The sequence below is a fragment of the Gallaecimonas xiamenensis 3-C-1 genome, assembly GCF_000299915.1.
Taxonomy (GTDB): Bacteria; Pseudomonadota; Gammaproteobacteria; order Enterobacterales; family Gallaecimonadaceae; genus Gallaecimonas; species Gallaecimonas xiamenensis.
The window spans coordinates 55,623-112,206 of sequence record NZ_AMRI01000010.1 but is presented as its reverse complement, the minus strand read 5'-3'; the positions used below and the strand labels follow the sequence as shown (position 1 = coordinate 112,206).

56 protein-coding genes (1 of these 56 running past the window's edge) are annotated in these 56,584 nt (G+C 58.8%); 14 read left to right on the top strand and 42 right to left on the bottom strand.

Features of this window, described 5'->3' with window-relative positions; genetic code table 11:
• Both B3C1_RS08770 and B3C1_RS19790 read left to right on the top strand, forming a co-directional pair.
• Positions 1-1,651, top strand: partial view of a neuraminidase-like domain-containing protein gene (locus tag B3C1_RS08770; protein ID WP_008484284.1) — the end only. It extends 5,939 nt beyond the left edge of the window; 1,651 of the gene's 7,590 nt are visible here — the last part of the coding sequence; the start codon falls outside the window, past its left edge; the stop codon is at positions 1,649-1,651.
• Positions 1,652-1,771: 120 nt separating this feature from the next.
• Positions 1,772-2,464 (top strand): exodeoxyribonuclease V subunit gamma, encoded by a 693-nt coding sequence (locus B3C1_RS19790; RefSeq protein ID WP_192813360.1) that lies wholly within the window; start codon positions 1,772-1,774, stop codon positions 2,462-2,464.
• Positions 2,465-2,566: 102 nt separating this feature from the next.
• Here B3C1_RS19790 and B3C1_RS08765 read toward each other — a convergent pair whose 3' ends face one another.
• Complete coding sequence (locus tag B3C1_RS08765; protein WP_008484281.1) at positions 2,567-3,013, bottom strand: winged helix-turn-helix transcriptional regulator; 447 nt, start codon at positions 3,011-3,013, stop codon at positions 2,567-2,569.
• 108 nt (positions 3,014-3,121) lie between these two features.
• On the opposite strand from B3C1_RS08765, the gene B3C1_RS08760 reads away from it, so the two are divergent.
• From B3C1_RS08760 to B3C1_RS08735, 6 genes are all read left to right on the top strand, one after another.
• Positions 3,122-4,363: an MFS transporter gene (locus B3C1_RS08760; protein ID WP_035481599.1), complete on the top strand. Its 1,242-nt coding sequence runs from the start codon at positions 3,122-3,124 to the stop codon at positions 4,361-4,363.
• Positions 4,364-4,506: 143 nt separating this feature from the next.
• On the top strand, positions 4,507-4,890 hold the full coding sequence (locus B3C1_RS08755; protein WP_008484278.1) for a hypothetical protein: 384 nt from the start codon (positions 4,507-4,509) through the stop codon (positions 4,888-4,890).
• A 256-nt stretch (positions 4,891-5,146) separates the two neighbouring features.
• Entirely contained in the window at positions 5,147-5,440 is a 294-nt protein-coding gene (locus B3C1_RS08750; RefSeq protein WP_035481559.1) for a hypothetical protein, read from the top strand.
• Positions 5,437-6,009, top strand: a complete 573-nt coding sequence (locus tag B3C1_RS08745; protein ID WP_035481558.1) for an ABC-three component system protein — start codon at positions 5,437-5,439, stop codon at positions 6,007-6,009. Before B3C1_RS08750 ends, B3C1_RS08745 begins: the two co-directional genes overlap by 4 nt.
• Positions 6,003-6,509, top strand: coding sequence for an ABC-three component system middle component 5 (locus B3C1_RS08740; RefSeq protein WP_008484274.1), 507 nt, complete (start codon positions 6,003-6,005; stop codon positions 6,507-6,509). Before B3C1_RS08745 ends, B3C1_RS08740 begins: the two co-directional genes overlap by 7 nt.
• The gene (locus B3C1_RS08735; RefSeq protein ID WP_008484273.1) at positions 6,499-8,415 is read left to right on the top strand and encodes an AAA family ATPase; all 1,917 of its coding nucleotides are present in this window, start codon (positions 6,499-6,501) and stop codon (positions 8,413-8,415) included. Before B3C1_RS08740 ends, B3C1_RS08735 begins: the two co-directional genes overlap by 11 nt.
• A 776-nt stretch (positions 8,416-9,191) precedes the next feature.
• Here B3C1_RS08735 and B3C1_RS08730 read toward each other — a convergent pair.
• From B3C1_RS08730 to guaB, 4 genes are all read right to left on the bottom strand, one after another.
• A complete protein-coding gene (locus B3C1_RS08730; RefSeq protein WP_083858289.1) occupies positions 9,192-10,025 on the bottom strand; it encodes a nucleotidyl transferase AbiEii/AbiGii toxin family protein in 834 nt (277 codons plus the stop codon).
• The gene (locus B3C1_RS08725; RefSeq protein ID WP_008484271.1) at positions 9,979-10,980 is read right to left on the bottom strand and encodes a type IV toxin-antitoxin system AbiEi family antitoxin; all 1,002 of its coding nucleotides are present in this window, start codon (positions 10,978-10,980) and stop codon (positions 9,979-9,981) included. The genes B3C1_RS08730 and B3C1_RS08725 overlap by 47 nt, the downstream gene beginning before the upstream one ends.
• A 259-nt stretch (positions 10,981-11,239) precedes the next feature.
• The gene (guaA, locus tag B3C1_RS08720; RefSeq protein ID WP_008484269.1) at positions 11,240-12,817 is read right to left on the bottom strand and encodes a glutamine-hydrolyzing GMP synthase; all 1,578 of its coding nucleotides are present in this window, start codon (positions 12,815-12,817) and stop codon (positions 11,240-11,242) included.
• Between the two features lie 61 nt (positions 12,818-12,878).
• On the bottom strand, positions 12,879-14,342 hold the full coding sequence (guaB, locus tag B3C1_RS08715; protein ID WP_008484267.1) for an IMP dehydrogenase: 1,464 nt from the start codon (positions 14,340-14,342) through the stop codon (positions 12,879-12,881).
• A gap of 135 nt (positions 14,343-14,477) precedes the next feature.
• Here guaB and xseA point away from each other — a divergent pair, with 135 nt between their 5' ends.
• From xseA to aguA, 3 genes are all read left to right on the top strand, one after another.
• Positions 14,478-15,809 carry an exodeoxyribonuclease VII large subunit gene (gene xseA, locus B3C1_RS08710; protein WP_008484266.1) on the top strand — a complete coding sequence of 444 codons (1,332 nt, stop codon included), beginning with the start codon at positions 14,478-14,480 and terminating at the stop codon, positions 15,807-15,809.
• 247 nt (positions 15,810-16,056) lie between these two features.
• On the top strand, positions 16,057-16,938 hold the full coding sequence (aguB, locus tag B3C1_RS08705; RefSeq protein WP_008484265.1) for an N-carbamoylputrescine amidase: 882 nt from the start codon (positions 16,057-16,059) through the stop codon (positions 16,936-16,938).
• On the top strand, positions 16,938-18,029 hold the full coding sequence (gene aguA, locus B3C1_RS08700) for an agmatine deiminase (protein WP_008484264.1): 1,092 nt from the start codon (positions 16,938-16,940) through the stop codon (positions 18,027-18,029). Before aguB ends, aguA begins: the two co-directional genes overlap by 1 nt.
• Positions 18,030-18,858: 829 nt before the next feature.
• Here aguA and B3C1_RS08695 read toward each other — a convergent pair.
• The 20 genes from B3C1_RS08695 to trmJ all read right to left on the bottom strand — a co-directional run bounded on the left by B3C1_RS08695 (position 18,859) and on the right by trmJ (position 35,720).
• Positions 18,859-19,257: an OsmC family protein gene (locus B3C1_RS08695; protein WP_008484263.1), complete on the bottom strand. Its 399-nt coding sequence runs from the start codon at positions 19,255-19,257 to the stop codon at positions 18,859-18,861.
• Positions 19,258-19,346: 89 nt separating this feature from the next.
• Positions 19,347-20,834, bottom strand: coding sequence for a ribosome biogenesis GTPase Der (gene der, locus B3C1_RS08690; protein ID WP_008484261.1), 1,488 nt, complete (start codon positions 20,832-20,834; stop codon positions 19,347-19,349).
• A gap of 67 nt (positions 20,835-20,901) precedes the next feature.
• A complete protein-coding gene (bamB, locus tag B3C1_RS08685; RefSeq protein ID WP_008484258.1) occupies positions 20,902-22,083 on the bottom strand; it encodes an outer membrane protein assembly factor BamB in 1,182 nt (393 codons plus the stop codon).
• Between the two features lie 2 nt (positions 22,084-22,085).
• Positions 22,086-22,697 carry a YfgM family protein gene (locus B3C1_RS08680; RefSeq protein ID WP_008484256.1) on the bottom strand — a complete coding sequence of 204 codons (612 nt, stop codon included), beginning with the start codon at positions 22,695-22,697 and terminating at the stop codon, positions 22,086-22,088.
• A 15-nt stretch (positions 22,698-22,712) separates the two neighbouring features.
• Positions 22,713-23,978, bottom strand: a complete 1,266-nt coding sequence (gene hisS, locus B3C1_RS08675) for a histidine--tRNA ligase (RefSeq protein WP_008484255.1) — start codon at positions 23,976-23,978, stop codon at positions 22,713-22,715.
• A gap of 68 nt (positions 23,979-24,046) precedes the next feature.
• Positions 24,047-25,159, bottom strand: a complete 1,113-nt coding sequence (gene ispG, locus B3C1_RS08670; protein ID WP_008484254.1) for a flavodoxin-dependent (E)-4-hydroxy-3-methylbut-2-enyl-diphosphate synthase — start codon at positions 25,157-25,159, stop codon at positions 24,047-24,049.
• A 14-nt stretch (positions 25,160-25,173) separates the two neighbouring features.
• Positions 25,174-26,085 carry a RodZ domain-containing protein gene (locus tag B3C1_RS08665; RefSeq protein ID WP_008484253.1) on the bottom strand — a complete coding sequence of 304 codons (912 nt, stop codon included), beginning with the start codon at positions 26,083-26,085 and terminating at the stop codon, positions 25,174-25,176.
• Complete coding sequence (pilW, locus tag B3C1_RS08660) at positions 26,085-26,867, bottom strand: type IV pilus biogenesis/stability protein PilW (RefSeq protein ID WP_035481556.1); 783 nt, start codon at positions 26,865-26,867, stop codon at positions 26,085-26,087. The genes B3C1_RS08665 and pilW overlap by 1 nt, the downstream gene beginning before the upstream one ends.
• 26 nt (positions 26,868-26,893) lie before the next feature.
• Entirely contained in the window at positions 26,894-28,015 is a 1,122-nt protein-coding gene (gene rlmN / locus B3C1_RS08655; protein WP_008484251.1) for a dual-specificity RNA methyltransferase RlmN, read from the bottom strand.
• A gap of 104 nt (positions 28,016-28,119) precedes the next feature.
• Complete coding sequence (ndk, locus tag B3C1_RS08650) at positions 28,120-28,551, bottom strand: nucleoside-diphosphate kinase (protein ID WP_008484250.1); 432 nt, start codon at positions 28,549-28,551, stop codon at positions 28,120-28,122.
• A 110-nt stretch (positions 28,552-28,661) separates the two neighbouring features.
• Positions 28,662-28,865, bottom strand: a complete 204-nt coding sequence (gene iscX, locus B3C1_RS08645; protein ID WP_008484249.1) for a Fe-S cluster assembly protein IscX — start codon at positions 28,863-28,865, stop codon at positions 28,662-28,664.
• A 62-nt stretch (positions 28,866-28,927) separates the two neighbouring features.
• A complete protein-coding gene (gene fdx, locus B3C1_RS08640) occupies positions 28,928-29,266 on the bottom strand; it encodes an ISC system 2Fe-2S type ferredoxin (protein WP_008484248.1) in 339 nt (112 codons plus the stop codon).
• A gap of 1 nt (position 29,267) precedes the next feature.
• Positions 29,268-31,130, bottom strand: a complete 1,863-nt coding sequence (gene hscA, locus B3C1_RS08635) for a Fe-S protein assembly chaperone HscA (protein ID WP_008484247.1) — start codon at positions 31,128-31,130, stop codon at positions 29,268-29,270.
• Between the two features lie 15 nt (positions 31,131-31,145).
• Positions 31,146-31,670, bottom strand: coding sequence for a Fe-S protein assembly co-chaperone HscB (hscB, locus tag B3C1_RS08630; RefSeq protein ID WP_008484246.1), 525 nt, complete (start codon positions 31,668-31,670; stop codon positions 31,146-31,148).
• Positions 31,648-31,971: an iron-sulfur cluster assembly protein IscA gene (gene iscA, locus B3C1_RS08625; protein WP_008484244.1), complete on the bottom strand. Its 324-nt coding sequence runs from the start codon at positions 31,969-31,971 to the stop codon at positions 31,648-31,650. The genes hscB and iscA overlap by 23 nt, the downstream gene beginning before the upstream one ends.
• Positions 31,972-32,358 (bottom strand): Fe-S cluster assembly scaffold IscU, encoded by a 387-nt coding sequence (gene iscU, locus B3C1_RS08620; RefSeq protein ID WP_008484242.1) that lies wholly within the window; start codon positions 32,356-32,358, stop codon positions 31,972-31,974.
• Positions 32,359-32,376: 18 nt separating this feature from the next.
• Positions 32,377-33,591 (bottom strand): IscS subfamily cysteine desulfurase, encoded by a 1,215-nt coding sequence (locus B3C1_RS08615; protein ID WP_008484240.1) that lies wholly within the window; start codon positions 33,589-33,591, stop codon positions 32,377-32,379.
• Positions 33,592-33,619: 28 nt separating this feature from the next.
• Positions 33,620-34,093 (bottom strand): Fe-S cluster assembly transcriptional regulator IscR, encoded by a 474-nt coding sequence (gene iscR, locus B3C1_RS08610; protein ID WP_008484239.1) that lies wholly within the window; start codon positions 34,091-34,093, stop codon positions 33,620-33,622.
• Between the two features lie 90 nt (positions 34,094-34,183).
• Positions 34,184-34,996: a serine O-acetyltransferase gene (gene cysE, locus B3C1_RS08605; RefSeq protein WP_008484238.1), complete on the bottom strand. Its 813-nt coding sequence runs from the start codon at positions 34,994-34,996 to the stop codon at positions 34,184-34,186.
• 1 nt (position 34,997) lies between these two features.
• A complete protein-coding gene (trmJ, locus tag B3C1_RS08600) occupies positions 34,998-35,720 on the bottom strand; it encodes a tRNA (cytosine(32)/uridine(32)-2'-O)-methyltransferase TrmJ (RefSeq protein WP_008484237.1) in 723 nt (240 codons plus the stop codon).
• Positions 35,721-35,860: 140 nt separating this feature from the next.
• Here trmJ and suhB point away from each other — a divergent pair, with 140 nt between their 5' ends.
• Positions 35,861-36,658 (top strand): inositol-1-monophosphatase, encoded by a 798-nt coding sequence (gene suhB / locus B3C1_RS08595; RefSeq protein WP_008484236.1) that lies wholly within the window; start codon positions 35,861-35,863, stop codon positions 36,656-36,658.
• Between the two features lie 141 nt (positions 36,659-36,799).
• Positions 36,800-38,719 carry an LTA synthase family protein gene (locus B3C1_RS08590; RefSeq protein WP_008484235.1) on the top strand — a complete coding sequence of 640 codons (1,920 nt, stop codon included), beginning with the start codon at positions 36,800-36,802 and terminating at the stop codon, positions 38,717-38,719.
• A gap of 44 nt (positions 38,720-38,763) precedes the next feature.
• Here B3C1_RS08590 and B3C1_RS20160 read toward each other — a convergent pair whose 3' ends face one another.
• Entirely contained in the window at positions 38,764-39,030 is a 267-nt protein-coding gene (locus B3C1_RS20160; RefSeq protein WP_156804509.1) for a hypothetical protein, read from the bottom strand.
• Positions 39,031-39,103: 73 nt separating this feature from the next.
• Positions 39,104-39,472: a rhodanese-like domain-containing protein gene (locus B3C1_RS08585; RefSeq protein ID WP_008484234.1), complete on the bottom strand. Its 369-nt coding sequence runs from the start codon at positions 39,470-39,472 to the stop codon at positions 39,104-39,106.
• Positions 39,473-39,580: 108 nt separating this feature from the next.
• Between B3C1_RS08585 and B3C1_RS20155 the strand changes: the two genes are divergently transcribed.
• A complete protein-coding gene (locus B3C1_RS20155; protein ID WP_156804508.1) occupies positions 39,581-39,838 on the top strand; it encodes a hypothetical protein in 258 nt (85 codons plus the stop codon).
• Between the two features lie 42 nt (positions 39,839-39,880).
• On the opposite strand, the gene secF is transcribed toward B3C1_RS20155, so the two are convergent.
• The 15 genes from secF to B3C1_RS08510 all read right to left on the bottom strand — a co-directional run bounded on the left by secF (position 39,881) and on the right by B3C1_RS08510 (position 56,530).
• Positions 39,881-40,825, bottom strand: a complete 945-nt coding sequence (gene secF / locus B3C1_RS08580) for a protein translocase subunit SecF (protein ID WP_008484232.1) — start codon at positions 40,823-40,825, stop codon at positions 39,881-39,883.
• 9 nt (positions 40,826-40,834) lie between these two features.
• A complete protein-coding gene (gene secD / locus B3C1_RS08575; protein WP_008484230.1) occupies positions 40,835-42,682 on the bottom strand; it encodes a protein translocase subunit SecD in 1,848 nt (615 codons plus the stop codon).
• 30 nt (positions 42,683-42,712) lie between these two features.
• Positions 42,713-43,045 (bottom strand): preprotein translocase subunit YajC, encoded by a 333-nt coding sequence (gene yajC, locus B3C1_RS08570; RefSeq protein WP_008484229.1) that lies wholly within the window; start codon positions 43,043-43,045, stop codon positions 42,713-42,715.
• An 18-nt stretch (positions 43,046-43,063) separates the two neighbouring features.
• Complete coding sequence (gene tgt / locus B3C1_RS08565) at positions 43,064-44,182, bottom strand: tRNA guanosine(34) transglycosylase Tgt (protein ID WP_008484227.1); 1,119 nt, start codon at positions 44,180-44,182, stop codon at positions 43,064-43,066.
• A 37-nt stretch (positions 44,183-44,219) separates the two neighbouring features.
• Positions 44,220-45,284: a tRNA preQ1(34) S-adenosylmethionine ribosyltransferase-isomerase QueA gene (gene queA, locus B3C1_RS08560; protein ID WP_008484226.1), complete on the bottom strand. Its 1,065-nt coding sequence runs from the start codon at positions 45,282-45,284 to the stop codon at positions 44,220-44,222.
• 302 nt (positions 45,285-45,586) lie between these two features.
• Positions 45,587-46,966: an ATP-binding protein gene (locus tag B3C1_RS08555; protein WP_008484225.1), complete on the bottom strand. Its 1,380-nt coding sequence runs from the start codon at positions 46,964-46,966 to the stop codon at positions 45,587-45,589.
• Positions 46,963-47,625: a response regulator gene (locus tag B3C1_RS08550; RefSeq protein ID WP_008484224.1), complete on the bottom strand. Its 663-nt coding sequence runs from the start codon at positions 47,623-47,625 to the stop codon at positions 46,963-46,965. The genes B3C1_RS08555 and B3C1_RS08550 overlap by 4 nt, the downstream gene beginning before the upstream one ends.
• A gap of 6 nt (positions 47,626-47,631) precedes the next feature.
• Positions 47,632-48,270 carry a tetratricopeptide repeat protein gene (locus B3C1_RS08545; RefSeq protein ID WP_008484223.1) on the bottom strand — a complete coding sequence of 213 codons (639 nt, stop codon included), beginning with the start codon at positions 48,268-48,270 and terminating at the stop codon, positions 47,632-47,634.
• Positions 48,267-49,043 carry an SDR family oxidoreductase gene (locus tag B3C1_RS08540; RefSeq protein ID WP_008484222.1) on the bottom strand — a complete coding sequence of 259 codons (777 nt, stop codon included), beginning with the start codon at positions 49,041-49,043 and terminating at the stop codon, positions 48,267-48,269. The genes B3C1_RS08545 and B3C1_RS08540 overlap by 4 nt, the downstream gene beginning before the upstream one ends.
• On the bottom strand, positions 49,043-51,097 hold the full coding sequence (locus tag B3C1_RS08535) for an AMP-binding protein (RefSeq protein WP_008484221.1): 2,055 nt from the start codon (positions 51,095-51,097) through the stop codon (positions 49,043-49,045). The genes B3C1_RS08540 and B3C1_RS08535 overlap by 1 nt, the downstream gene beginning before the upstream one ends.
• Positions 51,087-51,719, bottom strand: a complete 633-nt coding sequence (locus B3C1_RS08530) for a thermostable hemolysin (RefSeq protein WP_008484220.1) — start codon at positions 51,717-51,719, stop codon at positions 51,087-51,089. Before B3C1_RS08530 ends, B3C1_RS08535 begins: the two co-directional genes overlap by 11 nt.
• A gap of 157 nt (positions 51,720-51,876) precedes the next feature.
• Complete coding sequence (gene aceA / locus B3C1_RS08525) at positions 51,877-53,196, bottom strand: isocitrate lyase (protein WP_008484218.1); 1,320 nt, start codon at positions 53,194-53,196, stop codon at positions 51,877-51,879.
• Positions 53,197-53,211: 15 nt separating this feature from the next.
• Positions 53,212-54,789 carry a malate synthase A gene (gene aceB / locus B3C1_RS08520; protein WP_008484217.1) on the bottom strand — a complete coding sequence of 526 codons (1,578 nt, stop codon included), beginning with the start codon at positions 54,787-54,789 and terminating at the stop codon, positions 53,212-53,214.
• Positions 54,790-55,220: 431 nt separating this feature from the next.
• On the bottom strand, positions 55,221-55,628 hold the full coding sequence (locus B3C1_RS08515) for a nucleotide triphosphate diphosphatase NUDT15 (RefSeq protein WP_008484216.1): 408 nt from the start codon (positions 55,626-55,628) through the stop codon (positions 55,221-55,223).
• Entirely contained in the window at positions 55,625-56,530 is a 906-nt protein-coding gene (locus B3C1_RS08510; protein ID WP_008484215.1) for a hydrogen peroxide-inducible genes activator, read from the bottom strand. Before B3C1_RS08510 ends, B3C1_RS08515 begins: the two co-directional genes overlap by 4 nt.
• Between the last annotated feature and the right edge of the window lie 54 nt (positions 56,531-56,584).

Below are 56,584 nucleotides of genomic sequence, written 5' to 3'. Positions count from 1 at the left end.
CATTAATGGTAATCCTCTGCAAGTACCCTTACTGGCAATGCCTATCGATCCAAAAAATCTTCAGCGTGCTGGCAAGGCTTCGCTGAGTTTGTCAGGCGCCGAGGTCCCAGAAGAAGGAGACGAGAAAGAATCATTGATAGACTTTGTTACGGTCATCAGGTCTGCCAAGGGTTATATCGCTAATTTGGAAAAAACAAGCAGCCAATTATTGGCAGCAAGAGAAAAACTGGACCGCTCAAGAATCAGTAAACTCCAACGAGATATAGATGCAAGGAAAATAGGAAGAAGTTCAGCTATACAAGAATTAAACATTACCATTTCAGAAAAAGAAGTCGCCGTAAAAGAAGCTAATCTTGCCAGCGCAGCTTCAGCCTTATCCTTACATGTTGGCACCTTCCTCACCGCCATATACTCTTTAAGCAATGCTGCCACTAAAGATGCAGTAGAGGCCTATACAGAAGAATTAGTAGCTGAAGTTAAAACAAAAGTTAATGTCAGCTTTATTAGCGTTATCGCCGGCATCCCTACTATTTTTGGCATGGCAAGTGGAGGGCAGCGCCCGGAAGTAAAACAAGAAGCCCAGATACTCGCAACGATATCCAAGCAGATTGGAGATATAAACAAAAAAAGCAGTACAGATAAAATTGCAGAGTGGATTAAAATAACACTAGACGCATCGCTAAAATCAGCTGAACTCAGCAGCAAAGTTTTATCAGCAGAAAAAGAGCTAAGCAAAGCCAAGAAATCTCTCGAGAAGGAGAATAAAGAGAAGGAAAATCGGATAGCTGACCTAGCCGACCTGGAAGAACTTAATCAAATGTTTTCGTCCAGCTTTGCCAATCAGTCGTTTTATGATTCCTTCATTGTTGACCTTGAGTTGCTTTTTTCCGAGCAGTGGTCTGCCACACAAGAGTTTTGTCAATTATTAACTACACTCTACGAGGACGAAACCGGGGCAACCGACGGTTCAAGCTTCTTGAAAACCAAAGCTTTCGGAAATGATGTCCAGCGGCTAAATGCTCCATCTCGACTCGCATTGGATATTGAGCGCCTTGAGACCGCCTATATTAGGTCCTTAATAGATCAGCAAAGCCAAAGTTCACAGATGCGCTTTTCTCTGAGTGAAATGACAAGTACAGGTTCAAATAAATCAGCACTGGCTACACTTGCCGAGCAAGGTGAGACTTATTTCGAACTAACAGAAGATATGTTCGATATTCTTTACCCCGGTCAATATGATCGACGAATTCAAAGTATAAGCGTTAAATTTCCAGGCCTTGAAAAAGCCGGTATCAGCCCACATGCCCGCTTGACCCAGATCGCCAACACACGCTATTTGACGCGGGAAAGGAACCCCAATCAGGGTGCAAAAATCAGAATGAACCGCTACGCTTTGCAAAGCATTGTTCTGAGTACACCTGAAGTTGATACCGCTAACTTCAATTACCCAGAAGGCCTGCTGAAACGTTTTCAAAATACGGGCGTAGACTCTCGTTGGCACCTAATATTGCCCACCGTTCATGAGCTGAAAAACAAAATCGACAACGGCCGTGGCAAGGCTTGGCGAGATGCGGCGAATATGCATTTTGAGAAAATAAAAGCCTATCTCGACGACGTGGAGTTTATCGTGACGTTCTCAGGCCGCTGGTAAAAATGCCCTTACCACTAAAAACCCGCCTTTCGGCGGGTTTTTAGGGTCGTAAACGACGCAGCTGATGCCTTCGATTTCGTTGATGAACCTTTCCAGCCGCTCGTAAGGCAGGTGAGCCCCGTGGGCAGTTGGCAGTTGGCAGTTGGCAGTTGGCAGTTGGCAGTTGGCAGTTGGCAGTTGGCAGTTGGCAGTTGGCAGTTGGCAGTTGGCAGTTGGCAGTTGGCAGTTGGCAGTTGGCAGTTGGCAGTTGGCAGTTGGCAGTTGGCAGTTGGCAGTTGGCAGTTGGCAGTTGGCAGTTGGCAGTTGGCAGTTGGCAGTTGGCAGTTGGCAGTTGGCAGTTGGCAGTTGGCAGTTGGCAGTTGGCAGTTGGCAGTTGGCAGTTGGCAGTTGGCAGTTGGCAGTTGGCAGTTGGCAGTTGGCAGTTGGCAGTTGGCAGTTGGCAGTTGGCAGTTGGCAGTTGGCAGTTGGCAGTTGGCAGTTGGCAGTTGGCAGTTGGCAGTTGGCAGTTGGCAGTTGGCAGTTGGCAGTTGGCAGTTGGCAGTTGGCAGTTGGCAGTTGGCAGTTGGCAGTTGGCAGTTGGCAGTTGGCAGTTGGCAGTTGGCAGTTGGCAGTTGGCAGTTGGCAGTTGGCAGTTGGCAGTTGGCAGTTGGCAGTTGGCAGTTGGCAGTTGGCAGTTGGCAGTTGGCAGTTGGCAGTTGGCAGTTGGCAGTTGGCAAGCCTAGCCCAAGCCCCTTGTGCATAGATACGCCCCGTGCCCTTTATCAGTGCAACTGGCGCACTTCTGCCTTGAATGCTGCGCATTGGCTTAGCTAGCACCGGCGCCAAGCTTATCGAGCAATGGGACTGACCCCAAAGCCAGCCAAATAGCCAAAAGCTCGCTTGCAGCGGGCTTTCTATTGGCGCTGCTCGCCCAAACTAGCTGACCTTTTGCACCTCGGTGGCCGATGGCGCCAGCACAGCCCCCTGCTGGGCAGTCGGCGCCATAAAGGGCACTGGCTTGCCGGTGTGTTTTTCAATCAACAGCGAATGGCGTTCGCCCTCTGCAAAGAGGTGCTTCTCGCCCCATTGCCGCAAGGCCACCACCACCGGGAACAGGCTCTCCCCTTTGGCCGTCAGCACGTATTCCTGGTACGCAGTGCCATCCGAGGCGCCCTGCATCTCAAGCACACCCGCTTCAACCAGCTTGCGCAACCGGTCTGACAGGATGTTTCGCGCCACTCCCAGACTCCGCTGGAAGTCGCCGAAGCGGCGCATGCCATCGAAGGCGTCGCGCACTATCAGCAGCGACCAGCGGTCCCCTATCAGGTCAACACAACGGGCAACGGGACAGGGCTCGTTTTTCATCGGTTTACGCTGTGGCATGGGGTTGTCTCGCAGGCTGATGGCAGGGATTGCAGTTGCATTTTAAAACTACAAGGCCTAGCATCCAACTTGTTTTATTTTGAAACCAAGTTGTTCAGGGTCAGGATCATGAAGCCTTCTCCAGCATCCCCTTTACCGGCAACCGAGGCTAAGCCTGCAGCCATGGCCCGCAGCCTGGTGTGGCTGTTCGCCGTTGCCAGCGGCCTAAGCGTGGCTAACGTCTATTACGCGCAACCCTTGCTGGACGCCCTGGCAAAAGAATTTGGCATCAGCCATGCCGCCGTTGGCGGCGTGGTAACCGCAACCCAGGTCGGTTGCGCCTTAGCCCTGTTGCTGCTGGTGCCATTGGGCGACAGACTGGAGCGCCGCCGGCTGATGCTGTTTCAGCTGCTGGCCCTGGTTGCCGCCCTGGTTGGCGTGGCAACGGCGCCCAGCGCACCGGCCCTGCTTACCGCCATGCTGGCCGTGGGTTTGCTGGGTACGGCGATGACCCAAGGGCTGATCGCCTATGTCGCCAGCGCCGCCGGCCCCCATGAACGGGGCCAGGTGGTTGGCGCAGCCCAGGGCGGCGTCTTTATCGGTTTACTGCTGGCCAGGGTGTTTTCTGGTGGCATCAGTGACCTGGCCGGCTGGCGCGGCGTCTACCTGGGGGCCGCCGCCCTGATGCTGGCCATGGCCATTCCTCTGTGGCGGCGGCTACCTACCCTGGTAACCGCGCCTGCCGTGATGAGCTACCCGCGACTGCTCACTTCCATGCTAACCCTGCTGCGGGAAGAAAAAGTGCTACAGGTTCGGGGCCTGTTGGCGCTGCTGATGTTTGCCGCCTTCAACATCTTCTGGAGCGCGCTGGTGTTTCCGTTAAGTGCGCCGCCCTACCACTTTTCCCATACCTCCATAGGTGCCTTTGGTTTGGTGGGGGTGATAGGTGCCCTCGCTGCCACCCGGGCCGGGCGCTGGGCTGACCAGGGCCATGGCCAACGCACCAGCGCCATGGCCCTGGTGACCTTACTGCTGGCCTGGTGGCCACTTTCATTGCTGGACTGGTCCCTAGGCGCCCTGGCGGTTGGCATAGTGATGCTGGATTTGGGAGGCCAGGCACTGCACGTTACCAACCAGAGTATGATTTTTCGCACCAGGCCCGAGGCACAGAGCAGGCTGGTGGGTCTTTATATGCTGTTTTACGCCATCGGCAGCGGCTTGGGCGCCATCAGCACAACGGCCGCCTACGCCCATGGCGGCTGGCAAGGCGTCTGCCTGCTGGGTGCAGGGGTCAGCCTGGCGGCCCTGTTGCTGTGGTGGCTAACCCGGCGGGTAGGCCATGGCCAACAGACTTCGGCCTGTCCAACATAAAAAGCGACGGGCGACGAATAAAGGGAAGCAAAAGGAAGGCCACATTCGCCCCTGGCCATACGCGCTTTATCCCGCAAACAGGGTTGATATTTATGGGGCGTTTGCTGATAAGGTAAACAGCAAACGCCACTCCAAGGACGGCCATGAAAGCAGCACTCACCAACACCCTTATCCTACTCAGCGCCCTGCTGATAACGGCCCTGACCTTTTGGGGCTTAATGGTATCGGTGAAATTGGAAAGACCCCGCACCTTAACCACCATCCAACTGGCACTACTGGAGCGGCATCAGCAAGACAGCTTTAAAACGACGGGCTTGACCTGTAACTGCGTCTCGGATGGCAGTTGGCACAATTCATTTGCGGCACGCGGCGGTCACGAGGGCTGTAGCCCCGCCTACATGGTAATCGCCAATAGGCAAGCGATAGGCCCTTGCCCGTTCTCTGAATACATTACCTTTGTCTACTACCAAATACTGCCAAAGCCCACCCCCAGAATACCTGCCGGGTTATTTAGGGTTGGGGTGTGATGCTACTTAACGATCAGCTACCACCTAAGCCGCTGATCTAGATAAGAACTCGAAGTGGGTGTCCCCTTGAGTTTACAACGTGATCAGTTTTGCCATGGTGGCCATGGGTACCGCCATAGAATGTGGCCCGCAACAGACAGCTGAACAGCCTCGATTTTCTCGTAATAGCATCAAACGCTTAGGGATCAGCTGAGGCTTTACGAGCAGAGTTCTATAGGTGATGATAGCCTTTTAATAAAGCCTTATGGGATACGTCATGGAAGGATTCTGGACAGGTGCAGTGAAGTACTGCGGCATAGCCGCTGTAGCTGGATTTGTTGGCTGGAAGGTTTACCCGCAGATGATTGGTTCTCCTTACCTGAAGAATCTCACGCACACTGAGCTGTTTGCTCTTCTCGCCCTTATCGTGATCGTGGTTTTCGGTCTCTGTCTAGTCCTGGTCAATGCAGGCACCAAACGCGGCCCTGGGAACAACACGGTCACCATCACAGAATCGACCGTGCATGGAGACGTCCAAGCCGGCAATAACACAACCCCTGATAACAAATGAATAAAGCGAATGTGCGGGGCTCCCAAATTCATGGTGATCTCAGGGTAGGTAACGATACCAACTACATCATCAATCTTCCCCCACCTGACCCCACAGCTATCACGCGTGCATTGGCAAAAATTCAGGAGCTCAGCGAGAACGACGAAGATTTTCAGTGGTTCGTAGAGCGTCTAGATTTTTTCACCAATCAGAAAGTCCAAGCACCTGTGATTGGTCTTGAACAGAAACTTATTAACGGTGGCAGAGACGACCTCCTTGAGGTTGCGATTGAGCGTAAAGACTTCTTTGCGAAGCACCTCATGAAATCGCAGCTCAACCGAAGACGCCAAGGCATATTCCTCTACATCCTTCAGAAAATCAGTTTCGCATTCGAAGAGCTAGTTCGCCCACTCATTAAGAATGGGGCACCAAACGAAGCCATTGACGACGTGATCCTGAACGGGATTGTCGATGTAATCTATCGCGAGGTCATGGCCGAAGACTTGACCATCGATCAATACATGATCTCCGGCATGTTGTACTTCTTGACCGGGAAATGCCATTTGATCTGGGAGAGGCCAAAATGTTGATGTATCACCCAGCCTTTGACGCCAACCATTGCCTCTACAGAGTAGTGTCGATCCTTCGTGCCACCAGTGATACAAAAGTCAGCTGGCAGCTACTGCGAATGCTAGATTTCTACTATTTGTTCCCTAGTCAGCTCAAGAACATTAAGCCCTGGCCTAGGGATATTGGGAAATTGAAAGCTTTGGTGATGAAAATCCCTGATCAGTTCGAAGACCTGACCAACCCTGCGCGTACGTTTTTTGAGTTGGAGACCTTCCAGAAAACCGCAACGCTCGAATTGATCGCCAAAGGTGTTCTCTCCAAAGCCGCATTTGACAAAGGCATAATGGAGCTAGAGCCTGACTCACTACCCTCGGCCTACATAGCCCTACTGGATACTGATGACTTCCTCAAGAGCGATGCTTTTGAGGTGATCACTAAAGGTTTGCCGAGCACAAAATTTAGTGGATCGAACGGTCTCAAATTTCGCTCCGGCCTGATGGAGTACATTTATGACTTCTAAGCCGTCTACGTTCTTTGTTAATCGCTTCATTATTGCCAAAGGTGGCAAAGCGGTATACGACGAGGTCTTCCACAGAGGCGTCAATATCATTCGAGGTGCCAATAGCGTAGGCAAGTCCACAATCATGGATTTCCTATTCAATTGCCTTGGCGGAGATATCGCGGAAGATCGATGGAACGAGGAAGCTCAGACATGCGACGCAGTCTTTGCAGAGATTGAATTAAACGGTCACGTTTTGACAATCCATCGTCCGGTACAACCAGGCAAGAAGCCGCCAATGAGCTTCTTCGACGGCAGCTACGAGCAGCTACGAGCCGCCAATTCAGCGGCGGTTTGGCAGAGCTACGGCATCAATCGTACCGATGAAAAACTTAGCTTCTCCCAGCAGCTTTTTGAGCTCTTGGACTGGCCTCATAATCAGACCGACGATTTTGCGAACCTCACCATCCACCAGATACTGCGCCTGATTTACGTTGACCAAGGTACTGCTGTTAACAAGATTCTGCGAGCCGAACACTCAACATTCGACAAGCCCAGCATGCGCCAAGCGATCGGAGATTTCCTGCTCGGTCTAGACGACCTCGGCATCTATGCGCTCAAGCAGCAGCGGTCAAAAGCCGAGTCCGAGTTCGCGAAAATCGGCGGCCAGCTAGACTCCATCTACAGATACATATCCCCTTCCGAAGGTGTATTGCGCGAAGCCTCGCTTAACAGCGCCATTGAAAACGCCAACTCGGAACTCAAGGGGCTTCTCGCTCAACGAGACGTGCTGCTAGCTCAACCTGACGAATCAACGTCAGACACTGCCCTCAAAGCCAAAGCTGAGCAGGCTAGCCAGAAGATCGCTCAACTCACAAAAGAAATCGACATCCGGACGACCAAGCAAGCTGAAAGGGTCAATGAGATCGTCGAGTCCGAGCTGTTCATCGCAGCGATCGAGTCGAGGATTAAAGCGCTCAAGGAGTCCCGTACCGCCTACGATTTCTTCGGTGAAGTCAGGTTCAAATTCTGTCCCAGCTGCTTGTCTGCGCTGTCAGATTCAGGCAAAGAGCAATGCCATCTGTGCAAAACTGAGCTGGACAAGAACTCGAGAGAGGCTTCCTATCTCGCAGCACTGAATGAGCTGACGTTTCAGAAGAAAGAAAGTACGAAAGTTCTGGTTGAGCTACGCACCGCGCTGAGTGAACATGCCCACTATCTAAACTCACTGCAGCACTCGCTCCAGACGGTTAAGTCCAATCACATTGCGGCGCTTCGGATGAATTCCGATCGAGTATTCAAACTCAGCGAGTTATCGGCTCAGATCGGCACCATCGAAGAACGCATCAAAAATTATGATACTAAGACCAAACTGGTAACAGCTGTAGAGGGGCTTGTTGAGAAAAAGCAGAGCCTCAATGCCACCATGCTGGATCTGGATGAGCAGATCAAGGCCAGCAAAGCGCAAACCAGCTCTCGCCGTGAGTCCATCGAAAACAATTTGTCTGAAAAAACCGTAGAACTTCTCAAGCAGGATGGCGGCTTCGAACCCGCGTTCAACGTTGCACAAGCCGTCATGTTCGATTTTGGCAAAGATTTCATGTTGGTAGACGGGCGCTCGAAATTCTCTGCCAGCTCCGAAACCATTCTCAAGAACAGTTTCCATCTAGCTATTCTGCTGGAATCGCTAGAGGATGAGAGCATGCGTTATCCAAGACTGCTCTTGCTCGATAACATCGAGGACAAGGGGATGGGCCCTGATCGTAGCCAGAACTTCCAGAGAGTACTTGTAGAGGCGCTCGCCAAGCATAATGACAAGCCTTACCAAGTCATCATGACCACTTCGATGGTTGATCCTGAGCTTGATAAGTCGGCTCTCTGCGTGGGACCACATTACAAAAAAGGTATGCACACGCTGGATATTTAGACGGTATAGCTTAGCAGGACACCCACTTTCAATTTTGTTAAAAATCATGCATTTGCCAGAAACACAACGGAGCAGCGGCTCTTCAAGCCTCAAAAGTCTTGCTGGTGAGACCCCGGAGCCCCTTTAAGTGGAGCGCCTTGCCGTCGGGGGCGTGAGCTGGCGCGAGACAGGGATGTGAGGCGGCCAGCTTGGTCGAGCGGAGGACGCGTCGGGGCGAAGCTTGCACATCAAAGCACTGCTTTGATGCTGCTGAGCGCAAGCACAGGACGTGCGAGCTGGAAGCAACCACCATGGAAGGCTCTTAAAGCCCTAGCCCCCCTGCTGCGCTGTACGACCAGAGACGAAGATTAAGCGACAAACCTGTATGGAATAGGTTTGAACATCGCTAGCGATGGCCCGAAGGGCGAAGACCATGGATGGTCTGAGTAAACATGGGCGAGGCTTTTGCCTGGGAGGCCCCGCCTACTTTTGGCCTCAAAAGTAGGGCGCGTGCAGGAGCGCCCCCTGCTTATAAAGGAACCAACCGCAATAAAGCAACCCGAAAAGAACACCCAAACCCGCCCTTCGCCCCATTAAAAACCCCGCTTTCGCGGGGTTTTTAATGCTTTTGATCTAGGCCCTGCTTTACAGCCAGGCCGGCGCGGTCACTCCCACTCTATTATTGACAGAGAGTTTAAATACTTAAATATCAGCAGCTTAATAAACAACAACTCTTCGATACCAAGAAAAATACCATGTACAGAATTTTTTAGTTTTTTACTGTGTTGAGACTGTTCTTACAACTCCAGTCCCGCCAAAAAGTCATGCTGCAGCTGCTCTATCCTCTCGTAGCTGCAAAGGTTTTGACTCCTGAACTGAGCCCCGACCAGTCCATCAATATCAGCCGCCAATGCAGTTATCCGGCTGACGGTATCTGGGCTGGTGCCGGGCTCAGACAAGATCATTTTCAAATCGTACCCGAGCAGGAAAGCTCCTTGCCGCTCGGGATCATACTCAAGGCGCTCCCCCGGGATATAAGGCTCCCACAGACGATCCTCCTGAACATGCTGGTACTCAAGCAGAATGGTTAAAAAGTCAGCCGCGTCTTTGCTGCTCTCGTTTCCCCGCTCCTGCCAGGCAATCAACTTTAGCAGAGTCAGCCCGGCCAGCGACGCGACTTTGATGGTATCACCCTGCCCTAGCTCTACTGATAAGGCAGCATCGTAAGCTTCCTGAAATCCAGCCACCGACATAGTGACCGCATGCTCTGGCGGCCACTGTATTTCACCTGCGGCATCGGCTATGGCACCAAACGGGATAATATCAATTGGCAAGCCACTGTCGGGGTCTTTAAGTCGATGGACTCTATTGGTTACGGTTAAACCAGCATCCAGCAAAGCCTGCCTTACTCGGGAGAAAGCGTCCCAATCCGGCACCAGAATACCGGTATCAATATCCCGGGTCTGACGACCGGGATCCCGCCCAAACACATGATACAGAACGAGATCTCTCGCCGTTGCCCCAGCAACAAAAAATGGCACGCCGGTTTGCCTGGTTGTGCGGGTGATCAGTGTCAGTACGGGCTCAAACCCAGGTTTCAGGGAGTGTTTTAAGGTGTAGATATTGCTCATTGATGAGTTCGGCAACCTCTTTGTTTCGGCTATCACTGCTTGCAAGCAGTTCGGCAACAGCCAGCAATGCCTTGGCGTTGATATTGATGTCCAGCTCCTTTCCCCAGAATGCAGGAACTAACCAGAGTCTGCCGGCAGGGTCAGGCTTTGCCTTGAGCAGAGCAAGCCTTTTCTGCAGTGGCTCAAAGGTAAAAAGCTGTAACTCATAAGGCTGTAGATAGCCCGTCAGTTCATCGGCGGCCACTTCTCCCCCCCAGCGATCTTTGGGTGTTAAGGGGATCTCTCGCCAGTCACCCGGAGCCACTAGTCTTATCCCACCGAGTTTTGGTCTTAATACGGTGCGATAGTGTTCAATCCAGATGTGATAAAGGGCTTCCTTATCCAGAATACGCCGGGTACTGCACAGACTGACAAGCTTTTCAGACTCCAGGTGTTTAAACCCCTTGCTGACCATGCCCAATGAAATATTTGCCATCTCGGCAATGGCTCGAAATGGTAAACGTAACACATCCTCATCAGCCAACAAGGCAAATACCAGCTTCATAAAGCCCAGCCCAGGCTTTGCCTGCTGCTGAGTTGCAGGGTGACTTTCAGAGCTGTTTTTCCCCTCAATCCACAGATTCAGTCCATTACAGCTCACCCTGGCGTTACCGGCTTCATCAATGAAGTTGATAGCGTTGCTGGAGCAAAAGTCGGCGAGATGAGCGGTCAGTCTGTTGCACACTAAAAGAGTGTCTGGGCGAGCAGCATCCAGCAATGCTGTGAGGCTTTCTTTGCGGTGGATATGCTTTATTTCAGCGCTAAACTGGTAGCAGCGTTCGCCGTGTACCGTCAGGGTGACCTGAGCATCGGTGTAAGGCTTGCCATCCGGCTTTGGATCAAAGGTGCACTCCCCTTGAATGTGCGAGGGCAGATTATCTATGGCCAGCATCAGCAGAGTCGCGTTAGTGTTCACACATCATCACCGTTCATGAATCATGAACAAATCATAGGCGTGAACACCAAGGACTGCAAGAGGCTGGCTACCCCCCGCTGGCTTCATCTTGGCTGAAACTGTCTGAGCGCCGAAGATTTTGATACTTCCCTGCTCAAAAGGTGAACTTCTGTGCCACGAGTGTGAAAATGTCGGGTGCGCCAGCATCAAAGGTTATATGTACCCAATAACAAAAAGCCCCTGCAGTGCAGGGGCTTTTATCATTCACCGATAACCGGCCTCACTCCCACTCAATCGTCGCCGGCGGCTTACCAGAAATGTCGTAAACAACGCGGCTGATGCCATCAATTTCATTGATGATGCGGTTCGACACCTTACCCAGCAGATCGTAAGGCAGGTGGGCCCAGTGGGCGGTCATAAAGTCGATGGTCTCGACGGCGCGAAGGCTGACAACCCAGTCGTACTTACGGCCATCGCCCATGACGCCCACGGAGCGTACCGGCAGGAACACCACAAAGGCCTGGCTGACCTTGTGGTACAGATCGGCTTTGCGCAGCTCTTCGATAAAGATGGCGTCGGCGCGGCGAAGAAGGTCGCAGTATTCCTTTTTCACTTCGCCCAGCACCCGCACGCCCAGGCCCGGCCCCGGGAAGGGGTGGCGGTAGAGCATGTCGTAGGGCAGGCCCAGTTCCAGGCCGATTTTGCGCACTTCGTCTTTGAAGAGCTCACGCAGCGGTTCGACCAGACCCATGGCCATGTCTTCTGGCAGGCCGCCGACGTTGTGGTGGGACTTGATCACATGGGCCTTGCCGGTCTTGGAGGCGGCAGACTCGATGACGTCGGGGTAGATGGTGCCCTGGGCCAGCCATTTGGCGTTTTTCATCTGCTTGGAGTATTCGTCGAACACTTCCACGAACACCCGGCCTATGGTCTTGCGCTTGGCTTCCGGCTCGTCGATGCCTTTAAGGGCGGACAGGAAGCGCTCTTCGGCGTCGGCCTTGATGATGTTAAGGCCGAAGTGGTCGCCGAACATCTCCATCACCTGTTCGCCTTCATTGAGGCGCAGCAGGCCATTGTCAACGAACACACAGGTGAGCTTGTCGCCGATGGCGCGGTGCACCAACATGGCGACGACGGACGAATCCACACCGCCGCTAAGGCCCAGAATAACTTCGTCGTCGCCTACTTGCTCTTTGATGCGGGCCACGGCGTCTTCGATGATGGCGCTTGGTGTCCACAGGGCGTCACAGCCGCAGATCTCCAGCACGAAGTGCTCGAGCAGGCGCTTGCCTTGGCGGGTGTGGGTGACTTCCGGGTGGAACTGCACGCCGTAGAAGCGTTTTTCCTCGTTGGCCATGATGGCGAACGGGCAGTTGTCGGTCTTGGCGACGGTCTCGAAGCCTTGGGGGATGGCCACTACTTTGTCGCCGTGGCTCATCCACACGTCCAGCAGGGCGCGGCCGCCGGCGCTGATGGCATCTTCGATGCCGTGGGTGAGCTTGGAGTCGGTCAGCAGTTCGATTTGGGCATAACCGAACTCGCGCTCCATGGAGCTTTCAACGGCGCCGCCCAGCTGATGGGCCATGGTCTGCATGCCGTAGCAGATACCGAACACCGGCACACCGGCATTAAAGACGTATTCGGGGGCGCGGGGGCTATTGGCTTCGTGCACGGACTCGGGGCCGCCGGACAGGATGATGCCGTTGGGGGCGAATTCGCGGATGTCTTCTTCGCTGACGTCCCAGGCCCACAGCTCGCAGTAAACGCCGATTTCACGGATACGGCGGGCAATGAGTTGGGTGTACTGGGAGCCGAAGTCCAGGATAAGGATGCGGCTTTCGTGGATGTTCTTGGTCATCGTTGGCCCTGCTTTTAAAACGCTAAATAGAAGGGCGCCGGCAAGGTGCCGGCGCCGTAACTTAGGAGCTGCGGTAGTTGGGGGCTTCCTTGGTGATGGTCACGTCGTGGACGTGGGACTCACCCATACCGGCGCTGGTGACCTTGACGAACTGCGCCTTGGTGCGCATGTCGTCGATGGTGCCGTTGCCGGTCAGACCCATGGAGGAGCGCAGGCCGCCCATCTGCTGGTGGATGATGTCCTTGACCTTGCCTTTGTAGGGCACGCGGCCTTCGATGCCTTCGGGCACCAGCTTGTCGGCGGCGTTGTCGGTCTGGAAGTAGCGGTCGCTGGAACCCTTGGTCATGGCGCCCAGGGACCCCATGCCACGGTAGGATTTAAAGGCGCGGCCTTGGTAGAGCTCGATTTCGCCCGGGGCTTCGTCGGTACCGGCCAGCATGCCGCCCACCATGACGCAGTTGGCGCCGGCGGCGATGGCTTTACAGATATCGCCGGAGAAGCGAATGCCGCCGTCGGCAATGACCGGAATGCCGGTGCCTTCCAGGGCTTCGACTGCGTCGGACACGGCGGTGATCTGCGGTACGCCGACACCGGTGACGATACGGGTGGTGCAGATGGAGCCAGGGCCTATGCCCACCTTGACGGCGTCCACGCCCGCCTCAACCAGCGCCAGGGCGCCGGCGGCGGTGGCCACGTTACCACCGATGATTTGCACCTCGGGGAAGGCCTTGCGGGTTTCGCGGATGCGCTGCAGTACGCCTTCGGAGTGGCCGTGGGAGGAGTCAATCAGCAGCACGTCAACACCGGCGGCTACCAGGGCGGCGACGCGGTCTTCATTACCGGCGCCGGCACCGACGGCGGCACCGACGCGCAGGCGGCCACGCTCGTCTTTACAGGCGTTGGGCTTGCGTTCGGCTTTTTGGAAGTCTTTAACGGTGATAAGGCCCTTGAGGTGGAAGTTGTCGTCCACCACCAGCACTTTTTCGACCCGGTGCTGTTGCATCAGGCGCTGCACTTCTTCGCGGGGGGTACCCACCTTGACGGTGACCAGCTTGTCTTTGGGGGTCATCACCTCGGACACCTTGCGGCCGTGGTCGGTGACAAAGCGCACGTCACGGGCGGTGATGATGCCTTCGAGTTCGCCGGACTTGGATACCACCGGGAAACCGGCATAGCCGTTTTCTTCGGTCAGGCGCAGCACGTCGGTGATGGTGTGGTCGGCAGAGACGCAGTCAGGGTCGGTCACCATGCCGGCGACGTAACGCTTAACCTTGCGTACTTCTTCGGCCTGCTGTTCGATGCTCATGTTTTTGTGGATGAAACCGATACCGCCTTCCTGGGCCAGGGCAATGGCCAGGTTGGCTTCGGTCACGGTGTCCATGGCCGCAGAAACCATCGGGATGTTCAGCTCGATTTTGCGCGTCAGCTTGGTGCGCAGGTCGGCAGTGTTGGGCAGCACAGTGGAATGTGCGGGGAGCAGGAGGACGTCGTCGAACGTCAAGGCTTCTTTGATAACGCGTAGCATGGCAACAGCCTCACCGATGGATAGTGGGAAGGGACCTGGTATAGGTGTTGCCGCGGCATTCTAGCGCCGAGCCTGCCTTTGGGCAAATGCTTTTTGCATCTGGTAGACTGCGGCAAAGTTTCAAAGGGGCAAGGCATGCGCCAAATCTTCTCGGTCACCCAGCTCAACACCCAGGTTCGGCACCTGATGGAAGACAGTCTAGGCCTGGTCTGGCTGAGCGGCGAGCTGTCCAACTTCAAAGCCTATGGTTCCGGCCATTGGTATTTCTCCCTCAAAGATGACCGCTCCCAGGTCAGCTGCGCCATGTTCCGTGGCAAAAACAGCGGCGTGACCTTCCGCCCCCAAGACGGCATGCAGCTGTTGGTGCGGGCCCGCCCTACCCTTTACGAGCCGCGCGGCAACTACCAGCTGGTGGTGGAATTTATGGAGCCGGCCGGGGACGGCCTGCTCAAGCAGCAGTTTGACGCCCTGAAGATGAAACTGGCCGCCGAGGGCCTGTTTGCGGACGCCCGCAAGCGCCCGCTGCCGGCCCACCCCAAACGCATCGGGGTGATAAGCTCCCCCAGTGGCGCCGCCGTGCACGACATTTTAAACGTGCTTAAACGCCGGGCGCCGTTTTTGGAGGTGGTGCTCTACCCCGCCCAGGTGCAGGGGGAACAGTCGGCCCAGCAGCTGTGCCAGGCCCTGGCCATGGCGGCGGCCCGCCAGGAGGTGGACGTATTGATCCTCGGCCGAGGCGGCGGCAGCCTCGAAGACTTGTGGAGCTTTAACGACGAACAGCTGGCCCGGGCCATAGCCCAGAGCCCGATCCCGGTGGTGAGCGCCGTTGGCCACGAAACCGATGTCACCATCAGCGATTTTGTGGCCGACCTGCGCGCCCCTACCCCCTCTGCCGCCGCCGAACTGGTGTCAGGCCAGGCCGGGCTTATCAAGGACCGCTTTGGCGAACTGAGGCAGCGCCTGGGCCAACTGGGGCAAGGCTACCTGCGCCAGCAGGCCAGCCGCCAGGGGGAACTGGCCGCTCGCCTTTACCGCCAAAGCCCCCAGCGCAAGCTGGAAAGGGACAGCCAAAAGCTGGACGAACTCAAGGCCAGGTTGCAGCGGGCCCTGCCCCGGCAGATGCAGCGCCAGCACCAGCCCTTGGCGCTGCTGAGCGCCCGTTTACAGCACCAGCATCCAGGGCGGCGCCTGGATGGCGCCGAGCAGCAACTGGCCCGGCTGAACCTGGCCCTGGCCCAGGGCCTTAAGCGGCAGTTGCAGGGCCAGCGCCAGGCCCAGCTGCGGCTAATTGAGAAGCTGCAGTTGGTCAGCCCCCTGGCCACCCTGGGGCGCGGTTATGCCATTGCCCAGGACAGCGCCCAGCAGGTGGTGGACAGCGTCCACAAGGCCCCTGCCGACGGGCGGCTTTTGGTGCGGGTAAAAGACGGTGTCTTCGACACCCAAATTCGCGCTGCCAAAGACAGCTAAGCACCTGGAAAGCCAGTAAAAACAAAGGCTGGCAAACGCCCCTTCCAAAGCCCCGCCCCGGGGCTTTTTTTTCGTTGAAAATTAGCACTTGACCAGGGGTCAAACTGGCCCTATAAAACGCGCCAATTTCTATCCTTTTGGCGCCAACAGCGACCGCTGTCTGGCAGGCCCGCCCGGGCTGATGGTCTATCTTGCAGTACCAGGTTCTATTGTTATCACTTAGCCTTTGTTGAGTAAGGAATCTTTTATGGATCAGGTTGTTGTTGCCGCCACCCAGATGAGTTGCAGCTGGGACAAAGAAGCGAACGTTGCCAAGGCCGAAGCCCTGGTACGCCAGGCCGCCGCCAAAGGCGCCCAGATCGTGTTGATCCAGGAGCTGTTCGAGCTGCCCTACTTCTGCATCGAAGTGAACGAAGACTTCCATGCCCTGGCCACCAGCCTGGAAGAGAACACCACCGTCAAACGCCTGCAACAGCTGGCCAAAGAGCTTGCCGTGGTGATCCCCTTCTCCTGGTTCGAGCGCAGCGGCGTGGCCCGTTACAACTCCCTGGTGGTCATAGACGCCGACGGCAGCCTGATGGACGTATACCGCAAGGCCCATATTCCAGACAGCGACGGCTACCTGGAAAAGTACTACTTCAGCCCCGGCGACACCGGCTTTAAGGTCTGGAACACCCGCTACGCCAAGATCGGCATCGCCATCTGCTGGGACCAATGGTTCCCGGAAGCGGCCCGCGCCATGGCGCTGATGGGCGCCGAAATGCTGTTCTATCCCACCGCCATCGGCTCCGAGCCCAGCCAGCCTGAGCTGGACAGCGCCGGTCAGTGGCAGCGGGTGATGCAGGGCCACGCCGCCGCCAACTGCATGCCGGTGATTGCCTCCAACCGGATCGGCGTGGAAAAGGGTGTGCGCACCCCTACCGAAATTCGCTTCTTTGGCTCGTCTTTTATCAGCGACCACACCGGCGCCAAGGTAGAAGAAGCCGGCCGCGACGAAGAAGCGGTGCTGGTGCACAGCTTCGATCTGAAAAAAATTCGCTACCAGCGTGAAGCCTGGGGCCTGTTCCGCGACCGCCGCCCCGGCCTGTACCGCAACCTGTTGACCCTGGACGGCAAGGTAGAACACTGATGAGCTTCGAAGTCTCAAGCCTGCCCGCAGCAGACGGCTTTCGCATGCCGGCGGAGTTCGAGCCTCAGGACGGGGTCTGGATGGCCTGGCCGGAGCGGTCCGACAACTGGCGCTTTGGCGCCAAGCCGGCCCAGCGCGCCTTTACCGAAGTGGCCAAGGCCATCAGCCAAACCACGCCGGTGACCATGGTGGTGTCCAGCAGCCAATACGCCAACGCTAGGCGCCAGCTGCCGCCGCAGATCCGGGTGGTGGAAATGACCACAGACGACGCCTGGCTGCGCGACACCGGCCCCACCTACCTGGTCAACGACCTGGGGGTACGCCGTGGGGTGGACTGGCAGTTCAACGCCTGGGGCGGCCTCCATTACGGCCTCTATTTCCCTTGGCACAACGACAATGCCGTGGCCCGTAAAGTCTGCGAGATCTACGGTGACAGCGTCTATAAGGCGCCCATCGTCATGGAAGGTGGCGCCATCCACGTGGACGGCGAAGGCACCCTCTACACCACCGAAGAATGTCTGCTCAGCCCCGGCCGCAACCCCGGCCTCGGCAAGGACGAGCTGGAAAAGCTGCTCAAGGACTACCTGAGTATCGAAAAAGTGGTGTGGCTGCCAAGGGGCGTATTCCAGGACGAAACCACCGGCCATGTGGACAACCTGATGCAGGTGATTGCCCCCGGCGTGGTGGCCATGACCTGGTGCGACGACCCGGCCGACGAGCAGTATGAAAGCTCCCAGGAAGCCTACCGGCTGCTGTGCGAGACCACAGACGCCCGTGGCCGCTCCCTGGTGGTGCACAAGCTGCCGATGCCGGGCCCGCTCTATCTGACCGAAGAAGAAGCCAGCGGCATCGACGCCTCAGGCGGCATGAACCGTGAAGGGGGCGCCCGCCTGGCCGGGTCTTACGCCAACTTCCTGATCACCAACAAGCAGGTGGTGTTCCCGCTGCTGGACCCGGCCAAGGACGAGCAGGTAGCCGCGCAGCTGGCCGACCTCTTTCCGGGGTATCTCATTACCGGCGTCAATGCCCGGGAGATCCTGCTGGGGGGGGGGAATATCCACTGTATCACCCAGCAAATCCCCCGCATCTAATAAAACGTCCAGACTTGCCGATACGGCGTTAAAAGGCCGCTAGAATGCTCATTTACTCACTGTAAACTGCGCGTTCTAGCGGCCTTTTGCCTTGTCTCGCCTTCGCCTGAATCGTTTTATGCTCTGGTGAACCTTCCTCAAAATACTCATTTACTCGAACTGCGCTTTTTCAAAGACCCCCGCCTTGTTCTGGCGTCGCTCGCTACGCTTCAAGAACTCACCGGACCCGCCTTCGCCTGAATCGTTTTATGCTCTAGCGAACCTTCCTCAAAATGCTCATTTACGCGAACTGCACTTTTTCGGAGGCTTCCGCCTTGTCTCGATTTCCCTCGCTACGCGCGAAAGCCCGCTGATAAAACGTCCAAGCTTGCCGATACGGCGTTAAAACGCTCATTTACTCGAACTGCGCGTTCTAGCGGCCTTTTGCCTTGTCTCGCCTTCGCCTGAATCGTTTTATGCTCTAGCGAACCTTCCTCAAAATGCTCATTTACGCGAACTGCACTTTTTCGGAGGCTTCCGCCTTGTCTCGATTTCCCTCGCTACGCGCGAAAGCCCGCTGATAAAACGTCCAAGCTTGCCGATACGGCGTTAAAACGCTCATTTACTCGAACTGCGCGTTCTAGCGGCCTTTTGCCTTGTCTCGCCTTCGCCTGAATCGTTTTATGTGCTGGCGAAACTGCCCTCAGAGTCCGCACTGCGCATTTCAAAGACCCCCGCCTTATTCTGGCGCCGCTCGCACCCTGCAACATCAGACAATTGGCCAGCCCCTGGCGCGTTTATGGCGCCCCTGCGGCGACAAAAAACCCCGGCTTTGCCGGGGTTTGCTTGTTCAGGCCAGGGAGGTGTCGATGCGCACCTCGGTGCTGGTCATCAGCTTGTGGATGGGGCAGCGGTCGGCGATTTCCATCAGCTTCTGGCGGTCGCCGTCGCTAAGGTCCCCTTCGGCCTTGAGGGTGACCGCCAGGCGGTACAGGCCCTTTTTCTCTTCACTGGCGTCCCGGGTGACGGTGACGGTGAGCTTTTCCAGGGGCAGCTGCCTGTGGCGGGCATAGAGGAACAGGGTCAGGGCCTTGCAAGAGCCCAGGGCCAGGTCGAAATAGTCGTGGGGGTCGGGGGCCGAACCTTCCCCGCCCAGGTCCTGGGCCACGTCGGTGTAGAGGGCTTCGAAGTTGGGGACATCGATACGGTGGCGCAGCTGGCCGGCGCTGACGGTTTGCAAGGTGATCATGGCAGTTTCTCCCTAAAACAGTCCTCAGCATAAAAGGGCTAGCCCCCTTTTGACCAGCAAAGAAAAAGGCGCCCGGTGGGCGCCTTTTGTCAGCTCTTGCGAGATTTGATGAATTTCATCAAACGCTTGCGCTTGCGTTGCTGGGTCAGGGTCAGGCTGTTCTTGCGCCCGGCGAAGGGGTTGTCCCCTTCATGGAACTCCACATGTATGGGGGTGCCTATCACCTGCAGGGTCTTGCGGTAATAGTTCATCAGGTAGCGCTTGTAGGAGTTAGGCAGCTTTTCCACCTGGTTGCCGTGGACGATGATCCTGGGCGGGTTGTAACCCCCGGCGTGGGCGTACTTGAGCTTGACCCGGCGGCCGGACACCAGCGGCGGCTGGTGGTCGTCCTGGGCCATCTGCAGGATACGGGTCAGCTTGGAGGTGGACACCCGCTGGGTGGCAGACGCGAAGGCCTCGTCCACGGATTCGAACAGGTTGCCGACCCCGGAGCCGTGCAGGGCTGAGATGAAGTGCAACCGGGCAAAGTCGATAAAGCCCAGGCGGCGATCCAGCTCCCGTTTGATTTCCTCGCGGTCGTCCTGGCTGAGGCCGTCCCATTTGTTGACCACCAGCACCAGGGCGCGACCGGCGTTGAGCACGTGGCCCAGCAGGTTGAGATCCTGGTCGGACAGGCCTTCACGGGCGTCCATGGTCAGCAGTACCACGTTGGCGTCTTCGATGGCCTGCAGGGTTTTGACCACCGAGAACTTCTCAACGGCGTCGTCGATACGGCCACGGCGGCGCACACCGGCGGTGTCGATAAGGATGTAATGCTTGTCGCCGCGCTCCATGGGGATATAGACGGAGTCGCGGGTGGTGCCGGGCATGTCGTACACCACCACCCGTTCTTCGCCGAGGATGCGATTGGTAAGTGTGGACTTACCTACATTGGGGCGGCCGACGATGGCAATTTTGACCGGCAGGTCGGCATAGGGAATGGCCTCGGCCTCTTCCTCGTCTTCGATGGCGTCAACGTCGATAAGCTCTTGGCCCAGCACGTCGGCCAGAGCTTCGGAGGCTTCGTCTTCGGCCTGGGCCAGTTCGGCCACCACCGGAATAAGGGCGTTGTCCAGCAGCTGGGTGACACCACGGCCGTGGGCGGCGGCAATTTGCCACACCTCACCCAGGCTCAGGCCCCAGAATTCGGCGCAGGCGGAGTCGGCGTCGATGCCGTCCACCTTGTTGGCCACCAGGAATACCGGCTTGCCCAGTTGGCGAATATGGCGGGCGATGGCGTCATCGGCGGCGGTGAGGCCGTCACGGGCGTCCACCAGCAGCATCACCACGTCCGCTTCTTCCATGGCCAGCAGGGATTGCTTGGCCATGGCGGCGTCGATGCCTTTTTCATCCCCTTCGATACCGCCGGTATCCACCAGGATGAAGTCGTACTCGCCATAGCGGGCCTGGCCGTACTTACGGTCGCGGGTCAGGCCGGGGTAATCGGCCACCAGGGCGTCGCGACTGTTGGTCAGGCGGTTGAACAGGGTCGATTTGCCCACATTGGGGCGCCCTACCAGGGCCACTACGGGAAGCATGATGTCTCTCTCTCAACGCAAAAACGGCCGCAAGATGCGGCCGCGTATTGTTCCGTTTTCGGCGGGCTTAGTCCAGCTTAATCATATAAAGCTCGCCGTCTCGGCTCTGTACCAGCACCTTGTCGCCAACCACAACGGGGCGGGCGTAAAGGCCGGAGCTGTCCACTTCGTCCCGGCCCAGCAGCTCGCCGCTGTTCTTGTCGAACCAGTGCAGGTAGCCTTCGAAGTCGCCAACCAGCACCTTGTCCCCCAGGATAGCAGGGGCGGTGACGCGGCGGTTGGTGAGCATCGGCTGGCTCCATTTCTCCAGACCGGTACGCCTGTCGATGCTGTAGAGCACCCCTTGGGCGTCGGTCAGCACCAGATCAAAGCCAACGATGGCCATGGACCGGTAGGAGGAATAATCCCGCTTCCACATGGGGCGGCCGGAGCGCAGATCGATAGCCACCAGCTCGCCGTTATAGGCGACGGCGTAAACGACAGGACCTACGGCGATGGGGGTGGCATCCACGTCACGGAGCAGCTCCAGTACGTTCTCGCCCTTGGCGGGGGAGACGTCCTGTTCCCAGGCCGGCAGGCCGCTGTCCAGCAGTACCGCTGCCAGCTTGCCGTTGGGGGTGCCGATAAGGGCCGCACCTTGCACTGTGCTGGGCTCGGAGGCGCCGCGCAGGCTCAACGAAGGCACTGTCTGTTCGTAGGTCCACTTCAGCTCACCGGTACCCTCTTCCAGGGCCACCAGCTTGCCGGAGGTGGTGTTGATCAGCACCAGACCGGCGTCCGGTACCGGGGCAGCCATGGCCTCACCCGGTACGTCGGCCTGCCATTTCAGCTCGCCGGTCTTTTCGTCCAGGGCATAGACGATGCCGTTCTCGGAACCCACATAGACCTTGCCGAAGCCGGCAGACACGCCGCCAGACAGGCGCATATCGTGGCGATTACCGAAGAAGGATTCGGCCTCGCCCAGATCCACTTTCCAGAGCCTGTCGCCGTTGTCGGGGTTGAGGGCTTCCACTACCCCTTCACGGGAGGCGGCAAAGACCTTGTCGTAGGCGTAGACGGGTGCCAGGTTGGAAAAATAGGCCCCTATGCCGTCACCGATCGAGGCACTCCATACCACGTCGTCGCTGACTTTGTTTTCAAACGAAACCAGTTCGGCCGGTTTACGTGCATCTTCATCCGTGCTGGAACACCCTGCCAGGGCGACCAGGGCAACACCGGCCAGGGCCGACCATTTAGACCATCCGCTCATGCTTAGCCTTTGCTATCCAAAGATTCGAGTTTTAATTGCAAGGCAGGGGCTCCGGCCTGTCCGGTCAGGGCCTGTTGGTAAGCAGTGCGAGCCGCTGCCAGGTCGCCTTCCTTGACGGCGATATCACCCAAAAGTTCCTGGGCCTCGGCGTTGAATGCGTCATTTTTAACCAACTCGACACTGGCCTTGGCGGCGGCAGCGTCGCCCTTGGCCAGCTGTATCCGGGCTTTGCGCAAGGTGAAGATGGCGTTGAGGTTTTCGTCTTTGCTGTGGCTGAGGGCTTGGTCCAGGTAGCCAAGGGCCTTGTCCAGCTCGCTGGCTTCCACGGCTTTTTTGGCCAGGCGGGCCGCCATCAGTGACTGGTACTGGCCAGCGCTTTCGGTGGCCAAGAAGGCGTCGCCGGCGGCCAGGTCACCGCCGTCCACTTTCTTGACGACCTCTTCATAGCTGGCGGAGGTGGCTTCCTGCTGGGCCTTTTCGTGCTCGCCGTACCAGCGCCAGCCGTAGATGCCGGCCAGGCCAATCAGGGTCCCGACGATGATGCCGTTGCCGTGCTCTTTCCAGAAGCGCTTGATGGCATCGACCTGTTGTTCTTCAGTGCTGTAAATTTCCACGCCAGATTATCCTTGTTATCGTTGCTCAAGATGGCTGGCCAGCTCGGCCATGGGCAGGCTCAGCTGGCTGCCTTCTTTTAGATCCTTGACGGTGACCAGGCCCTCGGCCAGCTCGTTGTCACCCAGGATCAACGCCCAACGGGCACCGCTCTTGTCAGCTCGCTTGAGCTGCTTCTTGAAATTGCCGCCACCACAGTGGCACATCAGGCGCAACCCTGGCAACTGGCTACGCAGTTGCTGGGCCAATACGAAGGCCTGGCCCTCGGCGGCCTCGCCCATGGGGCACAGGTAGGCGTCCACGGCGCTTTTGACCTGCTCGGTCTTGGCCAGGGCCTCCACCAGCAGCACCAGGCGCTCCAGGCCCAGGCCAAAGCCCACGCCCTGGGTCGCCTTGCCACCCAGCTGTTCCACCAGACCGTCGTAACGGCCACCGGCACAGACGGTACCCTGGGCACCCAGGCTGTCGGTCACCCATTCGAAGACGGTGCGGTTGTAGTAGTCCAGGCCGCGCACCAGGCGCTCGTTGATGCGGTAGCTGATGCCGACGCTGTCCAGCAGTGCCTTGAGGCCTTCGAAGTGGGCCTTGGACTCGTCGTCCAGGTAGTCGTGCAGGCGCGGGGCGTCTTTGAGCACGGCCTGGATGTCGGGGTTCTTGGTGTCCAGCACCCGCAGCGGGTTGGAATACATGCGGCGCTTGGCGTCTTCGTCCAGCACGTCGATGTGTTTTTCCAAAAAGGCGATCAGCACGTCCCGGTAGTTGGCGCGGGCCTCGTTGGAGCCCAGGCTGTTGAGCTCCAGGGTGACGTTGTCCTTGATGCCCAGTTTGTCCCAGAGGCTGGCGGACAGCAGTATCACTTCGGCGTCGATATCTGGGCCGGCCAGGCCGTAGGCTTCCACCCCGAACTGATGGAACTGGCGGTAGCGGCCTTTTTGCGGGCGTTCGTGGCGGAACATGGGGCCCATGTACCACAGGCGCTGTTCCTGGTTGTACAAAAGGCCGTGCTCGATGCCGGCACGCACCGCGCTGGCGGTGCCTTCGGGGCGCAGGGTCAGGCTGTCACCGTTGCGATCGCTGAAGGTGTACATCTCTTTTTCGACGATGTCGGTCACTTCGCCGATGCTGCGCTTGAACAGATCGGTGGACTCGACGATAGGGGTGCGAATTTCGCTGTAGCCGAAAGACGCCACCGTATCGCGGATGGCCCCTTCCACATATTGCCAAAGGGGGCTCTGCTCGGGCAGGCAGTCGTTCATGCCACGGATGGCTTGGATGCTTTTCATGAGGACTCTGCAATCACAAAAATGCCCGAATTATACGGCTTCGGGCATCAGAATTCACAAATTGGCGGTTACTCGCCGTTTTTGACGGGGATACGCTGGCTGATCATGGCCACCTTGGCGCGGATCCGCGCTTCCAGTTCGTCCACCAGGTTGTCGTTGTCCAGGCGTTCCTTCTGGCGCTCACCGTCCACATAGTAGCCGCTCTTGCGGGTGGCACCGGCAATGCCCATATCGGACACCAGAGCCTCGCCAGGGCCGTTGACCACGCAGCCGATAACGGACACGTCCAGGGGGGTGGTGATGTCTTCCAGGCGGTTTTCCAGGGCGTTGACCGTACCTATGACATCGAACTCTTGGCGCGAGCAGCTGGGGCAGGCGATGAAGTTGATACCACGGGAGCGAATACGCAGGGATTTGAGGATGTCAAAGCCGACTTTGACCTCTTCCACCGGGTCGGCAGCCAGGGACACCCGCAGGGTGTCGCCTATGCCCTCGCTCAGCAGCATACCAAGGCCGATGGCGGACTTGACGGCGCCGCTGCGGGCACCGCCGGCTTCGGTGATGCCCAGGTGCAGGGGCTGGACGATTTGCTTGGCCAGCAGGCGGTAGGCGTCTACCGCCAGGAACACGTCGGAGGCCTTGACCGACACCTTGAAGTTCTGGAAATCCAGGCGGTCAAGGATGTCCACATGGCGCATGGCCGACTCCACCAGGGCGGCAGGGGTCGGCTCACCGTATTTTTCCTGCAGATCTTTTTCCAAAGAACCGCCGTTAACACCGATGCGGATGGGGATATTGCGGTCGCGGGCCGCATCCACCACGGCGCGGATGCGCTCTTCCTTGCCGATGTTACCGGGATTGATACGCAGGCAGTCGGCGCCGTATTCGGCCACCTTGAGGGCAATGCGGTAGTCAAAATGGATATCCGCCACCAGGGGGATATCCACTTGTTCCTTGATCAGCTTGAACGCCTCGGCGGCGTCCATGGTGGGGACCGATACCCGTACCAGATCGGCACCGGCCCTTTGGATGGCCTGGATCTGCGCCACAGTCGCCGCCACATCCGTGGTACGGGTGTTGGTCATGGACTGGACGGCGATGGGCGCCCCGTCACCGATGGGCACGTTGCCCACGTAGATACGGGTGGACTGGCGGCGCTGAATAGGCGGCTGATGCTGCATTGCTTCTCTCAACCTCAGTTCAGGGGCAAGGACAGCTTGGCAAGCTTGGCGGCCTTATACCCCGACAAATCGACGGCCGCACCCTGGTAGGTCAAGTCGACCATTTCCGGTGCGCCCAGCTTCAAACTAAAAGGTGCCTGGCCTTGAAGGCGGTAGGACTGGCCTTCGGCCTTGACCCCTTCCAATACCCTCTTGCCGGTACTGTCCTCGATTCTAACCCAACAGTCGCCGCGAAAGGAGATTTCCAGCGTTTGCAGTGCCACTTGTTCGCTGCTGCTGGCCTGGGCCGGTGCCGGCTCAGGGGCTGTTACCTCCGTAGTGGCCGGCTCGGCAGCGGGTTCTGGTTGCTGCTCGGGGGCCTGTTCGGGGGTATCGCCAGGCTGGCTGCCGGACTGGTCCTGCTCTTCTTCGGAGATCTCAAGGGGAGTCCCCAAATCAACCCCTTCGTCCTTGACCGGCAGGGCCACAACGGCGCTGGTACTGGTGTTGGGTTGGGCCTGGGTATTGACCAGGCTGCCGTTAGTGGTGGCCTGTTGCCAGCCGAAATAGATCAACAGCCCCAGGATCACCAGGCCGATAAGCCAGGTGACCAGGGTCAGCCAGCTGTCGGACTTTTCCCTGGCGGTGCGCCGGGAAAAGCTCTGCATATGGGTTTCGGATTGGCTTTTGAGATTGTCTGAGCACAGCTCCGCCATCACTTCGGCTTCTTTAAGCTCCAGCAGGCGGCAATAAGCGCGGATGTAACCCTTGGTGTAGGTGGCGGGTGAATTCTTGTCGTAATCGTCGCTCTCCAGCTTCTCGACCACGGACACCCGCAGGTTGAGGCGCTTGGCTACATCATTGGTGGACCAGCCTCGGCTTTCCCGGGCTTGTCGCAAACGCTGGCCGGCACTAAGCGTTTCGTGGAGCTCGCTTGGTTCTGCCATTAGTAATCGTTACTCCGGTATTGTTGGCTGAAAGGTGAGTCAGGATATTTTGAAATAAGTTCCTCACCGTAATGCTGAACGCCTTTGGTATCACCGGTTTGTTTGGCTACTTTCAAGCCAAGGAACAGACTGCGCGGGTTGGGCCTTGCCACCTGTTCGAAACGATTCAAATACCCCCGGGCACCGACGTAATCCCCTCTATCGTAAAGGGTTTCGGACATTCCCAATAGGGAAGCGGCGCGGCGGGTGTCATGACTTAAGGCACTGGCATAATATTTTTCCGCCTGTTCCAATTTGCCTTCCATGTGGGAACAGGTGGCGGCGTTCTCATAAGCCCCGGCCACCTTGATGTAACCGGGAGCCTTGATGGCCTTCTTGAAGAACTCTACCGACTCCTCGTAGCGCCCTAAGCCACAGAGAAAGGCCCCGAAATTGTTCAGGGCCTCACCGTTTTTGGGATCCAGGCGGATAGCATGGCGGTAGGCCTCTTCGGCCTGCTCGGTTTCACCCACTGACTGGTAGTAGTAACCCAGGCTGTAGTAAACGTCCGGCAGGTCGGGGGCGAACTCTTGGGCCTTAAGGAGATTCATCTTGGCCTGGGCGCTGTTACCGGTGCGAAGGTAAGCCAGGCCCAACTGCATACGGGATTTGGCGGCGGCGGGGGCGTCGAACTCTTTTTCCGCCACCGGGTTACCGGCGCTGTCCAGGGTTTGGGAAACACAACCGCTGGCCGCCAGTACCACCAGGGCCAGGATTCCTAACCTAAAGCGACCATATGCCATAACTAAGCCTGTAATACGTTGAGATTTCACACCATTTTTACTGAAATACCCGTATTCTGCATCTGTTTTTTCATAACACGCTTGGTCCTGTCCACCACGTCGCCGGCCAACTGGCCACAGGCGGCGTCGATGTCGTCACCACGGGTCTTGCGGACGATGACGGTAAAACCGTATTCCATCAATACCTTGGAGAACCGGTCGATGCGGGAATTGGAGCTGCGGCCATAGGGCGCACCCGGGAAGGGGTTCCAGGGAATGAGGTTGATCTTGGCCGGGGTGTCCTTGAGGCACTGGGCCAGCTGGTGGGCCTGATCGGTGGAGTCGTTGACGTGATCGAGCATCACGTATTCCACGGTCACCCGGCCCTGGTTGGCGTTGGACTTGGCCAGGTAGCCGCGCACTGAGGTCAGGAAGGTGTCGATGTTGTACTTCTTGTTGATGGGGACTATCTCGTCGCGCAGCTCGTCGGTAGGAGCGTGCAGGCTGATGGCAAGGGCCACGTCTATCATGTCACCCAGCTTGTCCAGGGCCGGCACCACACCTGAGGTGGACAGGGTCACCCGGCGCTTGGACAGGCCATAGCCCAAATCGTCCAGCATCAGTTCCATGGCCGGCACCACATTGGCCAGGTTCAGCAAAGGCTCGCCCATGCCCATCATCACCACGTTGGTGATGGGCTTTTGGTTGGAGTTGCCCTGGGGGCCCAACACCTTGGCGGCGCGCCACACCTGGCCGATGATCTCGCTGACCTTGAGGTTACGGTTAAAGCCCTGCTGGGCGGTGGAGCAGAAGGTGCATTCCAGGGCGCAGCCTACCTGGGAAGAGACGCACAGGGTGGCGCGGTCCTTTTCCGGGATATAGACGGTTTCCACTTCCTGGCCACCGGAGACGGTGAGCGCCCACTTGATGGTGCCGTCGCTGGAACGCTGCTCCTGGGAAATTTCCGGCGCCTCGATAACACAGCGCTCCTTGAGCTTGCCCCGTAGCACCTTGTTGATGTTGGTCATGTCGTCGAAGTTGTCGACCCCGAAGTGATAGATCCACTTCATGACCTGATCGGCACGGAACGGCTTCTCGTCCATCTCGGCGAAAAACGCGCGCAGTTCGTTGCGGCTCAAGTCCAACAGGTTGATTTTGCCTTCGCTCATGGCATGACCTCAGTTACTACGGCTCAAGGGCCGGCATTGTACAGTTTACAACCAAGACAACAAAGGGGGGCATAGCCCCCCTTTATGACAACTAGCGCGCTATTTTAGCGAGTGCGGGCGCAAACTTCAGTTTCAGTGAAGAAGTAGGCGATTTCGCGGGCAGCAGACTCTTCGGAGTCGGAACCGTGTACGGCGTTTTCGTCGATGGAAACGGCGTAGTCGGCGCGCAGGGTGCCGGCCAGGGCTTCGGAGGGGTTGGTGGCGCCCATGATCTCACGGTTTTTCAGGACGGCGTTTTCGCCTTCCAGAACCTGAACCATGATAGGGCCAGAGGTCATGAAGTCGACCAGGGCTTTGAAGAAGGGACGCTCTTTGTGCTCGGCGTAGAAGCCTTCAGCCTGTTCGCGGGACAGGTGCAGCATCTTGGCGGCAACGATCTTCAGGCCAGAAGTTTCGAAACGGTTGTAGATGGCACCGATCACGTTCTTGGCAACGGCATCGGGCTTGATGATGGAGATGGTACGTTGAACAGCCATGGGGCTCCGTCCTCAAAAAATGGGTTTAGGGTTCTAAAATGGCCGCATAGTATAAGCGAAGTTATTGCAACTGGAAATGTCAGACCTGTGACAATGGTGCCCTGCCCTGTCTAACCTTCGTATTCGTCCAGCCAGGCCAGCAAAATGGCCTCCAAGATACGTTCGTTGGAACCGTTGGGGTCGTCGTCAAAGTCAGGCAGTTCGCAGATCCAGCGGTGCATGTCGGTAAAGCGGACCGTTTTTGGATCCCGCTCTGGGTCCAGGTCAAAAAGCGCCTCGGCTATTGCCTGGGTGTCTGTCCACTTCCAGCCCATGGTGTTTCCTCCTTTGCTGCCTTCAGTCTAGGCACAAAAAAGGCGCCTTTCGGCGCCTTTTTTCAGTGTTCTTCGCGAGCCAGGTTGATGGTGTACTTGGGAATGTCCACCACCAGGTCGTCATCGGCGACCCGTGCCTGGCAAGACAGCCGAGACTCGGGCTCCAGGCCCCAGGCCTTGTCCAGCATGTCGTCTTCCAGCTCGTCCGACTCGTTGAGGGAGTCGAAGCCTTCACGCACCACTACGTGGCAGGTGGTACAGGCACAGGATTTCTCGCAGGCGTGTTCGATGTCGATGCCGTTCTTGAGCGCCACATCCAGGATGCTTTCGCCCTTGGCGGCGTCAACTACGGCACCGTCCGGGCACAGCTCGGCATGGGGCAAAAATACGATCTTGGGCATCTTACACCTCGTCTACATTGTGGCCGGCCAGGGCCTTGCGAATACTGTCGTCCATGCGGCGGGCAGCAAATTGCTCGCTGGCCTTGTCCACCGCCTCTATGGCGTTTTTGATGGCATCCGGGTCGCTGCCCTTGGCCACCTCGGCCAATTGGGCCAGGGCCCCTTCGATGGCCGCTTGCTCCTCGGTGCTCAGCAGCCTGGCGCCGTCGGCGGCCAGGGCGCTTTGTAGGGCTTCGTCCACCCGGCGCGCTTCCACCTGCTGTTCGGCCAGCATGCGGGCGGCCATGTCGGCCTTTGCGTTGGTCATGGCGTCCTGGATCATGTCCGCCACCTCGGTGTCGGACAGGCCGTAGGACGGCTTGACCTGGATGCTGGTCTGGCGGCCGGTGGATTTTTCCATGGCGGTGACCGACAGCAGGCCGTCGGCGTCCACCTGGAAGGTGACCCGGATATGGGCGGCACCGGCAGCCATGGGGGGAATGTCGGTGAGGTTGAAGCGAGCCAGGCTGCGACAATCCTTGACCAGTTCCCGCTCCCCTTGCAGCACATGGATGGCCATGGCGCCCTGGCCGTCCTTGAAGGTGGTAAATTCCTGGGCCCGGGCCACCGGAATGGTGGTGTTGCGGGGCACGATTTTTTCCACCAGGCCGCCCATGGTCTCCAGACCCAGGGACAGAGGGATAACGTCCAACAGCAGCAGATCGCTGTCAGGCTTGTTGCCCACCAGGATATCGGCCTGAATGGCAGCGCCAATGGCCACCACTTCGTCGGGGTTGATGCTGGTCAGGGGCTGCTGGCCGAAGAAGTCGCCCACGGCACTGCGCACCCTGGGTACCCGGGTGGAGCCACCCACCATCACCACTTCCTTGACGTCCCCAGCGTCCACTTCGGCGTCGCGCAGGGCGCGGCGACAGGCCAGCAGGGTCCGCTTGATAAGGGGTTCGACTAGGGCGTCAAACTGGTCGCGGCTGAGTTCGGCACTATGGTCCTGGCCTTCTATGGTCAGGGCCAGGGTGACGCTGGCGCTGTCGGTGAGCCCTTCTTTGGCCTCGCAGGCGGCGGTCAGCAGCGCCCTTTCGGCGACAGTGCCCAGTTGATCGGCCAACTGCCATTGGCCACGGAGCCAATCGACGATGGCATGGTCGAAATCGTCGCCGCCAAGGGCGGTGTCACCGCCGGTGGCCAGCACTTCGAACACGCCCTTGGACAGGCGCAAAATCGAGATATCGAAGGTGCCGCCGCCCAGGTCATAAACGGCGATCACCCCTTCGGTGCCCGAATCCAGGCCGTAGGCCACGGCAGCGGCGGTAGGTTCGTTCAGCAGGCGCAGCACCTTGAGGCCGGCCAGCTCAGCCGCATCTTTGGTGGCCTGGCGCTGGGCGTCGTCAAAATAGGCAGGCACTGTGATAACGGCGCCCATCAGCTCGCCCCCAAGGGCCGCTTCACCCCGTTCTTTGAGGGCCGCCAGGATATGGGAGGACACCTCGATGGGGTTCTTGGGGCCTTGGGCCGTTTCGATGCGCGGCAGGCCGTTTTCGGTGGCGCTGAAGCGGTACGGCAGCCTGGGATAGCGCTGCTGGATATCGGCCAGGGAGCGGCCCATAAAGCGCTTGACGGAGATCAGGGTGTTTTCCGGATCGGCAGCAGCCTTGGCCTTGGCCTCCAGGCCCACCAGGCGCTCGGCGCCGTAGTGCACGGCAGACGGCAGGATAACGGCGCCCTTGGCGTCTTTGAGGGTAACGGCGGTGCCGCTTTGTACGGCGGCAACTAGGGAATTGGTGGTGCCCAGGTCAATGCCCACCGCCAGGCGGTGCTGGTGGGGCGCAGCGCTTTGGCCCGGTTCGGCGATCTGTAATAAAGCCATGAGGATTCGCTATGTTCAGTAGTCGAGCAGGGACTCTTCCAGCCGCTCTATCTCGACCAGCATCTTGTCGACAAACTTGAGTTTACGCACGGTGTCGGCAGCGGTGTCGTAGTCCTGCTGGCCGAAACGGCTGGCAAATTCTTGGTGCAAGTCGTCCCTGGCGGCCAGGATGGTGGTGCGCATGGCGTCGATGCCCTCTGCGTCTTCCACCTCCATCAAGGCTTCACGCCATTCCATCTGTTGCATCAGGAAGGCGGTGTCCTTGAGGGTACGGCTTTCGTCACGCAGGTCCACCCCATTGAGGCTGAGCAGGTACTCGGCGCGGCGGGTGGCATGCTTGAGGGTTTCGAAAGCGTCATTGAGCAGGGAGGTCTTGGCCAGGGCCTGGGCCCTGTCCCGCTCTGAGCCGGAGGCGAAGCGGTCAGGGTGCAGGGCGGCGGCCAGCCGGCGATAGCGGCTGGCCAGCTCGTCCTTGTCCAGGACGAAGCCTTCGGGGAGATCAAAGAGGGCGAAGTGGTTAGACGGTGAAGGACTCGCCACAGCCGCACTCCCCTTTGGTGTTGGGATTGTTGAACTGGAAACCCTCGTTGAGGCCTTCCTTGACGAAGTCCAACTCGGTGCCATCCAGATAGACCAGGCTTTTCTGGTCGATGATCACCTTGACGCCCTTGTCTTCAAAGACCAGGTCATCGGTATTGGCTTCGTCCACAAACTCCAGCACGTAGGCCAGGCCGCTACAGCCAGTGGTGCGTACGCCCAGGCGCACGCCCAGCCCCTTGCCGCGATTGGCCAGGAAGGTCGAAACCCGGCTGGCCGCTGTCTCGGTCAGGGAAATGGCCATTTATGCCAGCCCCTTCTTGCTCTTGTAGTCGGCGATGGCGGCCTTGATGGCGTCTTCGGCGAGAATGGAGCAGTGAATCTTCACCGGCGGCAGGGCCAGCTCTTCGGCGATGGCGGTGTTTTTCAGCGCCTCGGCTTCGTCGATGGACTTGCCCTTGACCCACTCGGTGACCAGGGAGCTGGAAGCGATGGCGCTGCCGCAGCCGTAGGTCTTGAACTTGGCGTCTTCGATGATGCCGTCGTCGTTGATCTTCAGCTGCAGCTTCATCACGTCACCGCAGGCCGGCGCGCCGACCATGCCGGTGGCAATGCTGGGGTCGTTCTTGTCGAAAGAGCCCACGTTGCGGGGATTTTCGTAGTGGTCAATGACCTTTTCGCTGTATGCCATGATAAGGCTCCTTAAATCTTAGTGAGCAACCCAGGCGACCGATTCCAGGTCAACGCCGTCTTTGTACATTTCCCACAGCGGAGACATCTCGCGCAGGCGGTCGATGGCGCCCTTGATGCAGCTGATGGCGTAATCGATGTCTTCTTCAGTGGTGAAACGGCCAATGGAGAAGCGGATGGAGCTGTGGGCCAGTTCGTCGTTGCGGCCGATGGCGCGCAGTACGTAAGACGGCTCCAGGCTCGCGGAAGTACAGGCAGAACCGGAAGACACGGCCAGGTCTTTGAGGGCCATGATCAGGGACTCGCCTTCCACGTAGTTGAAACTGACGTTGAGGATGCCGGGCACGTGGCTGTCGAGGGTACCGTTGAGGTGAACTTCCTCAAGGCCCTGCACGCCTTGCCACAGCTTGTCGCGCAGCGCGGTGATGCGCTGGGCTTCGGCCGCCATTTCGGCTTTGGCCAGGCGGGCCGCTTCGCCCATGCCGACGATCTGGTGGGTAGCCAGGGTGCCGGAGCGCATGCCGCGCTCGTGGCCGCCGCCGTGCATCTGGGCTTCGATACGGATACGGGGCTTACGGCGCACGTACAGGGCACCGATACCTTTGGGGCCGTACATCTTGTGGCCGGACAGGGACATCAGGTCCACTTTCAGCTCGCCAAGGTCGATGGCGATCTTGCCGGCGCTCTGGGCGGCGTCAACGTGGAAGATCACGCCTTTGCTGCGGCACAGCTCGCCAATGGCAGCGATGTCCTGAATAACACCCAGCTCGTTGTTGACGTGCATGATGGACACCAGCACGGTGTCGTCACGCAGGGCGCCTTCGATTTGCGAAACCGGATGCAGGCCCTCTTCGTTGGGTTCGAGATAGGTTACCTCGAAGCCTTCACGCTCCAGCTGACGGCAGGTGTCCAGCACCGCTTTGTGCTCAATCTTGGAGGTGATGATGTGCTTGCCTTTCTTCTGGTAGAAGTGGGCGGCACCCTTGATGGCCAGGTTGTCGGACTCGGTGGCACCCGAGGTAAAGACGATTTCCCGAGGGTCGGCACCGATCAGATCGGCGATGTTAGACCGCGCCTCTTCTACCGCTTCTTCGGCTTGCCAGCCGAAACGGTGGGAACGGGACGCCGGGTTACCAAACTGGCCGTCCAGGGTCAGGTACTGCATCATGGTTTGGGCGACGCGGGGGTCTACCGGGGTAGTTGCCGCGTAATCCAGATAGATAGGAAGCTTCATTGCGTTCTCCGTTACTGCCTCGCCACGCTCACAATTGGCATTGCACGGTTATGCTGTCTTGTTGATGGCGGCTTTCCTGGCGGGAGGCCACCTTTTTGATTTCCTTCTGCGCCACCAGGTCCGCCAGGGAGATACCATCCAGAAAATGGCTGATCTGGGAGCTCAAGTTTGACCACAACGAGTGGGTCAAACACTGACTGCCTCCTTGGCAGTCAGCCTTGCCTTGGCACTTGGTGGCGTCTACCGACTCGTCCACCGCGACAATGACCTGACCTACGCTGATCTCACTGGCGTCCTTACCCAAGCGGTAACCACCACCTGGCCCACGGACGCTGGACACCAGCTGCTGACGGCGCAACCTGGAGAACAGCTGTTCCAGGTAGGACAGGGAAATGCCCTGGCGCTCGGATATGTCAGCCAAGGACACGGGGCCGTCTTCGGCATGCAAGGCCAAATCCAGCATGGCGGTGACGGCGTAGCGCCCTTTGGAAGTCAGTCTCATCGTTTCCTTCCGGCTATTGATCAGGATAGGGCTATTTTCCCAAACCTGACTAATTTGGTCAACTATTGTCAGGTCCGATTAGGACCATCGCTAAATACTGGGGTCAAACCTGTCCAGCTCGCTCTGGCGCTTGCTGGCTGCTTCCTGCTCGTCCCTGGCAAACTCCTCCAGGTCCAATTCCGGCAGTTTTTCCTTACAGACATCGCCGCCCAAATCGTTGATAGCCTTGCACATGTCGTTGACCTTGCCGTCCACCATATGAAGGTGATCGAGGAGCGCCCCTATGGCCTTGGCCACGGGGTCGGGGTTGTCCTGGGACACGGCGTAGGCGTCAAAGCCGTACTTCTTGGCCATGGCCTGGCGCTGCTCGCTGGTCTGAAAATCCTGCTGAGCCACGATGCGCCCGGGTATGCCGATGGCAGTGGCGCCGGCCGGCACGTCTTTTATCACCACTGCGTTGGAGCCGATCCGGGCGTTGTCCCCAATCATCAACGGCCCAAGCACCTTGGCGCCGGCACCGATGACCACCCCTTTACCCAACGTGGGGTGGCGCTTGCCGGCTTTCCAGGAGGTGCCCCCCAGAGTCACGCCGTGATAGAGGGTGCAGTCGTCACCGATCTCCGCCGTTTCCCCTATCACCACCCCCATGCCGTGGTCGATGAAAAAGCGCCGGCCGATACGGGCGCCAGGGTGGATCTCGATGCCGGTGAAAAAACGGTTGAGGTTGGACACGGCCCGGGCCAGCCACTTGGCGTCCCGCTGCCACAGCCAATGGGCCAGGCGATGCCACCAGACCGCATGCAGCCCCGGGTAGCTGGTAAAGACTTCAAAGGCATTGCGGGCAGCCGGGTCCCGCTCGAAGACGCTGTTGATGTCTTCTTTGATTCGTTGCCAGATCCCCATGTCAGTCCCTCTTCAAACGCAGCACCGAGGACAATATGCCTCGCAGGATATTGAGTTCGTGTTCGTCCGGGCGGCTGCGATTAAAGAGGCAGCGCAGCTTTTCCATCACCTTGCCCTGGTGGGCCTTGATCAGAAAACCGCTGTGGTCCAGGGCCTGTTCGAGGTGGCTGTAAAAGCCCTCCATGGCCTGGGCCGGCGGGTAGCAGATCTGGTCAGGTTCAGACGCCAAGGGGGCGGCGGCCAGTTGTGCCATGCGCATCTCGTAGCAGAGGATCTGCACGGCCTGGGCCAGGTTGAGGGAACTGTATTCGGGGTTGGCGTCGATGCAGACGTGGAAATGACACTGCTGCAGCTCGTCGTTGGACAGGCCGCTGCGCTCGCGGCCAAAGACGAAGGCCACTTCCCCTTGTTGCCCTTCCAGTTGGGCCTTTTCCCCCAGTTCACGGGGGCTGAGCATGGGCCAAGGCAGGGTGCGGGAGCGGGCGCTGGTACCGGCCACCAGGGTGCAGTCACCGATGGCGTCAGCCAGGGTTGGGACTATGGTGACATCACGCAGCACGTCGGTGGCGCCGGCCGCCAGGGCGCTGGCCTGGCCGTCCACCTCGCATTGGGGGTCAACCAGATAAAGTCTTGATAAACCCATGGTTTTCATGGCCCTTGCCACAGAGCCGATATTGCCGGAATGGGTGGTGCCAACCAGTACGATGCGGACCTTGTCTAACATTACCTGAGCGCGATAGTCGGAAAAGGGCTGGCAGTGTACCACAAGCAAATTTGCGCTGGGTCGCTTTTCTTTTTGGTGGGCCCTTGCTAGAATCCGCCTCCGCCTTTTTCGGCCGTTCTTTTCCAATTGGTGAGTCGCTTATGCATCCGATGCTCAATATTGCGGTGCGCGCTGCGCGTGCTGCCGGCAACTATGTCGCGAAGTCTTTCGAGCAACCTGAGAAGGTTGAAGCCCAGACCAAAGGTACCCATGACTGGGTAACCAACGTCGACAAGGAGGCGGAGCGCCTCATCATTGAAACCATCAAGAAGTCCTACCCCGACCATGCCTTTATCGGCGAGGAAGGCGGTATCCAGGGCGAGAGCGACTACCAGTGGGTGATCGATCCCCTGGACGGCACCACCAACTTCCTGCGTGGCATCCCCCATTTCTGTATTTCCATCGCCCTGCGCGTCAAAGGCAAGACCGAGCAGGCCGTGGTGTTCGATCCTATCCGTGGCGAGCTGTTCACTGCCAGCCGTGGCGTTGGCGCCCAGCTCAACGGCAAGCGCCTGCGCGTAGCCCAAACCCGCGATATGGAAGGCACCCTGATGGCCACCGGCCTGCCGTTCAAGCAGCGCCAGCACTATCCCAGCTTCATGACCATCTTCACCGCCATCTTCGAGAAGGCTGCCGACGTGCGCCGCAGCGGCTCTGCCGCCCTGGATCTGAGCTACCTGGCGGCCGGTCGTATCGACGGTTTCTTCGAGCTGGGCCTCAAGCCCTGGGATATCGCCGCTGGCGAGCTGATCGCCCGTGAAGCCGGTGCCATCGTCACCGACTTCTCCGGTGGCCACGATTACTTCAAGTCCGGCAACATCGTAGCGGCCCCTGCCCGCTTGCTGCCCAGCCTGCTGGGCACCATCAAGCCGCACCTGACCGACGCCATCCGTCGCTAAGGCAAATGCCAGCTTTGTGCAAAAGGCGCCCCGAAGGGCGCCTTTTTTGTGCCCGACCTCTCGGTTTGTGACAGTGACTTTAAGGGAGGCTTAAGGTTCTCCGCCTTCAATCAGCACTTGCTGATCGAACGAGTCACCTTGATGCGCAACCTAAGTCTACGATTCCTGCTTGCCTCCCTTTGCCTGTTAACCCTTAGCCGCCTTGGACTTGCCATCTGGCAATGGCCCAGGGTGGAAGAAGCCGGTGGCCTCTGGCCGCTGCTGCTGGGGGGCTGGCGCATCGATTTGAGCCTGCTGGCCATGCTGATGCTGGTACCGGCGCTGCTCAGCCCCTGGCTGGGCCATAAGGCCTTGGCCACCAAGATCACCGCCTGGTATTACCGCCTGCTGTTCTGGTGCCTGGCACTGATGGAAGTGGCCACCCCCCAGTTCATCCTCGAATACGACAGCCGGCCGAACCGTCTCTTTTTTGAATACCTCAACCACCCCCACGAAGTGGCGGCCATGCTCTGGCAGGGTTACAAGGGAGTATTGCTGGTTGCCACCCTGGTGCTGGTACTGATGGCCTGGCTGGCTGGCCGTTTACTGCCAGCCAAAGCCGACCCCAAGGCACCACGCCTTGGCACCCGCCTGGCAGGCACCCTGGGGCTGCTGCTGGTCTGCTTCCTGGCAGCCCGTGGCACCCTGGCCCACAGACCCCTTAACCCGTCCCTGGTGGCCTTCAGCGACGATCGCCTGGTCAATACCCTGGCGGTGAACTCTTTCTACAACACCGCCTTTGCCATCTACCAACTCAAGAACGAAAGCTTTGCCGGGGGCGCTTACGGGCATATGAGTCAGCAAGAGGTGGTGCACCGGGTCCGCACCCTGGCCGGCCTGACGGCAACACCACTGGACCCGGCCATACCGAGCCTGCACCACCAGGGTGCCAGTCGCCACCCCGGCAGTAAGCCCAACCTGGTGATCATCGTGGAAGAATCCCTCGGTGCCCAGTATGTGGGCAGCCTGGGGGGTGAAGATCTGACCCCCAACATCGACCGCCTGGCCGAGGAGAGCTGGTTCTTCCAACAGGCCTACGCCACCGGCACCCGCTCGGTTCGGGGTCTTGAGGCCATTACCACCGGCTTTTTGCCCACCCCGGCCCGGGCCGTGCTCAAGTTGCCCCGCGCCCAAAGCGGCTTTTTCACCCTGGCCAGCCTGCTCAAGCAGTACGGTTACCACAGCCGTTTCGTCTACGGCGGGGAGTCGCACTTTGACAACATGAAGAATTTCTTCCTGGGCAACGGTTTTGACGAAATTCACGACCTGGCCAAGTTCAGCAAGCCGGGCTTTGTGGGATCCTGGGGCGCCAGCGACGAGGACATGTTCAAGGAACTGAACGGCCTGCTGGCCAAAGATCAGCAGCCGACCCTGACGGTAGCCTTCAGCGTCTCCAACCACAGCCCCTATGAATACCCCGCCGGGCGTATCGAGCCCCAGGGAGACCCGGCCAGCCGCGCCAATGGCGCCCGCTATGCCGACTGGGCCCTGGGCCAGTTCTTTGCCAAGGCCAAAACTGAAGACTACTGGGACAATACCGTCTTTATGGTGATCGCCGACCATGACTCGCGGGTCTACGGCGCCAAGGCGGTACCGGTGGAGCACTTCCATATCCCGGCCCTGATCCTGGGTAAGGACATCAGCCCCCGTAAGGACCCGCGCCTGGTCAGCCAAATAGACATGGCCCCTACCCTGTTGTCATTGCTGGGAGTAAGCAGCTATCACCCCATGCTGGGTCAGGATCTGACCCGCCAGTCCCCAGATCGGGCCCTGATGCAGTACGGCGATACCTTTGGCTATCTCAAGGGCGACCTGCTGACGGTGCTGCGCTTTAACAAAGAACCTGAGCAGTTCCATTACCAGGCTGGCCAGCTAAGCCCACAGCCTTTGGAGCAGAGCCTGGCAAAGGACGCCCTGGCCTATGCCCTATGGCCCAGCATCGCCTACCGCCAGGGATATTATGCCAAGGTGGTTCAGTCCGAAGTGACAGGTAAGCCGGTATTGGCGCAAGCCATGCAGTAGAAGAAAAGCCGGCTTGAATGCCGGCTTTTTTAACGAGAGGGGAATCAATTGCGCTGGATACTCGGTGTTTCAGCGTTGCGCCAACGATCTGCCTGCCGTTGACTGTACTCTTTCAGTTTCTGGGCATCTGCAGCTGACATACAAATCCGTTTGGGTCTGTTGCTTCCTGTCGGTTTTTCCAAGCGACAGATCAAACCATCTGAGTTTTCAGACCCTTCGGCTGCTGAATTGGCAGCATATTGTGACGATGTACTGCTGCAACCTGCCATCAAGAGCACACCGATGACGATTCCCAAGCTTGCCACTTTCATACAATAATTCCCTTTATATATACAAACTTGAAACATACCGACTAACAGAGTTGATGGCAATAGGTTACGTCATTCATTGAGTGTGAAGTGGCAGTCCCTTGGCAATCCAAGCCTTGATACCTCCGGCAACCGAGTGCACTTTGCTATAGCCCATCAATTGCAAGTTGTGGGCAGCCAAAGCCGAGCGGTAACCGCCGCCGCAGTAGAGATAAAGCGGGGTGTCCTTATCGGGCACCTTTTTCTCTATGTCCCGCTCAATGATGCCACGCCCCAGGTGCTGGGCCTTCGGCAGCCGGCCCATGGCCCACTCATGATCTTCCCTCACGTCCAATAACAGGGCGCCGGGCAAGGCCAAGGCCTCAGCCAACTCACTCACCTCGATTTCCTGTATCCCTGTCCTGATGGCTTCGCACAGGGCCTGGAAGGCCGGGCTATGTTGCATGTTAACTCCTTGAATACTGGGGTTATCCACATTTGCTCACAGACTGACAAAGATAGGACACGGCTTGGCTGCTTAAGTAAGAAGGTACCTTCAACCGGGATAACTGCCATGAAAGCTGCCATTATCACTCTGCTACTGGCACAAGTTTCCTTTTCTGCGCCTGCGGCCCAAAGTGATCACTACACTGTCTATCTTAATTCCACCCCCTTAGTGCAAAGCCTTTATGCAAGTGTGCAGGAGAGCTTTGATGCCTTGTCGGTACAAAGGGAAGTGGACTGTCAAAGATTAAATGAAGATTGGCTAGACCAGCTAGCACTGCAATCTTCACTTAAAAAAGTAGAAAACAGCGACGCTGAGACAGGTTAAAAAAGAACCGGCATAAGCCGGCTCTTTTTACTCAGGGTTTGCTCAGGGCAAAGGATCCAGGTCGGCCCCTTCTTTTTCCACCACTGTGGGCATCAAATCTTCTTTGCACAGGCCCAGTTTCAGGGCCACGGCCGATGCCACGTAGATGGAGGAGTAGGTACCAACCGTGATGCCCATCAGCAGGGCGGCGGCAAAGGCGTGGATCACCGGCCCGCCCACCAGGAAGATGGCAACCACCACAAACAGGGTGGTGGCGGACGTCATGATGGTCCGGCTCAGGGTGGCGGTCAGGGCGTTGTTGGTGATCTCTTCCGGGCTGCCTTTACGCATCTTGCGGAAGTTTTCCCGAATGCGGTCGAACACCACTATGGTGTCGTTCAAGGAGTAACCGATCACCGTCAACACGGCGGCCAGTACCGTCAGGTCAAACTCGATGCCCAGCAGCGAGAAAAAGCCCAAGGTAATGGTCACGTCGTGAGCCAGGGCCACCACTGACCCCAGGGCCAGTTTCCACTCAAAGCGCACCGACACGTACAGCAGGATACAGAGCAGGGCCACAAATACCGCCAGGCCGCCCTGTTCCACCAGTTCGTCACCGACGCTGGGGCCGACGAACTCGATACGCTTGAGGGTGACTTCATCACCACTGTTGGCTTTAAGGTTGGCAACCACCCGGTCGCCCAGGGTAGCGGCATTGGCCTGGTCCTGAGGCGGCATCCGCACCAGCACGTCACGGCTGGTGCCAAAAAACTGCACCGCCGGCTCGCCAAAGCCGCCTTCGGCCAGGTCGTGGCGCACCGCTTCCAGGTCAGCCGGCTGGCTGAAACGCACCTCAATCAGGGTACCGCCGGTAAAGTCCAGGCCCCAATTCAGGCCCTTGAACACCAAGATGCCGATGGACGTCGCCACCAGCAGCAGCGACAGTATCGCCGCCGGCAGGCGTAGCTTGAGGAAATTGACGTCGCTTTTGAAATTGAAGATCTGCATGACGCCTCCTTAAATTGACAGCTTCTCGACACGGCGACCGCCGTAGACGAGGTTGACCACGGCACGGGTGCCGACGATGGCCGTGAACATGGAGGTCAGGATGCCGATGGCCAGGGTCACGGCGAAGCCTTTCACCGGGCCTGTGCCTACCCCGAACAGGATCAGTGCCGTGATCATGGTGGTGATGTTGGCGTCGGCAATGGTGGAGAAGGCGTTGTCGTAACCTTGGTGGATGGCTTTCTGGATGCTGGTACCGGCCCGGATCTCTTCACGGATCCGCTCGAAGATAAGCACGTTGGCATCCACCGACATACCCACGGTCAAGACGATACCGGCAATACCCGGCAGGGTCAGGGTGGCGCCTGGAATAAGGGACATGATGCCGACGATCAGCACCACGTTCATCAGCAGGGCCATGTTGGCAATAAGGCCAAAGGCACGGTAGTAGATGGCCATGAAGATGACGATGGCGATAAAGCCATAGATCAGGGAGTTCATGCCGTCTTGAATGTTCTGGGCCCCCAGGGAAGGGCCGACGGTGCGCTCCTCAACGATCTGGATGGGCGCCAGCAGGGCACCGGCCCGCAGCAGCAGTGACAGGCTGTGGGCTTCTTGGGGCGAGTCGATACCGGTAATGCGGAAGCTGCGGCCAAGGCGAGCCTGGATGGTGGCCACCTGGATCACTTCTTCCACTTTCTTCAGTACCGGCTTGCCGTCCGGGCCTTTTTCACCGGTCGGCTTGTACTCGATGAAGACGGTGGCCATGGGCTTGCCGATGCTGTCCTTGGTGGCACGGCTCATCATGTCGCCGCCCTGGGAGTCCAGCTTGATATTGACCTGGGGACGCTGGTACTCGTCAAAGCCGCTCTGGGCGTCCTGGATATGGTCACCGGTGAGCATCACCCGTTTTTCCGCCAACACAGGGCGGCCGTCACGGCTCTTGTAGAGCACGGAGCCGGCAGGCACACGGCCGTTGATGGCGTCGCCCAGATCATGCTTGGTGTCCACCAGGTGGAATTCCAGGGTGGCGGTCGCGCCCAGGATCTCTTTGGCGCGGGCAGTGTCCTGCACGCCAGGCAGTTCCACCAGGATACGGTCGGTCCCTTGGCGCTGTACCAGAGGCTCGGCCACACCCAGCTCGTTCACCCGGTTACGGATGATGGTGATGTTCTGGCTAAGGGCGTACTCGCGGATTTCCTTGATACGGGACTCGGTCAGGCTCAGCAATACGCTGTCGCCGTCACGTTCCACCAGGTATTCGGTACCGGCGCTCTTCTTGAGGTAAGCCTCGGCCTTGTCGGCAAGGTCCTGGTCACGGAGGGTGACTTTGACCTTACCCTGGCCCAGGCTGCGAATCGCACTGTAGTAGAGCTTTTCTTCACGCAGGTTGGCACGCAGGTCCTGTTGGAGCTGCTCGTCGGCCTTGTTCATGGCCTCGGCCATGTCCACTTCCATCAGGAAGTGCACACCACCGCGAAGATCCAGGCCCAGCTTCATGGGCCCGGCATTGATGCTTTGCAGCCAGGCTGGTGTGGCGGGCGCCAGGTTCAGCGCCACGCTGTAGTCATCACCCATGGCCTTGGCGACCAGTTCCTGGGCCTTGAGCTGGTCTTCGGTGCTCTTGAAGCGGGCCAGCATCAGGCCGTTTTCCAGAGCCACCGACTTGGCTTCCAGCTGATTGTCAGCCAGGACGGAGCGCATCTTGTCCAGGGTGCTGTTGTCGACAACAGCGTTACGGACCCCGGAAACCTGTATGGCAGGGTCCTCACCGTAGAGGTTAGGCGCCGCATACAGGAACCCGAAGATGGTCACCAGGACCAGCATCAGGTATTTCCACAGCGGGTATTTGTTCAACACACCAGCCTTCCTTTTTGTTGTTGTGTTTTTTTAGAGTGACTTCATGGTGCCTTTGGGCAGAACGGCTTGTACCGCCGCTTTTTGTACTGTCACTTCAGTGGTGTCGTTCAGGGCCAGGACGATGAAGTCCTTGCCTTCTTCAACCTTGCTGACGCGGCCGATCAGGCCACCGTTGGTCAGCACTTCGTCGCCCTTTTTCAGGCCGCCCATCAGGTTTTTGTGCTCTTTGACGCGCTTGGCCTGGGGACGGTAGATCATGAAGTAGAAAATGGCACCGAACAGTACCAGCATGATGATGAGCTGCAGGCCGCCACCTTGTTGGCCGGCAGCACCGGTGCTGGCATAAGCGGAATTAATGAACATAACGTCTCCTAAAGGTTATTAAAGTGCGGGTACTTCCATACCCTTGCGCTCATAAAAGTCTTTTACAAAGGCGTCTAATCTACCCTGCTCTATGGCCCCCCGCAAACCTTCCATAACCCTCTGGTAATACCGAAGGTTATGTATGGTATTTAGACGGGCACCGAGGATCTCGTTACAGCGATCCAGGTGGTGCAGATAGGCCTTGGAATAGTGTTTGCAGGTGTAGCAGTCGCACTCGGCGTCCAGGGGGCTGGTGTCGTCGCGGTGCTTGGCATTGCGGATCTTGATGACACCTTCGGTTACAAAAAGATGGCCGTTACGGGCGTTACGGGTGGGCATGACGCAGTCGAACATGTCGATACCACGGCGCACCCCTTCCACCAAGTCTTCGGGCTTACCCACCCCCATCAGGTAGCGGGGCTTGTCGGCCGGCAGCTGCGGGTTCACGTGGCTGAGGATACGATGCATGTCGTCCTTGGGTTCCCCTACCGCCAGGCCGCCGACGGCGTAGCCGTCAAAGCCGATGTCCACCAGGCCCTTGATGGACACATCGCGCAGATCTTCGTACACCGAGCCCTGGATAATGCCAAAGAGGGCATTGGGGTTCTCCAGTTTGTCGAAATGGTCCCGCGAGCGTTTGGCCCAGCGCAGGCTCATTTCCATGGATTTCTTGGCTTCGTCATGGGTGGCCGGGTAAGGGGTGCACTCGTCGAAGATCATCACGATGTCGGAGCCCAAGTCGGTCTGGATCTCCATGGACTTTTCCGGGTCCAGGAAAATCTTGTCGCCGTTGATGGGGTTACGAAAATGCACGCCCTCTTCGGTGATCTTGCGGATATCCCCCAGGCTGAACACCTGGAAACCGCCGGAGTCGGTGAGGATGGGGCCATGCCAGTGCATGAAGTCATGCAGGTCGCCATGGGCCTTCATCACCTCCTGGCCTGGGCGCAGCCACAGGTGGAAGGTGTTGCCCAGCAAAATTTCGGCGCCGGTATCGGCCACTTCTTCCGGGGTCATGCCCTTGACGGTGCCGTAGGTGCCCACCGGCATAAAGGCCGGGGTCTGCACTATGCCGCGTTCAAAGACCAACTGGCCACGGCGAGCCTGGCCATCGGTATTAAAGAGTTCGTATTTCATGGATGCTCCTGGGAATCTGGAAAAACAGTCCAGCCCCTTAAGCCCCGGGGCCCTTTGCCTCGGGGTTCTTGGTAATGAACATGGCGTCGCCATAGGAAAAGAAACGGTACTCTTGGTTCACCGCTTCGCGATAAGCCGCCAGCGTCTCGCTATATCCGGCAAAGGCACTGACCAACATGATCAGGGTGCTTTCCGGCAGGTGGAAGTTGGTGACCAGCCCATCTACCACCAAAAAGCGGTAGCCGGGGTAGATGAAGATGTCGGTGTCGCTGGCAAAGGGCGCCAGTTCGGTACCGGCTTGCTCGGCGGCCTGGGCCGCCGATTCGAGGCTGCGCACCGAGGTGGTGCCCACGGCGATCACCCGTCCGCCACGGGCCTTGCAAGCTTTGACTGCGTCCACCACCGCTTGCGGCACTTCGGCATATTCGCTGTGCATCTTGTGCTCGAAGATGCTGTCGGCCCGCACCGGCTGGAAGGTGCCGGCCCCCACATGAAGGGTGACAAAGGCAGTCTCCACCCCTTTTGCAGCCAGGGCCACCAGCAGCGGTTCGTCAAAATGCAGGCCGGCGGTGGGTGCCGCTACGGCGCCGGGCTTTTCGTTGTAAACGGTCTGGTAGCGCTCCCGATCGGCTGCGTCGTCGGGGCGGTCAATGTAAGGGGGCAGCGGCATATGGCCGATGCGCTCGAGGATAGCCAGCACCCCATCTTCCCCTTCGAAAGCCAGCTCGAACAGGGCGTCATGGCGGGCCACCATCAGGGCTTTAACCCCCTCGTCAAAAACCAGTTCGGTGCCGGGCTTGGGGGACTTGCTGGAACGCACATGGGCCAGTACCCGCTTGTCGTCCAGCACCCTTTCCACCAGCACTTCGAGTTTGCCGCCACTGGCCTTTTGGCCAAAGAGCCGGGCCGGGATCACCCGGGTGTTGTTGAACACCAGCAGATCCCCTTCCTTGAGCTCTTCCAGCAGATCGGTAAAACGGCCGTGGCGCAAGGCACCACTGGGGCCGTCCAGCATCAAAAGACGGCTGGCAGAGCGCTCGGCCATGGGATGGCGGGCGATCAGGTGCTCGGGGAGATCAAAGTGAAAATCGGCGCGTTGCATGGCGGCACAGCTTGTCTGCAAAAAGGGGCGATAGTTTACCTGCTGGGGCTCACAGAGGCCAGTTTCCGGGCCCTGGAGGGCCGCTGCTGGCTCCAAGCTGAACCTGAGAGCCAAGGAAAACGTTTTGTTGTAATTTTACTACAAAAAGCCCTTGCGGCCTGGGCTTAGCCGAGGATAGACTGGCCCCACTTCGTAATTGAGCAAGATTTCTACGTCTTGTCTCCCCCAACGAAGCGCTGTGCAAGCAGCTCTTTTTCATATCCTGTTGTATGACCGTTCCTGTGTCTTTTTTGTGCCCGGCCTTATGGCCGGGCTTTTTTTATGGTGGCCCGCAGGCCGCCGGCAGGACTGTCACCCAGTTCCAGTTCCAGGCCGTGGCGCCGGGCCACCTCACCGACGATGGCCAGCCCAAGACCGGCACCTTCGGTGTTGGTGTCGGCGCCCAGGCGATGAAAACGGGCCAGGCAGGCCTCCCGCTGGTCTTGGGGAATGCCGGGGCCGGCATCGTCCACCCAAAGGTGGTCTTCGCCGATACCGATAGACACCTCACAACCCTCGGGCCCGTAGCGCAGGGCATTGTCCACCAGGTTGCGAACCATCACCGCCAGCAGCGCCCTATCTCCCTCCAATTGCCAGTCGGTGTCCACATTCAGGGCCAGTTGCTGGTCGCGCCGGGCCGCCAGGGGATACATCTCCGCCAGCAATCCCTTGGCCACCTGGGCCAGGGAAACCCTTTCAATCTTGGGCAACTGCTTGCCCCCTTCCAGACGGGCCAGGGTCAGCAGTTGCCCCACCAGGTGCGCCAGGCGGGCAATGCCGTTGCGGGCCGCCGTCAGGGACTGTCGCCGCTGCTCTTCGTCTTGTGCTTCCAGGGCGTTTTCCAGGTGCAACTGGGCCCCGGCCAGGGGGGTACGCAGCTCATGGGCGGCATCGTCGGTAAAGCGCCGCTCCCGGGTCAGGGTGTTGTCCAAGGCCTCCAACAGATCATTGAGGGCCTGCACCAGGGGTTTGACCTCGGCCGGGGTACTTTGCAATTTGAGGGGGGTGAGCTGGTCAGGACTGCGCCTGGCCACCTGGGCCGACAGGCTATTGACCGGCCTGAGTCCACGGGTAATAAGGACGCTGGACATCAGGATCACCAGCACCGTCATCAAGCCAGCCTGCCACAGGGCGGGCTTTAACACCGCTTCTTCGGTGATCTCTTCCCTGACCTCCGCCAACTGCCCGGTCTGCAGCCAGTAATTGTCATGGTCGTCAAAGACGGTAAAAAGCCGCCAGGTCTCGCCACTGGTCGATTGCAGCCAGTGATAGCCGGGGGACTTGAGGTTGATGTCTTCCTTGAGGTTGGAAAACAGCAAATCCCCTTCCGGGCTAAACACTTGGAACAAAAGCTTTTTTTCGTAATGGTGGCCGAAGATGGTTTCGTCGTGCTCCGCCTCCCCCGACACCAGGGACTGGCGGCTGGCCGTGGCCAAGGCGTCGCGGATGGCGTCCAGGCGGGCGGTGTCCAGAGGCTTTTCCACCATACCCATGATGATCCGCGCCGACTGGGCCAGCTCGGCGTCGTAGAGTTCTTCCGCTTCATGGGCGGCGCGGGAATAGCCAAAGATGCTGACCGCCACCAGCACCAGCAGGAACAGCACCACAAAACGCAGGGCAAAATAACGACGGATAGACTTCATGGCAGTTTGGGCATCACATAGCCGACGCCGCGCAGGGTCTTGATGACCTCACTGCCCAGCTTTTTACGAAGGTGGTGGACATGGACCTCGAGGGCGTTGGACTCCAACTCCTCCCCCCAGCTGTAGAGGCGCTCTATCAGCTGCTCGCGGGTCAGCACCCGGTCCGGTTGACGCATCAATTCATGGAGCAGGGTAAATTCCCGGCGTGACAATGTCACCGGGCTGTCGGCCAGGGTCACTTGATGGGAGGCCGGGTCCAGGCTGATTTGGCCGTTTTTGAGCACCGGCTCAACCTGGCCCACCGGGCGCCGGGACAGGGCCCTGAGCCTGGCCAGCAGTTCCCGGGACTCGAAGGGTTTAATCAGGTAGTCGTCGGCGCCGCTATCGAGCCCTTGGATACGGTCGTCAATGGCGTCCCGGGCGGTGAGCACCAGCATGGGCAGGGCTATGCCCTCCTTACGCCAGGCCTTGAGCAGGTCCACCCCGGAGCCGTCCGGCAACTGCCAATCCAGCACAGCAATGTCCGGCTGGCTGACCGCCATGGCCTGGCGAGCCTCCTGGACCCGCTGGTACCAATCCACCGCATAGCCTTCGCGGCCCAGGGCCGTTACCAGGCCCTGGCCCAGCAGTTGGTCGTCTTCTAGTAGCAATAAGCGCATGGCACCTTACTTTTTCTTCCGTTTCTCCAGCTTGGCATTCACCTTGGCCAGCTTGTCCTTGATCTCGGCCCGGCGCCCGGCATCAGCCAGGGCTCGGCCAGGGCGGTCTGGGGCGGCCAGGGCTTTGGTCAAGTATTGCAAGGCTTCCTGGTAACGCCGCTCCTCCAACAGAAAATCGCCGTAAAAGAAGTTGGGGTCAATACCGTCGGGGTTGATGGCCAGGGCTTTTTTGAGGTTTTCCTCGGCCTTGTCATCATCCCCAAAGCCGATGGGCCACCCGGGCACCTGGTAATAAAGGGAGCCAAGGGAGGTGTAGGCCGAGCCCCCCAGGGCCTTGTCATCCAGTTTCAGGGACTGTTCCAGCTCGGCCTTGGCTTCCTTGACGTATTTCAAGGCGCCGATGCCGCCCTTGGCCCCGGCGTAGCTGGCGCTGATGATGGCGCTCCAGATGAGATAGCCCGGGTCGTCGGGGTGAGCCTTGAGTTCGGCCTGGACCTGCTCGCGCAGGGCGGCAAAGGCATCTTCCTGCTGCTTTTCGGCCACCTGGTATTTGATTTCGGCCCAGCTGTCCTGGTAATGGCTCAGGGGGGCCGCCGCCAGGCTGGCGCTTAACAACAAGGGCAAAGTGCACAGAAGGGCTTTCATAAAGACTCCTCGGTATGGGCCTTGATGGTGGCCAGTTGTTTTTGCACGGCGCCGTCCACCACAGTGGGCAGCAGGGCGTTAATGCGGGTAAAGAGCGACTCGGGAAAGCCCAGCACCATGGCCGCCTTGGGTTTGCGGATAAGCAGGCTCACCGCCTGGGCCACCACCTGGGGCGGGTCGACCTTGTTGCCAAGGGCCTGGTTAAGGGCCACGGCATTGGGGCTGTTTAGGGGGGTGTCGGTGGCGCGGGGCGCCAGGTAGCTGACCGCTATGCCCTGGTCCCTAAGTTCCCGGCCCAGGGCCTCGGAAAACCGCTTAAGTCCGCCTTTGGCGGCGCCATAAGCCACATAGCCGGGATAACCAATCTCCCCCAGCACCGAACCTATATTGATGATCTGGGCACCAGCCTTGAGACTCGGCAGCAGGCCATGGACCAAGGCCATGGGGGCCAGCAGGTTAAGGCGGATCTGCCGCTCGATGTCGGCCCAGTCGCTTTTTTCAAAGGTTTGCAGTTGGTTGGTGCCGGCATTGTTGATAAGCACGTCCACTGCCAGTTGCCGCTGGGCCAGGGCTTCAGCCAGGGTCTTGCCGGGCTGGGGGCCGTCCAGGTCCAGGCTCAGCACCTGGTGGCCAGGACCGAGGGCGTCGGCCAGTTGCTGGAGTTTTCCCAAGTCCCTTGCTACCAGCACCAGGCGGTGGCCTTCTGCCGCTAGCCTTTCGGCGATGGCGCGGCCTATACCGCCGCTGGCCCCGGTCAGTAGGATTTGCTTCATCAGGCCTCCATGGGCAGGCTGCGGAACATGTCGCCATAGAGGCGGTACATGCGGTTGGCCATATGGATAATGGCGTCCTGGTCGGCCTTGTCTTCGATGCGGTTCATCAAGGACTCGAAGAAATCGATGTGCTCCAGGTCCAGGCTGCCATGGGAGTAGAGATAACGGCAGGCCCCTTTGCCCAGGCTGAGCTTGGCGCGGATCAGGTCGGCCATGGGGGTAGCCAGGTTCACCGAAGTGCCTTCCAACACCCAGACCATGCCAAAGAGGCTGACCGGGTTGCCCCGGTTAACACTGTCGTAGGCGTAGGCCACCATCAGCTCGGTTTCGAAATTGGCTTTGGACAAGCGGGCCTGTTCCCGGTCGCCCCCGGCGGCGGCGATGTCGTCGAGGATCCACTCGTGGTGGCCGTATTCCTCCTCGATGTACTCGGCAATGGCGCCCCGCAGCCATTCCTTGTCGTCTCCCAGGCGGGTACCACAGGCCATCATCAAGGGCACAGTGTGTTTGACGTGGTGGTAGGCATTGTTCAAAAAAGCCAGGTAGCGCGGCAAGGTCACATCCCCTTGCTGGCAGGCCAAAATGGCCGGCGCACTGAGCAGGTACTGCTGGGCGGCCTGGGTTTCGGTCTTGAGACGGTCAAAAAAGCCCATGGGCGACTCCTTGATGCGCTGGGCCAGGGCCTGGCGGCGCAGACGGCCGTTGGCGGTCAGTTCCTGGCGTTCGATGGAAAAGGGCTCATTGGTGCCACTGAGGCTGTCGAGGCGGGCATAGTCCGGCAACCCCTGATTGAAGCCCTCTTTAAGGGTAGCCAGATCCTCGCGGCCGGTGACCACCAGGGCATGAAGCCCCTGGCTCTCACTGCCATAGACAAAGGCCTGGGCTATGCCCGGCAAGGCGCAAAGCTCCGCTTCCAGCCATTCGGGAGCCACATTGCGGCCCATGGCAGTGACGATGGTGGCCTTCTTGCGGCCAAGGATGGTCAGGGTGCCGTCTTCGGCCAGGGCCCCCAGGTCACCGGTGGCCAGCCACTGGGGCTGGTCGCCTTCCTCCCCCAGGTAGCCCAGAAAGCTGTTGCCCCTGACTTGCACTTCACCGTCTTCGGCCAGCCGCACTTCCACATGGGGTAGCACCTGCCCGACCGTGCCGGGTTTGTTGGCGCCGGGGATGTTAAGGGCCACCACGGAACAGGCTTCGGACAGGCCATAACCTTCATAAAGGGGTAGGCCCAGGGCCTGGGCCTGTTCCAGCTGCGCCTGGGCAGTCTTGCCGCCCCCCAGCGCCAGGAAGCGGTAGCTGTCGGCCAAGCCCTGGGCTTTGCCGGCCAAGATCACCGGCAGCAAGGCTGGCACCAGGATCAGGCTGTGGGGCTGGTAACGGGTCAGGGTCGAGAGCATCTGGGCCGGGTCCAGGCCACTGGCCCCTTTGACCCCCAGCTCTGCCATGGGCACCAGGGTCACGCTGGCGCCGGCCAGCCATGGCACGTAGAGCCCGCCGAGGTTTTCCAGCAGTACCGCCAAAGGCAGCAGGCACAGGTGCCGTTCCACTCCTTGTTGGCCGGTTACCCACAATAAAGAGCGACAAACCGCCAGCATATTGGCCTCGGACAGGCAGACCCCTTTGGGGTTTCCCGTGGTGCCGGAGGTGTAGGTGATTTTGGCGGTGCCCGCCGGCAGCGTCTGGGGAGCATCTACAGCCAGCAGGCTCAAGGTGCCCTGCCCTGTTGCCAGGGTTTGGCTGGCCATGGGCAGGGCTACCGGCGCCAGCACCGCATCGAGGCCGGCATCGGCAATGACATGAAGCTGCTGGGCGCGGCTGAAGAAGCCTGGAATGGGCACCAGCACCAGCCCGGCCTTAAGGGCGGCCAGGTCGGCAATGGTCCAGGCCGCTTCGTTATCCATCAGCAGACCCAGGCGGCGAACCCCGGCCCCTGCCAGGGTGGCGGCCAGCTCTTCGGCGGCGGCCAGCAGCTGGGCGCCGGACAGTTTTTGCGCCGGGGTAACCAGGGCGCAGGGATTGACGGCCAGGGCCTCGGCCAGTACCTCATACAACATCGGTGATCTCCGGGGCTATGGCAGAGAGGATCCGCATCAATACCGGCTGGGCCTGGATGGCCTGCCAACCTGCCTGTACCGAGCCGGCAAAGACCGCCGGCTTGTTCTGGTAGTAACGCCCCCACTCCTGGGCATCGTCCCCCAACTTGAGGGCGCTGGCGTCGGCCAGGAACCAAGGCTCCAGCCCCAGGCGGGAAAAAGCCGACTGCAATTCGCGAGTGGCGGTAAAGACCACGTAGTCCACCCCGCTCTGGGCCAGGTAGCGGGTCAGGGCCAGGATCATCAGCCTGGCCCCCCCTGCTTCGCCGGCCAGGTTACCCACCTCCACTATCTGGCGGCGGCTAAGGTCATGGCCGGCGCGCTGGGCCAGCACCGCCTCTATGGGGCCGTCCAGGTACTGCTCCAAGAACAGGGTGTTATCGGCGGCGCCACGCACCCCGCAGCTGGCCAGCCAACGGTCGTTGTCGGTCAGCAGGTATTGCTGGGGCAGGAAGTGGCGCAGCCTGGCCTGGTGGGCGTCGGCATAACGAGCACAGGCAAAATGCTTGATGGCGTCAAAGGCGTCCGTGCCTTCCAAACAACGCTGAAACTGCATTGCCTTGGGAGCAAATTTGGCCAGCATGGGAAGACCTCGAGGGGGATGGTGCTTAAAGCCTCGCCAGAGAAGCTTAAGAGAGGCTTAAGGTTGGGTCTTGCCGTGAAAAAACAGTGAATTACATCAAAGAGCCTAATAAAAAAGGCGGCCGAGGCCGCCAAACGCTTAGGAACTAGGTTATTGCTTAGTGGAACTGCTCTTCCTCGGTGGAACCTTTAAGGGCAGTTACCGAAGACTGACCACCCTGGATAACGGTAGTCATGTCGTCGAAGTAGCCGGTGCCCACTTCCTGCTGGTGGGCCACGAAGGTGTAACCCCGGTCAGCAGCGGCAAACTCTTCTTCCTGCATCTTCACGTAGGCCGACATGTCGTTACGGGCATAGTCGTAGGCCAGGTTGAACATGTTGAACCACATGTTGTGGATACCCGCCAGGGTGATGAACTGGAACTTATAACCCATGGCCGACAGTTCGCGCTGGAACTTGGCTATGGTCGCGTCGTCCAGGTTCTTCTTCCAGTTAAAGGACGGCGAGCAGTTATAGGCCAGCAGCTTGCCGGGGTACTTGGCATGGATGGCCTCGGCAAAGCGGCGCGCCTCTTCCAGATCCGGCTTGGCGGTTTCGCACCACAAGAGATCCGCATAAGGGGCGTAGGCCAGGCCGCGAGCAATGGCTTGCTCGATACCGGCACGCACCCGGTAGAAGCCTTCGCTGGTGCGCTCACCGGTGACAAAGGGCTTGTCGTAGTCGTCGCAGTCGCTGGTGATAAGGTCAGCGGCGTTGGCGTCGGTACGGGCCAGCACTATGGTGGGCACACCGGCTACATCAGCCGCAAGGCGGGCGGAGATCAGCTTTTGTACCGCTTCCTGGGTAGGCACCAATACCTTGCCGCCCATGTGGCCGCATTTTTTGACAGACGCCAACTGGTCTTCGAAGTGCACGCCGGCGGCGCCCGCTTCAATCATCGACTTCATCAGCTCGTAGGCGTTCAGTACGCCGCCAAAACCCGCTTCGGCGTCGGCGACGATGGGCGCGAAGTAGTCGATGTAGCCGTCATCACCGGGGTTTTTGCCCTTTTGCCATTGAATTTGGTCGGCGCGGCGAAAGGCATTGTTGATGCGCTTGACCACGGCCGGCACCGAGTCCACCGGGTACAGGGACTGGTCAGGGTACATGGACTGATAGCTGTTGTTGTCGGCGGCCACCTGCCAGCCGGACAGGTAGATGGCCTGGATACCGGCCTTGACCTGCTGCACCGCCTGGCCGCCGGTCAGGGCGCCCATGGCGTTGAGGAAGTCCTTCTCAGGGCGAAAGCTCGGGCGGGCCCCTTCGTTGACCAGCGTCCAGAGCTTTTCGGCACCCAAACGAGCCAGGGTATGCTCGGGCTGGACGGAGCCGCGAAGGCGTACCACGTCCTCGGCACTGTAAGTGCGTTCCACACCTTTCCAGCGCGGATTCTCAGCCCAATCCTGTTTCAGAGCGTCGATTTGCTGTTGCCTGTTCATGCGTTGGTCCTTCTTTCAGTCGATGAGGGTGTAACCAGGTTCAGTCAAAAAGGGAACGAAGCGGTCTGACACAGTGATCCGGGTCAACAGCTCCGCCGCCTCACGAAAACGGCCATTGTCAAAACGGTCGGCACCCAGTTCTTCCCGAACCTGTGCCATTTCTTCGGTCAAAAAGCGGGTAAAGAGTTCGGCGGTGACCTTCTGGCCGCCAGCCAGGGTCTTGCCGTGGCGCAGCCATTGCCAGATGGAGGCCCGGCAGATCTCGGCGGTGGCAGCGTCTTCCATCAGGCCATAGATGGGAACGCAGCCGTTGCCGTCGATCCAGGCTTCGATGTACTGCAGGGCCACCCGGATATTGGTGCGCATCCCCGCCTCGGTGCGTTCCCCTTCGCAGGGGGCCAGCAGCTCGGCAGCGGTGATGGGGGCGTCCCCTTCCCGGGTCACAGCCAGTTGGTTGGGGCTATCACCCAGGGCTTCGTCAAACACCGACAGGGCGGTGTCGGCCAGGCCAGGGTGGGCAATCCAGGTGCCGTCATGGCCGTTGCGGGCTTCCAATTCCTTATCCTGGCGCACCTTGTTCAGCACCCACTGGTTACGCTCGGCTTCCTTGGCGGGGATAAAGGCGGCCATGCCGCCCATGGCCAGGGCGCCGCGCTTATGGCAGGTGCGAATGAGCAACCGCGAATAGGCGTTAAGGAACGGCTGGTCCATGGTGACCACCTGGCGGTCCGGCAGCACCCGGTCCGGGTGATTACCCAGGGTCTTGATATAGCTAAAGATGTAGTCCCAGCGGCCGCAGTTGAGCGCCACGATGTGGTCTTTGAGTTCGAACAGGATCTCGTCCATCTCGAACACCGCCGGCAGGGTTTCAATCAGCACTGTGGCCTTGATGGTGCCGCGAGGCAGGCCGAAGCGGTCTTCGGTAAAACAGAACACCTGGCTCCAAAAGCGCGCTTCCAGGTGGCTTTGCAGCTTGGGCAGGTAGAAATAGGGGCCGGAGCCGTTTTCCAGCAACCGCTTGTGGTTATGGAAAAAGTACAGGGCAAAGTCCCACAGGCAGCCCGGTACCACCCGGCCGTTGAAGGTCACGTGTTTTTCCGGCAGGTGCAGGCCGCGGACCCGGCAGATCAATACGGCGGGCTCGTCGGTCAGGCTGTAGTACTTGCCGGACTTGGGATCGGTGTAGGTGATGGTCCTGTCCACGGCGTCGCGCAGGTTGACCTGGCCTTGCATCACCGCCTGCCAGGTGGGGGACAGGGAGTCTTCGAAGTCGGCCATGAACACCTTGGTGCCGGCATTGAGGGCATTGATCACCATCTTGCGTTCGGTGGGGCCGGTGATCTCCACGCGCCTGTCGGTCAGGTCGGCGGGAATGCCGCGAATCTGCCAGTCGCCGTCACGAACGGCCTGGGTCTCTGGCAAAAAGTCGGGCAATTGCCCCTGGTCAAAAGCCTGTTGGCGAAGGCTCCTGGCTTCAAGCAGACCAGGCACCTTGTCAGCGAACGCCGCCATTAGCTCCTGAACCCAGCCCTGGGCGCTTTCGCTCAGCAGCTGCTTTTGTTCTGCGGTCAGTCCGTTCTGCACCTTCAACATCGGGCCTCCAATTACATTTGTAAGGTTGCAACCACAACAACCCAAGTTTCTGTCTGGTCATCCAGACGGCTATCCGTTGCCTAAACACTGACGGAGCCGCAAAGCAAAATCAACAACAAAAAATAAACAAAATCAAAATTAAATTATAAGCGCATGTTTTTAATAGTTTTTTATGGCATTACCAATTAGAGCTTTAACTCTTATTGGTAAGACCAAATAACCTTTTCGTAACTGAAGGGCACTTTCAATTCGAAAAGTCGAACTGAAAGTTTTTTGTAATTTTATTGCATTTATACAATCTGCAATCCCAGCCGAACCAGGTTAAAACCATAAAAATCAATTGATTAACAAATTAAGGCCGCATCGGCAGCAGACAAGAACCGTGAAGGGAGTGAGAAATTAGAAAGCTAAGGGGATGAAAAGAAAGCCACTTACCGTGGCTTAAGCAGGGGGCGGTGCAGCAGGTTGTCTAGGGAGAGAAAGCGGGGCTCTGGGATCTGGTCCCATTCAAACCAGTGCCAGCCAGCACATTTTTGCGGCTCCAGGCATCGAGGCTCCCCCTCACCCAGGGTGCCGGTAACAAAGAGAGTCAGGTAGTGAAGGCCTTCAGGATAGAGGTCATTGCTGACCGCCACTAACCTGGGCTCATCAAGTTGCAGGCCGGTTTCCTCGGCCAGCTCCCGCTGGGCGCAGGCCAGGGGGCACTCGCCGGCTTCCAGGTGGCCACCAGGCAGGGCCCAATGACCTTGCCCGTGGCTGCCTCGGCGCTGCCCAACCAGCACCCTGCCCTGGCGCTCTACCACAACTCCGACCCCAACCTTGGGGCCAGAGAAGATCACAGCAGGGATTCCGGCAACGCTTTGGCGATCAGTTCGCCCAGGCGCCGGTAAGTGCGAATGCGGCTTGAGGTCTGGCGCCATACCAGGCCTATCTCCCGGTACGCGTCGTCATCCAGGCGATGGGCGACCAGCTCGGTGCCCACCAGAATGCCGGCGTCTATGGCCAGTTGCGGCAAAAAGGTGGTGCCCAGTTTGGCATTCACCATCTGCACCAGGGTATGCAGGCTGGTGGCGGCAAAGGGATTGATCTTGGTGGAGTCGGTCAGGTGGCAGGCGCTGACGGCATGGTCAGTCAGGCAATGCTCCTTTTCCAGCAGGAAGACGCTGCGCTCGGGCAGCTTTTTCAGGTCGGGATCGGTGCCCCATTTTTCCTGCAGCTCCTTGTGCATGACCTGGCTGAAGGGGTCCTTGCCCAGGCGCATGGTATGGAAGCCCTTGGTGTCCACCGGCAGGGCCAGCAGCACCAGGTCCAGCTCACCGCGCTCCAGCATGGCCAGCAGGTTCTGGGTGGTGTCTTCCCGCAGCAGCAGCTTGAGATCCAAATAGGCGGCGTTGACCTCGGTCACCACCTTGGACAACAGGAAAGGGGCTATGGTGGGAATGCAGCCCAGGCGCACTTCACCGCTCATGGGGGAAGCCTGGTTTTGTACGTACTCCACCAGATCGCGGGTGTGGTTGACGATGTCCCTGGCCCTATTGATGGCCTCAAGACCGGTAGCGGTAAAAAGAAAGGACTTGTTGTCACGTTCGATGAGCTGGCAGCCCAGCTGTTCTTCCAGGTTCTGGATACCGGCAGACAGGGTGGACTGGGACACATTGCAGGCCCTGGCGGCACGGTTGAAGTTCTGGTGTTCTTCCAAGGCCAGCAGGTAGGTGAGATTTTTAATGCTCGGCAGTCTCATAATAGGCAGTTCCGATTAAACCCGTCGTTTTTCTTCGCTTCAATGATAGTTCAA

Coding starts and splice junctions, on each gene's coding strand:
- B3C1_RS08615 (WP_008484240.1), bottom strand. CDS start 33,591: ATGAAGCTTCCTATCTATCTGGATTACGCGGCAACTACCCCGGTAGAC.
- yajC (WP_008484229.1), bottom strand. CDS start 43,045: ATGTTCATTAATTCCGCTTATGCCAGCACCGGTGCTGCCGGCCAACAA.
- tgt (WP_008484227.1), bottom strand. CDS start 44,182: ATGAAATACGAACTCTTTAATACCGATGGCCAGGCTCGCCGTGGCCAG.
- iscU (WP_008484242.1), bottom strand. CDS start 32,358: ATGGCATACAGCGAAAAGGTCATTGACCACTACGAAAATCCCCGCAAC.
- hisS (WP_008484255.1), bottom strand. CDS start 23,978: ATGAAAAGCATCCAAGCCATCCGTGGCATGAACGACTGCCTGCCCGAG.
- ndk (WP_008484250.1), bottom strand. CDS start 28,551: ATGGCTGTTCAACGTACCATCTCCATCATCAAGCCCGATGCCGTTGCC.
- B3C1_RS08730 (WP_083858289.1), bottom strand. CDS start 10,025: ATGAGCAATATCTACACCTTAAAACACTCCCTGAAACCTGGGTTTGAG.
- B3C1_RS08745 (WP_035481558.1), top strand. CDS start 5,437: ATGAATAAAGCGAATGTGCGGGGCTCCCAAATTCATGGTGATCTCAGG.
- B3C1_RS08530 (WP_008484220.1), bottom strand. CDS start 51,719: ATGCTGGCCAAATTTGCTCCCAAGGCAATGCAGTTTCAGCGTTGTTTG.
- trmJ (WP_008484237.1), bottom strand. CDS start 35,720: ATGTTAGACAAGGTCCGCATCGTACTGGTTGGCACCACCCATTCCGGC.
- B3C1_RS08550 (WP_008484224.1), bottom strand. CDS start 47,625: ATGCGCTTATTGCTACTAGAAGACGACCAACTGCTGGGCCAGGGCCTG.
- B3C1_RS08510 (WP_008484215.1), bottom strand. CDS start 56,530: ATGAGACTGCCGAGCATTAAAAATCTCACCTACCTGCTGGCCTTGGAA.
- B3C1_RS08750 (WP_035481559.1), top strand. CDS start 5,147: ATGGAAGGATTCTGGACAGGTGCAGTGAAGTACTGCGGCATAGCCGCT.
- aceA (WP_008484218.1), bottom strand. CDS start 53,196: ATGAACAGGCAACAGCAAATCGACGCTCTGAAACAGGATTGGGCTGAG.
- B3C1_RS20155 (WP_156804508.1), top strand. CDS start 39,581: ATGAAAGCTGCCATTATCACTCTGCTACTGGCACAAGTTTCCTTTTCT.
- guaB (WP_008484267.1), bottom strand. CDS start 14,342: ATGCTACGCGTTATCAAAGAAGCCTTGACGTTCGACGACGTCCTCCTG.
- pilW (WP_035481556.1), bottom strand. CDS start 26,867: ATGGCATATGGTCGCTTTAGGTTAGGAATCCTGGCCCTGGTGGTACTG.
- B3C1_RS08555 (WP_008484225.1), bottom strand. CDS start 46,966: ATGAAGTCTATCCGTCGTTATTTTGCCCTGCGTTTTGTGGTGCTGTTC.
- B3C1_RS08695 (WP_008484263.1), bottom strand. CDS start 19,257: ATGATCACCTTGCAAACCGTCAGCGCCGGCCAGCTGCGCCACCGTATC.
- B3C1_RS20160 (WP_156804509.1), bottom strand. CDS start 39,030: ATGAAAGTGGCAAGCTTGGGAATCGTCATCGGTGTGCTCTTGATGGCA.
- B3C1_RS08740 (WP_008484274.1), top strand. CDS start 6,003: ATGTTGATGTATCACCCAGCCTTTGACGCCAACCATTGCCTCTACAGA.
- xseA (WP_008484266.1), top strand. CDS start 14,478: ATGCGCCAAATCTTCTCGGTCACCCAGCTCAACACCCAGGTTCGGCAC.
- guaA (WP_008484269.1), bottom strand. CDS start 12,817: ATGACCAAGAACATCCACGAAAGCCGCATCCTTATCCTGGACTTCGGC.
- suhB (WP_008484236.1), top strand. CDS start 35,861: ATGCATCCGATGCTCAATATTGCGGTGCGCGCTGCGCGTGCTGCCGGC.
- B3C1_RS08545 (WP_008484223.1), bottom strand. CDS start 48,270: ATGAAAGCCCTTCTGTGCACTTTGCCCTTGTTGTTAAGCGCCAGCCTG.
- hscA (WP_008484247.1), bottom strand. CDS start 31,130: ATGGCTTTATTACAGATCGCCGAACCGGGCCAAAGCGCTGCGCCCCAC.
- B3C1_RS08540 (WP_008484222.1), bottom strand. CDS start 49,043: ATGAAGCAAATCCTACTGACCGGGGCCAGCGGCGGTATAGGCCGCGCC.
- B3C1_RS08760 (WP_035481599.1), top strand. CDS start 3,122: ATGAAGCCTTCTCCAGCATCCCCTTTACCGGCAACCGAGGCTAAGCCT.
- rlmN (WP_008484251.1), bottom strand. CDS start 28,015: ATGAGCGAAGGCAAAATCAACCTGTTGGACTTGAGCCGCAACGAACTG.
- B3C1_RS08590 (WP_008484235.1), top strand. CDS start 36,800: ATGCGCAACCTAAGTCTACGATTCCTGCTTGCCTCCCTTTGCCTGTTA.
- der (WP_008484261.1), bottom strand. CDS start 20,834: ATGCTTCCCGTAGTGGCCCTGGTAGGGCGCCCCAATGTGGGCAAATCG.
- iscR (WP_008484239.1), bottom strand. CDS start 34,093: ATGAGACTGACTTCCAAAGGGCGCTACGCCGTCACCGCCATGCTGGAT.
- cysE (WP_008484238.1), bottom strand. CDS start 34,996: ATGGGGATCTGGCAACGAATCAAAGAAGACATCAACAGCGTCTTCGAG.
- aguA (WP_008484264.1), top strand. CDS start 16,938: ATGAGCTTCGAAGTCTCAAGCCTGCCCGCAGCAGACGGCTTTCGCATG.
- B3C1_RS08755 (WP_008484278.1), top strand. CDS start 4,507: ATGAAAGCAGCACTCACCAACACCCTTATCCTACTCAGCGCCCTGCTG.
- secF (WP_008484232.1), bottom strand. CDS start 40,825: ATGCAGATCTTCAATTTCAAAAGCGACGTCAATTTCCTCAAGCTACGC.
- B3C1_RS08735 (WP_008484273.1), top strand. CDS start 6,499: ATGACTTCTAAGCCGTCTACGTTCTTTGTTAATCGCTTCATTATTGCC.
- B3C1_RS08535 (WP_008484221.1), bottom strand. CDS start 51,097: ATGTTGTATGAGGTACTGGCCGAGGCCCTGGCCGTCAATCCCTGCGCC.
- ispG (WP_008484254.1), bottom strand. CDS start 25,159: ATGCAGCATCAGCCGCCTATTCAGCGCCGCCAGTCCACCCGTATCTAC.
- B3C1_RS08765 (WP_008484281.1), bottom strand. CDS start 3,013: ATGCCACAGCGTAAACCGATGAAAAACGAGCCCTGTCCCGTTGCCCGT.
- B3C1_RS08665 (WP_008484253.1), bottom strand. CDS start 26,085: ATGGCAGAACCAAGCGAGCTCCACGAAACGCTTAGTGCCGGCCAGCGT.
- fdx (WP_008484248.1), bottom strand. CDS start 29,266: ATGCCCAAGATCGTATTTTTGCCCCATGCCGAGCTGTGCCCGGACGGT.
- queA (WP_008484226.1), bottom strand. CDS start 45,284: ATGCAACGCGCCGATTTTCACTTTGATCTCCCCGAGCACCTGATCGCC.
- aguB (WP_008484265.1), top strand. CDS start 16,057: ATGGATCAGGTTGTTGTTGCCGCCACCCAGATGAGTTGCAGCTGGGAC.
- iscA (WP_008484244.1), bottom strand. CDS start 31,971: ATGGCCATTTCCCTGACCGAGACAGCGGCCAGCCGGGTTTCGACCTTC.
- aceB (WP_008484217.1), bottom strand. CDS start 54,789: ATGTTGAAGGTGCAGAACGGACTGACCGCAGAACAAAAGCAGCTGCTG.
- bamB (WP_008484258.1), bottom strand. CDS start 22,083: ATGAGCGGATGGTCTAAATGGTCGGCCCTGGCCGGTGTTGCCCTGGTC.
- iscX (WP_008484249.1), bottom strand. CDS start 28,865: ATGGGCTGGAAGTGGACAGACACCCAGGCAATAGCCGAGGCGCTTTTT.
- B3C1_RS08585 (WP_008484234.1), bottom strand. CDS start 39,472: ATGCAACATAGCCCGGCCTTCCAGGCCCTGTGCGAAGCCATCAGGACA.